Origin of the sequence: Variovorax sp. M-6 (assembly GCF_052114385.1) — a bacterium.
Taxonomy (GTDB): domain Bacteria; phylum Pseudomonadota; class Gammaproteobacteria; order Burkholderiales; family Burkholderiaceae_C; genus Variovorax.
Window position 1 is genome coordinate 167,460 of sequence record NZ_JBFREQ010000008.1, and the last position, 53,282, is coordinate 220,741.

Genomic DNA, 53,282 nt, shown 5'->3' on the forward strand with positions numbered 1-53,282 from the left:
ACCCTCGCAGACATCCAGCAGGCCGCCGGCCTGACATCGCCGATCCGCCATCAGCTCTTCATCGATGGCCGCTTCGTCGACGCGGAATCGGGCGAGACGCTCGCCACGCTGAACCCGCACGACAACTCGACCATCGCCGACGTGGCGCTCGCGGGCAAGGCCGACGTCGACCGCGCCGTGGCCGCGGCGAAACGGGCCTTCTCGGCCTGGAGCCGAATGGCGGCCGCCGATCGGGGCCGCATCCTCCTCAGGCTTGCGGACCTGATCGAGGCCAATACCGAGGAGCTCGCCCGCCTCGAATCGCTCGACACCGGCCACCCGATCCGTGATTCGCGCAAGCTCGACGTGCCGCGCACCGCGGCCTGTTTCCGCTACTTCGGCGGCATGGCCGACAAGTTCCAGGGCGAGACCATTCCGGTCGAGGCCGGCTTCCTCAACTACACGCTGCGCGAGCCGGTCGGCATCGTCGGCCAGGTGGTGCCGTGGAATTTTCCGCTGATGTTCACGAGCTGGAAGATGGGGCCCGCGCTCGCGGCCGGCAATTGCATCGTGATGAAGCCGGCCGAGATCACGCCGCTGAGCTCGCTCAAGATCGTCGAGCTCATGGCCGAGGCCGGCATGCCCGACGGCGTGGTCAACATGGTGCCCGGCCTCGGCAACGTCGTGGGCCAGTACATCGCCGAGCACCCCGAGATCGCGAAGATCGCCTTCACCGGCAGCACCGCCACCGGCCGGCGCGTGGTGCAGGCCAGCGCCGGCAACCTCAAGAAGGTGCAGCTCGAGCTCGGCGGCAAGGGGCCCAACATCGTGTTCGACGATGCCTTCCTGCCGGCCGCCGTCAACGGCAGCGCCTGGGCCATCTTCCACAACCAGGGCCAGGCCTGCATCGCGGGCTCGCGGCTGATGCTGCACGAGAAGATCGCCGACGCCTTCCTCGACCAGTTCATTCCGCTCGCGCAGTCGATCCGGCTCGGCAACCCGCTCGACGACGCGACCGAGATGGGTCCGCTCACGAGCGCGCAGCACCGCGAGCGCGTGCTGAGCTATGTCGAGGTCGCGAAGGGCGAGGGCGGCGAAGTGCTCGCCGGCGGCAAGTCGCCGGGCGGTGAACTGGCGCGCGGCTGCTATGTCGAGCCGACGGTGGTGCGCGCCAAGTCCTATCGCGACCGTGTCGCGCAGGAAGAAGTGTTCGGCCCCTTCGTGACCGTGCTGACGTTCAAGGACGACGAGGAAGCGATGCAGATCGCCAACGGCACCGACTACGGCCTGGGCAGCGGCCTGTGGACCCGCGACCTGCAGCGGGCCCACCGCGTCGCGCGCGACCTGCACGCGGGCATGGTCTGGATCAACAGCTACAAGCGCGTCAACCCCGGCTCGCCCTTCGGCGGCGTCGGCCAGAGCGGCTACGGGCGCGAGATGGGCTTCGACGCGATGCGCGAGTACACGCAGGTCAAGAGCGTGTGGGTGAACATCGACGCCCAGATCCCGCCGCACTTCGTGCGCTGAACCTTCGAACGAAAGAGAACATGCCTTCTGTTGCGATCAGGTCTCTCATTGCGTGCGTCATCCTGGCGGGTGCCGCCGTCACGCTCCATGCCCAACAAGCCTGGCCGACCAAGCCGGTGCGCCTGGTGGTGGCGTTTCCGCCCGGCGGCATCGTCGACAACGTCGCGCGCCAGTTGCAGCCTCGCCTGCAGGCGGCGCTGGGGCAGCCCGTCATCATCGACAACCGCAGCGGCGCCGGCGGCACCGTGGGCGCGGCAGAGGTGGCCAGGGCCGCGCCCGACGGCTACACCCTGCTGATGGTGTTCGACAGCTATGCGACCTATCCGCTGGTCTATCCCAAGCTGAGCTTCGACATCGCCAAAGACCTGCAGCCGGTGACGCAGATCGCGAGCAATCCGCTGGTGCTGGTCGTGAATCCCAGGGTGCCGGCCAATGACTTCAAGAGCTTCGTCGGCCTGCTCAAGTCCCAACCCGGGCAGTACAACTACGCGAGCGTGGGACCGGGATCGAGCAACCACCTGACCGCCGAACTCTTCAAGGCACAGACCGGCACCTTCGTCACCCACATTCCCTACCGGGGCGGCGGCCCGGCGCAGCAAGACTTGCTGGGCGGTCAGGTCGAGATGATGTTTCTTTCGGCCGTGCTCGCGCAGCCGCATGTGAAGGCCGGCAAGTTGCGTGCGCTGGCGCAGACCGGCGCGCAGCGCGCCCCCGCCTACGCCGACACGCCGACCGTGGCCGAGAGTGGCTACCGCGGATTCGAAGTCAACTCCTGGGTCGGTCTGCTGGCGCCGGCCGGCACGCCGCGCAGCGTGGTCGATCGGCTGCAAACCGAGGTGCGCAAGATCGTGACGGATCCGGCCTTCGATCAGCGTCTGCGCGAACAGGGCCTGACGGGCATCGCGGGCACGCCCGAGCAGTTCGTCGTCGTGCTGCGGGCCGAACAGGACAAATGGACACGGCTGGTGCGCGAGCGAAGCCTGAGCCTTGAATAGGACATCGGCGATGCGCGACTTCATCTACACCAGCCATCCGCAGCGCGTCGTGTTCGGCGCCGGGTCGCTCCGGCACCTGGTGCGCGAGATCGACGCGCTGGGCGCGCGGCGCGCGCTGGTGCTCTCGACGCCCGGGCAGCGCGGGCAGGCCGAGCGCGTGGCCGACATGCTCGGCGCGCGGGCGGCCGGCATCTTCGACCGTGCCGTGATGCACGTGCCGATCGAGACCGCGCGCGAAGCCCGCGAGGTCGCGCGGCGGCTCGGCGCCGACTGCGCGGTGGCCCTCGGCGGCGGCTCGACCACCGGGCTGGGCAAGGCCATCGCACTCGACTCTGGCTTGCCGATCCTCGCGATCCCGACCACCTACGCCGGCAGCGAGATGACGCCGATCTACGGCCTCACCGAAGCCGGCCTCAAGAAGACCGGCAAGGACCCGAGGGTGCTGCCGCGCACCGTGATCTACGACCCCGAGCTGTCGCGCGGCCTGCCCGTGGGCCTCAGCGTGACCAGCGGCATCAATGCGATCGCGCATGCGGCCGAGGGCCTCTACGCGCAGGACAGCAACCCGGTGATGGACCTGATGGCGCAGGAAGGCATCGCCGCGATCGCGCGCGCCCTGCCGGCGATCCGGTTGCGGCCCGAGGACATCGAGGCGCGCGCCGACGCGCTCTACGGCGCCTGGCTCTGCGGCAGCGTGCTCGGCAGCGTCGGCATGGCGCTGCACCACAAGCTGTGCCACACGCTGGGCGGCAGCTTCAACCTGCCGCATGCCGAGGTGCACACCGTGGTGCTGCCGCATGCCATCGCCTTCAATGCCGAGGCGGCGCCCCGTGCGATGGCGCGCATCGCGCGGGCGCTCGACGCCGGTTCCGCGGCGCAGGGGCTCTACGCGCTCGCACGCGACAACGCGGCGCCCGTGGCGCTCAGGGACATCGGCATGCGCGCCGAGGACCTCGACCGTGCGGCCGATCTCGCGGTGAGCAATCCCTACTGGAACCCGAGGCCCTTCGGCCCGGCCGAGCGCGACGCGATCCGCGCGCTGCTCCAACGCGCGTTCGACGGCGACCCGCCCGGCTGACGCTGCCAGCGATTCCTTGTGCAGGAAGAGAAAGAAAAGGAGACAACCATGACATTCAATCGCAGACAGTTCACCCAGGCCGCGGCCGCACTGGCCGCCGTCGGCGCCGCGCCGCGGGTCTTCGCGGCCGACACGATCAAGATCGGCTACGTATCGCCGCAGACTGGCCCGCTCGCGCCCTTCGGCGAAGCGGACAAGTGGGTCATCGACCAGATGAAGATCGCTTTCAAGGACGGCATCGCCGTCGGCGGCAAGAAGTACGCGGTGCAGATCGTGCTGAAGGACAGCCAGTCGAACCCCAACCGCGCGGGCGAAGTCGCCAATGACCTGATCCTCAAGGACAAGGTCGCGCTGGTGCTCACCGCCGGCACGCCCGAGACCGCCAATCCCGTGAGCGACGCCTGCGAGCTCAACGAACTGCCCTGCATTTCCAGCGTGGTGCCATGGCAGCCGTGGTTCTTCGGCCGCAAGGGCGATCCGGCGAAGGGCTTCAACTGGACCTACCACCTGTTCTGGGGCCTGGAAGACGTCATCGCGAACTTCACCAACGGCTGGAAGTCGATCCCGACCAACAAGAAAGTCGGCGGCCTGTTCCCCAACGATGGCGACGGCAACGCCTGGGGCGACAAGGAACTGGGTTTCCCGAAGCCGCTTTCGCAGATGGGCTTCACGCTGATCGACCCGGGCCGCTTCCAGAACGGCACGCAGGACTTCAGTGCGCAGATCGCGGCCTTCAAGGGCGGTGGCGTGGAGATCGTCACCGGCGTGGTGATTCCGCCCGATGCCAAGACCTTCCTCACGCAGGCCCGCCAGCAGGGCTTCAGGCCGAAGATCATCACGCTCGGCAAGGCGCTGCTGTTCCCGGGCGCGATCGATGCGCTGGGCGAGCTCGGCGACGGCCTGTCGACCGAGGTCTGGTGGAGCCCCTCGCATCCCTTCACCTCGAGCCTGACGAAGCAAAGCGCCAAGGCCCTGGCCGAGGCCTACGAGACCGGCGCGAAGAAGCAATGGACGCAGCCGATCGGCTTTGCGCATGCGCTGTTCGAGGTGGCCGCGGACGCGCTGTCGCGGGCCAGGTCGTCCAAGGCTTCGGATGTGCGCGACGCGGTGGCGGCCACCTCGCTCGCGACCGTGGTCGGCCCGGTGAAGTGGGGCGGCCAGGGCCCCTTCAAGAACGTCAGCAGGACGCCGCTGGTGCTCGGCCAGTGGGGCAAGGGCAAGAAGTACAAGTACGAGCTCACCATCGTGAGCAACGAGGCCGCGCCGAACATCCCGGTCGGCGGCGCGCTCAGGCCGATGCCGGGCTGAACGCGATGACCCTTCTCGCGCTCCACGCCGTCAGCAAGTCCTACGGCGCGCTCAAGGTCACCGACGGCATCACGCTCGCGGTGACCGAGGGCGAGACGCTGGGCATCCTCGGGCCGAACGGCGCGGGCAAGACCACGCTGTTCAACCTGATCTCGGGCGACGTGCGGGTGGACGCGGGCAGGGTGGAATACGCGGGGCGCGACGTGACCACGCTGAAGCCGCACCAGCGCTGCCACGCGGGCATCGGCCGCAGCTACCAGGTGCCGCAGCCCTTCGGCAACATGAGCGTGTTCGAGAACCTGGTGACGGCGGCCTGCTTCGGCGCGCAGGAGCGCGAGCAGGAAGCCTGGCAGACGGCGCACGAGGTGCTCGCGCAGACCGGGCTGATGGCGCGGGCGAACCAGCCGGCCGGCGGTCTCACCCTGCTCGACCGCAAGCGCCTGGAACTCGCACGCGCGCTCGCCACGCGGCCGAAGCTGCTGCTGCTCGACGAGATCGCGGGCGGCCTGACCGAGCCCGAGGCGCGCCAGCTGGTCGAGGAGCTGCAGCAGATCAAGGCGCGCGGCGTCACGATGATCTGGATCGAGCACGTGGTGCATGCGCTGCTGTCGCTGGCCGACCGGCTGTTCGTCATCAACTTCGGGCAGAAGCTGGCCGAGGGCGAACCGCGCGCGGTCATGAACGACCCCGAAGTGCGGCGGGTGTACATGGGGATGGAGGTATGACGGCACTGCTCTGCGCCGAGGGCCTCCAGGCTTTCTACGGCGACGCCCAGGCCCTCTTCGGCGTCGACTTCGAGCTGCACGCCGGCGAGCTGCTGGCGATCATCGGCGCCAACGGGGCCGGCAAATCGACCTTCCTCAAGTGCCTGACCGGCCTGGTGCGCGCGCCGCGCGTGGCGATCCGATTCAAGGGCGAGGCGATCGGCGGATTGCCGCCCGGCGAGATCGTGCGGCGCGGCCTGGCGATGGTGCCCGAGGGTCGGCGCCTGTTCGCCAGCCTCAGCGTCGAAGAGAACCTGTTGATGGGCGCCGCGAGCGGCCGTGCCGGTCCCTGGAACCTGAAGCGGCTGTACGAGATGTTCCCGATCCTTGCGCAGAAGCGGCGCGAGCCCGGGATGGCGCTGTCGGGCGGCCAGCAGCAGATGGTCGCGCTGGGCCGCGCCCTCATGAGCAACCCCGAGGTGCTGCTGTGCGACGAGCTCTCGCTGGGCCTGGCGCCGATCGTGATCCGCGAGATCTATGCCGCCATGCCGCGCATCACGTCCGAGGGCATGACGGTGGTGATCGTCGAGCAGGACGTGGGCATGGCCCAGCAGGTCTCGCAGCGCGTGTATTGCCTGCAGGAAGGGCGGGTGTCGCTGACCGGGCGCTCGCGCGATCTGACGCGCGAGCAGATTTCGCAGGCGTATTTCGGCCTCGAGACGCACGCGGAGGCGGCGCCATGATCGAAACCCTGATCCAGGGCCTGCTGCTCGGCGGCCTCTACACGCTGTTCGCGCTCGGCCTGTCGCTGATGTTCGGTGTGATGCGCCTGACCAATGTCGCGCAGGGCGACTTCATCGTCCTGGCGGCCTTTGCCGCCATCGCCGGCGTGTCGCTCACCGGCAGCGCGCCGCTGTGGGTGGTGCTGGCGGTGCTGCCGATCGCGTTCGGCTTCGGCTACCTGCTGCAGCGCCACGTGCTCAACCGCACGCTGGGCAAGGATCCGCTGCCCTCGCTGGTCGTGACCTTCGGCCTCTCGATCGTGATCCAGAACCTGCTGCTGGAGCTGTTCTCGGCCGATCCGCGCGCCCTCGAGATCGGCCCGCTGGCCACCCGGTCGCTGCAGCTCACCGATTCGCTCGCGCTCGGCGTGCTGCCGCTGGTCGTCCTGGCCGTCGCGCTGGCGGCCACGGCGGCGATGCAATGGATGTTCGCGCGCACGCCGCTGGGCCGGACCTTCCGCGCCGTCTCGGACGATCGCGAGATCGCCGAGCTGATGGGGCTCAAGGCGAACCAGGTCTACGCGCTGGCCACCGGCATCGCCTTCGTGCTGATCGCGATCGCCGGTGCGCTGCAGGGCATGCGCACCACGGTGTCGCCATCGGACGGGCCGTTGCTGCTGCTGTTCGCCTTCGAGGCGGTGATCATCGGCGGCATGGGCTCGTTCTGGGGCACGCTGGCCGGCGCGATGATCCTCGGCATCACGCAGCAGATCGGCTTCCGGCTCGATCCGGGCTGGGGCATCTGGATGGGCCACCTGGTCTTCCTGGGGGTGCTCGTGCTGCGCCCGCAAGGGCTTTTCCCCAAGACGCGCGGCTGAGGCCCCAACCATGGAACCGGTCATGACGAACAGGACTTTCGACGTGGTGCGCAGCACCGCCGCGAGCCGCTCGGCGCTGTGGGTGGCGGGCGCGCTGGTGGTGCTGGCGGCGAGCCTGCCGTACTGGGGCGAGTCGAGCTGGATGCGCGAATTCGTCGAGATCGCCTGCTACTTCATCTTCGCGATGATGTGGAACCTGCTGGCGGGCTACGGCGGCATGGTGAGCATCGGGCAGCAGGCTTTCTTCGGCTTCGGCGGCTACGTGATGCTGATGCTCGGCAACTTCGCGGGACTGAATCCCTTCCTCGCGATTCCGTTGGGCGCGCTGGCGGCGGGAGCGATCGCGGTGCCCGTGTCCTTCGTCGCCTTCCGCCTCTCGGGCGGCTACTTCGCCATCGGCACCTGGGTGATCGCCGAAGTGTTCCGGCTGAGCTTCGCCAATGTGTCGGCGGTGGGCGGCGGCTCGGGCACCACGCTCACGGCCCTGCGCGGCATCGAGCGCGCGACGCGCGAGAGCGTCACCTACTGGATGGCGCTGGCCTGCGTGGTGGCGGCGATCGCGCTGGTCTACCTGTTCCTGCGCAGCAAGCGCGGGCTGGCGCTGCTGGCGATCCGCGACAACGAGGTCGCGGCCGAGTCGCAGGGCATCCCGGTCGTGCGCATGAAGCTCGCGGTGTACGTGGTCGCGGCCTTCGGCGCCGGCCTGGCGGGCGCGCTGTACTTCGTGGGCAACCTGCGCATCAGCCCCGACGCGGCCTTCAGCGTCAACTGGACCGCGTTCGCGATCTTCATGGTGGTGATCGGCGGCATCGGCCGCATCGAAGGACCGATGCTCGGCGCCCTGATCTTCTGGGCGCTCAACAAGTTCCTGAGCGACTACGGCACCTGGTACCTGCTCGGGCTCGGCCTGCTCGCGATCCTGGTCACCATCTTCTTCAAGCAGGGCCTGTGGGGTTTCGCCCAGCAGCGCTGGGGCTGGTCGCTGTTTCCCACGCAGCGCCGGCTGTCGGCGCCTGCGGCCGCCCCTAAGCGCTCGATGCCCGCCGCACGTCCCCCCGAACTGGAGCTCCATCCCCATGCGAAACATCAATGAACACACCATCACCGCCGCCGTGCTCGATCGCATGGCGGGCTGCGAAGACCCGCGGCTGAAAGAGGTGCTCTCGGCCCTGGTGCGCCACCTGCACGACTTCGCGCGCGAGGTGAAGCTGACCGAGGCCGAGTGGGCGGCCGGCATCGAGTTCCTGACCGCGACGGGGCAGAAGTGCAGCGACAAGCGGCAGGAGTTCATCCTGCTGTCGGACACGCTGGGCCTGTCGATGCTCACGGTGGCGCTCAATCATGCGAAGAGCGCGCAGGCCACCGAGGCGACCGTGTTCGGCCCCTTCCATGTCCAGGGGGCGCCGCGCCTCGCGCTCGGCGCCGACATCTCGGGCGGCGCCAAGGGGGAGCCGCTGTTCGTGCAGGCCACCGTTCGCGGCCGCGACGGCGAGCCCGTCGCCGATGCGGAGGTCGACGTCTGGGAGGCCGACGCCGAGGGTTTCTACGACGTGCAGCGGGCCGGGCTGGACCGGCCGCAGGGCCGCGCCGTCTTTCGCACCGATGGCGAGGGCCGGCTGTGGTTCCGCGGCGTGATGCCGGTGGCCTATCCGATCCCGACCGATGGTCCGGTGGGTGCGATGCTGCGGGCGACCAAGCGCCATCCTTGGCGGCCCGCGCACGTCCATTTCATGATCCAGGCGCCGGGCTACGAGACGCTGATCACCCACGTGTTCCGCGATGGCGACATCTACCTCGACAGTGACGCGGTGTTCGGCGTGCGCAGCTCGCTGATCGGCGACTTCGCGTCGCACCCCGAGGGCACCGCCCCGGACGGCAGCCTGCAGACCCAGCCGTTTCACACGCTGGCGTTCGACTTCGTGCTGGAGCCCGCCGCGCGACGCTGAGCTGTGTCCATAATCGTCACGATGCAAAGCCACAGTTCGCCGACCCCTCCGCACGAGGCGCTCGCGCCGCACACGCCGCTGCCCGCCTACTACGGCGACGAGGCCGAGCACCAGCAGTTCCTGCGCCGCATCTTCGACGACACCGCGCCCGACTACGACCGCATCGAGCGGGTGCTCGCGCTCGGCTCGGGGCCGTGGTATCGGCGCTCGGCGCTGCAGCGCGGCGGACTGCAGCCCGGCGCGCAGGTGCTCGACGTCGGCATCGGCACCGGGCTGGTCGCCCGCGAGGCGCTGACGCTGATCGGCGCGCGCGGGCAGCTGGTGGGGGTCGACCCGAGCCCCGGGATGATGGGACAGGTCTCGCTGCCCGGCGTCGAACTGGTTCGCGGCCGGGCCGAGGCGCTGCCGCGGCCCGACGCCAGCAGCGATTTCATCAGCATGGGCTATGCGCTGCGCCACATCGCCGACGTGAACGCCGCCTTCGCCGAGTTCTTCCGGGTGCTGCGGCCGGGCGGCCGGCTGCTGGTGCTGGAGATCAGCAAGCCCGAGGGACGGGTCGGCACGGCGGTGCTCAAGGCCTACATGCGCGGCGTGGTGCCGTTGATCGCTCGCGTGGTGGCGCGTGGCCATGACACGGCCGAACTCTGGCGCTACTACTGGGACACGATCGAGGCCTGCATCGCGCCGGAATCGGTGCTGGCGGCACTGCGCGCCGCCGGCTTCGAGGGCGTGAAGCGCAATGTCGAACTCGGCATCTTCTCCGAATACACCGCGACCAAGCCGGCCTGAGAGGCTCCCCAACCCGGCCTCCAGCCTGCAGCACCCCGGCATGAAGTCACCCGCATCGTTCGTCCTGCCCTCCCGCCGCCGCTTGTTGTACTGGATCCTGGGGGTCGTTGTGCTCACGGCCCTGGCCTGGGCGGTCGTGCGCTACGTCAGCCCGGCGCCGCCGCGCTCGCTCGTGATGAGCACCGGTGCGGCCGACGGCGCCTACCACCACTTCGGCGAGCGCTACCAGGAGATCCTGCGCGCCAACGGCATCCGGCTCGACCTGCGCACCTCGAGCGGCGGGGTCGAGAACCTGCAGCGGCTCAACGACGGCACGGTGTCCGTCGGCTTCGTGCAGGGCGGAACCGGCCTGCTGGCGCAGGACCCCGACGCCCCCCCCGAGTCGACGCCGCTGCGCTCGCTGGCCACCATCGCCTTCGAGCCGGTCTGGATCTTCACCCACAGCCTCGACCTGTCGAAGGGGCTGGCCCCCCTGGCCGGCAGGCGCATCGCCGTCGGCGTTCCGGGCAGCGGCAACCACAAGGTCGCGACCGAGCTGCTGGCGGCCTATGGCGTGGTCGCGGACGGCCCGCAGGGCACCACCTTCGTGAGCGAAGGCGGTATGGCGGCGGCGGAACTGCTGGCCGACCGCCAGGTCGATGCCGCGATCATCATCGCCGCGGCGCAGGCCCCGGCGGTGCAGAAGCTGCTTGCGGACGACCGCGTCCGGCTGGCTTCGCTGGACCACGTGGAGGGGCTGGCGCGGCGCTTTCCGTACTTCCAGCCCGTGACCCTCAAGCGCGGCTCGGTCGACCCGAGGCGCGACCTGCCGCCCCAGGACATCCGGCTGCTTGCCACCACCGCCAACCTGGTGGTGCGCGACGAACTGCATCCGGCGCTGGCCTACCTGCTGCTCGAGGCAGCGCGGCAGGTACACCGGCAGCCGAGCATCCTCGACCGGCCCGGCGATTTTCCGAGCCCCACCGGCACCGATTTCCCGCTGGCGTCCGAGGCCGAGCGCTATTTCAAGAATGGCCGGCCGTTCCTGCAGAGCTACCTGCCTTTCTGGGCCGCGAACTACGTGCAGCGCCTGCTGCTGCTGCTGCTGCCGCTGGCGGCCATCCTGCTGCCGTTGGCCCGCGTGCTGCCCGAGCTCATCACCTGGCGCCGCCAGAGCGGGCTGTACCGCCGCTACGGCGAACTGAAATTCCTCGAGCAGGACCTGGCCTCGCGCAAGCTCGATGACCGGGAGCGGCTCGAGGCCCGGGCGAAGCTCGACCGGATCGAGGACGAGGTGATCCGGACCAAGTTCCCGCTCGATTTCACGGACCGGGTCTACACGCTGCGCCAGCACGTGGACTACGTGCGCGCGCAGCTGCAGCGGCAGGGGGAGAGCAAGGGCGTGTAGGCAGCGCGCGCCCTACAACATCCGCGAGATCTCCCGGGCCGAGGCCAGCAGGGCCGGCAGCATCGTGTCCTGCATCACCTTGGCGCTGGTGCGGTTGGCCTGGCCGCTGATGTTGAGCGCGGCCACGGTGCGGCCCGCGCGATCGACGATCGGCGCGGCGATCGAGACCAGCCCTTCCTCCAGCTCCTGGTTGACCAGGCACCAGCCTTGCCGCCGCGCCTGCGCCACCTTGGCGAGCAAGGCCTCGATGTCGGTCACCGTGTGCTTGGTGAAGGCCTCGCGGTTCGAGGCCGCGAGCCGCGCATGGAGCTCTTCTTCGTCGAGGTCGGCCAGCAGCAGCCGACCCATCGAGGTGCAATAGGCCGGCAGGCGCGAACCGACGCCCAGGCTGATGCGCATGATCTTGTGGGTCGGCACCCGCATCACGTAGACGATGTCGGTGGCGTCGAGCACTGCGGCGGAACACGACTCCTTCACCTGCTGCACCAAGGCCTCCATGACCGGCTCGGCCCGGTTCCAGATCGGCATCGACGACAGGTAGGCGAAGCCCAGGTCGAGGATGCGCGGCGTCAGGCCGAAGAGCTTGCCGTCGCTCGCGACATAGCCCAGCGTCTGCAGCGTGAGCAGGATGCGGCGCGCGCCGGCGCGCGTGAGGCCGCTGGCGGCCGCCACCTCGCTGAGCGTCTGGCGCGGCGCGCTGGCGCTGAACGAGCGGATCACCTGCAGCCCGCGCGCGAAGGACTGCACGTAGCTGTCGCCGGGCGCGGGTGCAACGGGTTGTTTCTGCTGGGTTGCCATGGCGGGGGATTGTCCTTAGAATTCATTATACGAACAACTGTTCGACATGCGAACAAATTCCGCGCCATCGACCACAGGTTGCAGGGCAGGACGTTCGGCTTCTTCCCCTTCCCGGAGACAGATTCCATGATCAACAAGATCGCACGCTCGGTCGCCGATGCCATGGCCGGCATCCAGGACGGCGCCACGGTGCTGATCGGGGGCTTCGGCACCGCCGGCATTCCCAACGAACTCATCGACGGCCTGATCGAGCAGGGCGCCCGCGAGCTGACGGTGGTCAACAACAACGCCGGCAACGGCGAGACCGGCCTGGCCGCGCTGCTCAAGGCCGGCCGCGTGCGCAAGATCATCTGCAGCTTTCCGCGCCAGGCCGACAGCCAGGTGTTCGACGGTCTCTATCGCTCCGGCAAGCTCGAGCTCGAACTGGTGCCCCAAGGCAACCTGGCCGAGCGCATCCGCGCCGCCGGCGCGGGCATCGGCGCCTTCTTCTGCCCGACCGGCTTCGGCACGCAACTGGCAGGCGACCGCGAGACGCGCGACATCGACGGCAAGCCCTACGTGCTGGAGTACCCGATCCGCGGCGACGTCGCGCTCATCAAGGCCGAGCAGGGCGACCGCTGGGGCAACCTGGTCTACCGCAAGGCGGCGCGCAACTTCGGTCCGGTGATGGCGATGGCTGCCGAGCGCACCATCGCCACGGTGCACGACATCGTCGAGCTCGGCGCGATGGACCCCGAGAACATCGTCACCCCGGGCATCTTCGTCCACAGCATCGTCAAGATCGACCGCGTGGTCACGCAAGCCGGCGGCTTCAAGAAGGCAGCATGACCATGAGTACCTACATCCGCCGCACCAAGGACCAGCTCGCCGCCCGTGTCGCCCAGGACATCTTCGACGGTGCCGTCGTCAACCTCGGCATCGGCCAGCCGACGCTGGTCGCGAACCACCTGCCGGCCGGCCGCGAGGTCATCCTGCACAGCGAGAACGGCATCCTCGGCATGGGCCCCGCACCCGCCGCGGGCGCGGAGGACTACGACCTGATCAACGCCGGCAAGCAGCCCGTGACGCTGCTGCCGGGCGGTGCCTTCTTCCACCACGCCGACAGCTTCGCGATGATGCGCGGCGGCCACCTCGACATCTGCGTGCTCGGCGCCTTCCAGGTCTCGGCCACCGGCGACCTCGCGAACTGGAGCACCGGCGAGGAAGGGGCCATCCCCGCGGTCGGCGGCGCCATGGACCTGGCCGTCGGCGCCAGGCAGACCTGGGTCATGATGGATCTGCTGACCAAGAAGGGCGAGAGCAAGATCGTCGCGCAGTGCAGCTATCCGCTGACCGGCCTCGGTTGCGTGAAGCGGGTGTATTCCGATCTTGCTACCCTCGAATGCACGCCCTCGGGCCTGAAGCTGATCGACAAGGTCGAGGGCCTCGGCCACGCGGAACTGGAACAACTGGTCGGCCTGCCGATCGCCATCTGAACCACGGAGACTTCACCATGAGCAATCAAGCCTTCATCTGCGACGCCGTTCGCACGCCCTTCGGCCGCTACGGCGGATCGTTGTCCAGTGTGCGCACCGACGACCTCGGCGCGGTGCCGCTGCGGGCGCTGATGGCGCGCAACAAGAACGTCGACTGGCAGGCAGTCAGCGACGTGCTCTACGGCTGCGCCAACCAGGCCGGCGAGGACAACCGCAACGTCGCGCGCATGGCGGCGCTGCTCGCGGGCCTGCCGATCGAAGTCGGCGGCGGCACGATCAACCGCCTGTGCGGCTCGGGGCTCGATGCCGTGGGCACGGCGGCGCGCGCCATCAAGGCCGGCGAGTCCGGGCTGATGATCGCCGGCGGCGTCGAGAGCATGAGCCGCGCGCCCTTCGTGATGCCGAAGGCCGAGAGCGCCTTCAGCCGCAACAACGCGGTCTACGACACCACCATCGGCTGGCGTTTCGTCAACAAGCTCATGAAGGCGCAGTACGGCGTCGACTCGATGCCCGAGACCGCCGAAAACGTCGCCACCGACTACAAGATCGAGCGCGAGGCGCAGGACCGCATGGCGCTGGCCTCGCAGCAGCGCGCCGTGGCGGCGCAGAAGTCGGGCTTCTTCGACAGCGAGATCGTGCCGGTGAGCGTGGCGCAGAAGAAGGGCGACCCGATCCTGGTCGACAAGGACGAGCATCCGCGCGAGACCAGCCTGGAATCGCTGGCCAAGCTCAAGGGCGTGGTGCGCCCCGACGGCACCGTGACCGCCGGCAATGCCAGCGGCGTCAACGACGGCGCGGTGGCGCTGCTGCTGGCCGACGAGGCCAGCGCGGCAAAGCACGGCCTGACGCCGCGCGCCCGCGTGGTCGGCATGGCGACCGCCGGCGTGGCGCCGCGCGTCATGGGCATCGGCCCGGCGCCGGCGACCCAGAAGGTGCTGCAGCTCACCGGCCTGAAGCTCGACCAGATCGACGTGATCGAACTCAACGAGGCCTTCGCCGCGCAGGGCCTGGCCGTGCTGCGCCTGCTCGGCCTGAAGGACGACGATGCGCGCGTCAACATCAACGGCGGTGCCATCGCCCTGGGCCATCCGCTGGGCGCCAGCGGTGCGCGGCTCGCGACCACCGCGGTCAACCAGCTGCACAAGGGCGGCGGCCGCTATGCGCTGTGCACGATGTGCATCGGCGTCGGCCAGGGCATCGCTGTGATTCTCGAACGCGTCTGAGCGCGTTCACCCTCGGGCCGCGCCGGTGTGCGGCCCGCTTTGAAATCCGAAAGGCAAGATGAGTCAACAAGAAGCCGCCCTGGTCACGGGCGGCAGCTCCGGCATTGGCCGGGCCACCTGCGAAGCACTGCTCGCGCAAGGACGCACAGTCGTCAATCTCGACTACAAGAAGCCTGATTGGAACCATGAGAATCTCGTCTCTTTCCAGGCCGATCTGACGCAGGAAGGGGAAACGCAGGCGATCGCGCGGAAGATCACGTCGACCTACGCCGTCACGGCGCTGGTCAACAACGCCGGCGCCACGCGCCCCGGCACGATCGACACGGCGACCATGGCCGACCTCGACTACGTCGTCGGTCTGCATTTCAAGGCCAGCATGATCCTGATCCAGGCGGCGCTGCCGGCGTTGCGCGCATCGGGCCGAGGCCGGATCGTGAACGTGTCGTCCCGCGCCGCGCTGGGCAAGCCCGAGCGCATCGTGTACTCGGCCACCAAGGCCGGACTGATCGGCCTCACGCGCACGCTGGCGATGGAACTCGGCGGCGACGGCATCACCGTCAATGCGGTCGCGCCAGGGCCGATCGCGACGGAACTTTTTCGCCAGAGCAATCCCGAAGGGGCACCGCAGACGCGGCGCATCATCGACAGCATCGTCGTGAAGCGCCTGGGCACAGCGGACGACGTGGCCCGCGCCACGATGTTCTTCCTTTCGCCCGACAACGGATTCGTCACCGGCCAGGTGCTCTACGTCTGCGGCGGCACCACGCTGGGCGTCGCACCGGTCTGAGCCGAATGCCGTCCTTTTCGATTCAATTTTTTCCCAGGCTTTCCATGTCCCGTTTCCCTTCCGATGCCGCGCCCAAGCGCCGCACCTTCGTCCTCGCCACCGCGGCCGCAACCGCGGCCGTGTCGCTGGCGCCCTTCGCCGCCTTGGCGCAGGCCCAGTTTCCCGCCAAGCCCATCACGATCATCGTGCCCTTCTCGGCCGGCGGAACCACCGACATCCTGGCTCGCGTGATCGGCCAGTACATGGGGCGCGACCTCGGCCAGACGGTGGTGGTGGACAACCGCGCCGGCGCCGGCGGCAACATCGGCGGCCAGGCCGCGGCACGGGCACCGGCCGATGGCTACACGCTGTTCATGGGCACCGTCGGCACGCACGCCATCAACCAGAGCCTCTACCGGAAGATGCCCTTCGATCCGATCAAGGACTTCGCGCCGCTTTCGCGCGTCGCCATGGTGCCGAACCTGCTGGTGGCCAATCCGTCGCAGCCGTTCAAGAACGTGAAGGAAATGATCGCCTTCGCCAAGGCCAACCCCGGCAAGATCAACTTCGGTTCATCGGGCAATGGCAGTTCCATCCACCTGTCGGGCGAGCTCTTCAAGCAGATGGCCGGCGTCGACATGCAGCACGTGCCGTACCGCGGCAGCGCGCCCGCGGTGTCGGATCTGCTGGGCGGCCAGATCTCGGTCATGTTCGACAACATGCCTTCCGCCATCCCGCACGTGAAGGGCGGCAAGCTCCGAGCCCTCGCGGTGACCACCGCCAAGCGCTCGCCGGCGCTGCCCGACGTGCCGACCATCGCCGAAGCCGGCGTGCCGGGCTACGAAGCCACCTCGTGGTTCGGCTTGCTGGCACCGGCCGGCACGCCGGCACCGGTGGTCGCCAAGCTCAATGCGTCCATCCTCAAGGCCCTGGCCGACCCGGAAGTGAAGAAGAAGCTGGCCGAGCAGGGCGCCGAACCGCATGGCGAGAAGCCGGAGCAGTTCGCGGCCTTCATCGAGAGCGAGACCGTCAAGTGGGGCAAGGTCGTGAAGGAGTCGGGCGCTAGCCTCGACTAGCCTGCCAGACAAGGGTCGCGGCCGCGAGGTCTTCGAGCGCGCTGCCGACGGCCTTGAAGACCGTGCGCTCTTCGGCGGTGCGGCGACCCTGCCGCTCCTGCCCGCAAAGCTGCGCCAGCGTTCCCTGGATCGTCTCCAGCGACACGGCGCCCGCGGCGATGGCGTCGAGCAGGTCTCCGGCCTTGGTCGGGGCTTCGTCGGTGTCGACATACACGCGGGCGCCGGCGAAGCAGGCCGCGTCGGCCTCTTTCATCGCCGGCGTGAAGCTGCCGATCAGGTCGAGGTGCGAGCCCGGCGCCAGCCATTCGCCATGAATCAGCGGTTCGGTCGCGAGCGTTGCGCAGCAGACGATGTCGGCCGCGCGGACCGCCTTCTCGAGGTCGTCGACCGCCTCGGCCTGCCAGCCGCCCCGCCGCCATTCCTCGGCCAGGGCGCGGGCGCCCTCCGGGCGGTGGTTCCAGACCTTGACCGCGCGGATTGGCCTCACGTTCGCATGGGCCGCCGGCAGCAGGCGCGCCACGCGCCCGGTGCCGAGCACCAGCAGCGTCGACGCCTCGTCGCGGGCGAGGAAGGATGCGCCCAGCGCCGAAGCGGCGGCGGTCCGGTGGGCCGTGATCTCGTTGCCGTCCAGCTGCGCCAGCGGCACGCCCGTGTGGGCGTCGTAGAGCACGTAGGTCGCATGCAATCCGGGCAGGCCGCGCGCGCTGTTGCCCGGAAAGATGTTGATGGTCTTGATGCCGAGGAAGCCGGCCTCGCTCCACGCCGGCATGATCAGCACGGTGCCGCGGTCGGCGCCGGCCGCCACCGCGTGCACGTGGCGCGGCGGCACCGTCGCCTCGCTCGCGAAGGCCGCGCGCAGGGCCGGGACGAGGCGCTCGAAATTCAGCTGGGCACGGGTCTGGTCGGCGTCGAGGATGAGCATGGCGGGCGTTGGGATGCGGCGTGGACAATGTAGCGCTCACGCACCCCCATTTCCCCCGCCTTGAATCTCCCGATCATCACCGACCCGCATTTCTATGCGGTCGCCGTTCCGGCCGTGCTGCTGCTCGGCGTCAGCAAGAGCGGCTTCGGCGCCGGCTTCGGCTCCCTCGCGGTCCCGTTCATGGCCCTGGTGGTGAGCGTGCCGCAGGCGGCGGCCATCCTGATGCCGGTGCTGCTGCTGATGGACCTGCTGGGCCTCGCCGGCTTCCGCCGCGACTTCGATCGCCGGCTGCTGCGCTTCCTGATTCCCTATGGCCTGGCGGGCACGGTGATCGGCGCCCTTCTTTTCAGTGTGCTGCCGGCGCACACGGTGGCTGGCATCGTCGGCGTCTTCACGCTGCTCTTTCTCGCCCAGCGCCTGCTGTTCCCGCCGCGTGCGGGCGATCCGCCGCCCTCCAGGGCGGGCGGCGCCGTACTGACCACCCTCAGCGGCTTCACCAGCTTCATCGCGCACGCGGGCGGGCCGCCGGTCAACGCCTACGTGATTCCGCTGCGGCTCGGACCCGTGGTCTATACGGCGACCATGGCCTATTTCTTCTTCGTCGTGAACCTGAGCAAATGGGTGCCCTATGCCTGGCTCGGTCTGCTGGACTGGCGCAACATGGCGACTTCGCTGGTGCTGCTGCCGATCGCACCAGTGGGCGTGTGGGTGGGCATTCGCATCGCGCGGCGCATTGACCCGGTCTGGTTCTACCGCTTCGTCTACCTTGGCATGCTGCTGACCGGGCTCAAGCTGAGCTGGGATGGCTTCATAGCATAGAAAAGCCCCCAGGGCCGCAGGCCGCCTTGGGGCGGCCCGGCGCCGGCCTGAGGGAAAACGATGTAAGGCAAAGCTCTACGATTGCCGCGCCCGTCGGCCATGGGCAGAATTTCGGCATGCCCGAAACCTCGATGTCGCCCGCAGCCCTGCAGGATCAAGAGCTCCAGAGCCTGGCGACCGAGTGGCGCATGCGTGCGATGCAGGGAGACCAACTGGCCCACCGCATGGCGCAGGCGCTCGAAGCCGAGCAGCGCCGCCGCATCCGCGACTCGGGCCTGCAGGTCCTGGCGCCCGCCGCTTCTCCGATGCCGGGACCCTGGTGGAAGTTCTGGTGAGCCGCGGCGCCGGCGGCGTGCCATTCACGGAACGCTTCTAGCCTTCGGCCTGCCGTCGGCCTCCGCCGGGACGCCCGGCGACTGGTGATACACCTTCTGCAGCAGCCGGATCAGCGTCTCGCGCTCGCGCGCCGTCAGGCGGGCGCTGGTGTCGGCTTCGAGCTGCATCACGGTCTGCTCGGCCTCGCGCACCAGTTGCTCGCCGGCCGGCGTCAGGTACAGGCCGATGGCGCGGCCGTCGTGCGGATGGGGCCGGCGCTCGATCAGGCCGCGGGCGTCCATCGCAGCGATCAGGCTCACCAGGTTGGGCGGCAGGATGTCGAGCGTCGAGCACAGCTGGCGCGAGGTCGCGCCCGGGTTGTGCGCGAGCAGCGACAGCACCGAGAAGTCCACCTGCTTGAGCCCGTAGACCGCCATTCGCTCGGCAAAGACCTGGCTGACGATCAGCCATGCGCGGCGCGCGTTGTAGCCGACGAAAGTCTCGAGCACCCGCGTGTCGAGACGGTCGGACCGCGGCGCCGGGTGGTGCACGGCGGATGGGGTTTTCTTGTGCGGGACTGCCATGGCGCGAGCGTAACTGCTCGGCGGCCCGGCGTGTGTCGCTCAGGCGGAAACCTGTGGCGCAACGACGGCTTCGCAGGCCCGCTTGACGATGCCGAGCCGCATCTCGAACTCCGGCAGCACCCAGCGGCGGAAGGCCGCTTCGGGCGCCGACCAGCGGGCGGGGTCGGGCGCGGTGCGTCCGATGCGGGCCCAGGCCCAGGCCAGCAGCGCGAGCATGACCACCCGCAGGTAGTCGTCCGCCACTTCGAAGGGCAGGGAGGCATTGGCCTGCGAAGCCATGGCGACGGTGGTCGTGAGGTAGCGCAGTTGCGCCAGGCGGCGCTGCACGTCGGCATCGATGTCGCGCGCGGCGTCGAGTTCGTCGCGCAGCTCGATCAGGAGGCCCGACATGCCGGTGCCGCCGTCGGCCAGCACCTTGCGCACCAGCAGGTCGATCGCCTGGATCTCGTTGGTGCCCTCGTAGATCATGGTCACGCGCGAGTCGCGCACCACCTGCTCGATGCCCCATTCGCGCACGTAGCCATGGCCGCCGAAGACCTGCAGGCATTCGCTGGCGCCGTGGAAAGCCTGCTGCGTGCAGGCCGCCTTGAGCACCGGCGTGACCAGCGCGCACCAGCGCTGCGCGCGCTCCCGCGCCTTCGGATCGAGGTCGTGGCGCGCGACGTCGAGCTGCATGGCCGTGCGATAGGCGATCACGCGGGCGCCGTCGATCCAGGCGCGCTGCGTGTCGAGGATGCGGCGGATCGCCGGATGCTCGGCCACCAGGTCTGCGGTCTCGCTGCCGCGGCTCGCCGGCGTCGGGCCGGGCGCGCGCATCTGGCGCCGTTCATGGGCGTAGGCATCGGCCTTCTGCCAGGCGGCGTCGAGCAGTCCGATGCCCTGCAGCGCCACATGCAGCCGCGCCGCATTCATCATCACGAACATCGCCGCCAACCCGCGGTTGGGCTCGCCGATCAGCCAGCCGGTGGCATCGTCGAAGCGCATCACGCAAGTCGAGCTGCCGTGCAGGCCCATCTTTTCCTCGATGCGCTCGCAGTGCACCGCATTGCGCGACCCGTCGGGCAGCAGCTTGGGCACCAGCACCAGCGACAGCCCCTTGGGACCGGCCGGCGCATCGGGCATCCGGCACAGCACCAGGTGCACGATGTTGTCCGTGAGGTCGTGCTCGCCGCCCGAGATGAAGATCTTGCCGCCCGCGACGCGGAAGCTGCCGTCGGCCTGCGCCGCCGCGCGGGTGCGCACCTGACCCAGGTCGCTGCCGGCATGGGCTTCGGTCAGGCACATGGTGGCCAGCCATTCGCCGGTGGCGATCTTCGACAGATAGCGCTGCTTCAGCTCGTCGCTGCCGTGGTGCTTGAGGCATTCGTAGGCGCCATGCAGCAGCCCCGGGGCCATCGTGAGGCCGTGGTTGGCGGCGCTGAGCCATTCGAACAGGACGGCCTCGAGCACCGCCGGCAGGCCCTGGCCGCCGTCTTCGGGCGCGGCGGAGAGCGCGGGCCAGCCGCCGTCGACGAAGGCCCGGTAGGCTTCGCGGAAGCCCGGCGGCGTGACGACGCTGCCGTCGGCGAAGCGGCAGCCGATTTCGTCGCCGCCGCGGTTGGGCGGCGCGACGACTTCGGCGACGAACCTGCCGGCTTCGTCGAGCACCTGCGCCTGCAGGTCCTGGTCGAACTCTGCGAACGCGGGCAGCGCGCTCAGGCGCGGCACGGTGCCGAGCACCGTGTCCAGGATGAGGCGCACTTCGTCGGGGCGGGGGATGTAGTTCATGTCGTGTCGTCGGGCCGGCGCCCGTTCGCAGCGCCTCAGGATTCGGCCGTGAAGCCGATCTTCTTGACCAATGGACCCCAGCGCTCGTACTCGCTCTGGATCGACTTCTTCATTTCTTCGGGCGTGGATCCTTGGGCCACCAGGCCGACCGAGAAGAGGCCTTCGATGATCGCAGGGTCCTTGAGCGCGGTGGTGATCGCGGCGTTGGCGGCCTTGATCACCTCCGGCGGGGTCTTCGCGGGCGTGATGAAGCCGAACCATTCCTCGGCCACGATCTCGGGGAAGCCCTGCTCGGCGAAGGTCGGCACGTCCGGCAGGTAGGGCGCCCGCGTGGTCCCCGAGGTGGCGAGCACGCGCAGCTTGCCGGCCTTGGCGAACGGCAGGTAGTCGCCGGCGGGGGTCATGCTCGATGCGATCTGGCCGCCGACCACGTCGTTCACCGCCGGCAGCGAGCCGCGGTAGGGGATGTGCTTGAGCTCGGTGCCGCTGTTGAGGCCCAGCAGCGCGCCCAGGAAGTGCGGCGTCGAGCCCGCGCCCGGCGAACCGTAGCTGGCCTCCTTCGGGTTGGCCTTGGCCCAGGCGATGTAGTCCTTCAGCGTCTTCACGCTCGCCGGCACCATCGGGCCCACGGCCAGGCCGTGCGTCATGACGGCGCCGATGGAGATCGGCGCGAAGTCGCCGATCGCGTAGTTGAGCTTGCTGTAGATGTGCGGGTAGGTCGACAGCGCCGAGGCCTGGCAGACCGCCAGCACCGAGCCGTCGGCCGGTGAGGTCTTGAGCGCCTCGAGCGCGATGCGCCCGCCGGCGCCGGGCCGGTTGTCGACCACCGCGGCGTTCTTCGTGAAGGCGCTGTTGCCGAGCTTGTCGCCGACCCGCCGGGCCACGCTGTCGCCGGCGCTGCCGGCCGGGAAGCCATAGAGGATCTTCACCTGGTTGAGGGCTTCCGCCGCGAGGGCGGCGAGCGGATGCAGCGCGCCGAGGGCGGCGGTGCCGCCGAGGGCCTGGACGAAGAGGCGTCGGGTGGTCATGGTCTTTGTCTCCTGTGGGATGCTGATGTCTTCAGCGCGGCGCCATGCGCAGCGCCCCGTCGAGCCGGATCACTTCGCCGTTGAGGTGGCCGTTGGTCACGATGTGGCAGGCCAGCTCGGCGAATTCCGAAGGCTTGCCCAGGCGCGGCGGGAACGGGATCGAGGCCGCCAGCGACTGCTGGATCGGTTCGGGCAGGCTCTTCAGTAGCGGCGTGGCGAACAGGCCCGGCGCGATGGTGCAGACGCGGATGCCGTGCTGCGCGAGGTCGCGCGCCATCGGCAGGGTCATGCCGACCAGGCCGCCCTTCGAGGCGCTGTACGCCTGCTGGCCGACCTGGCCGTCGAAGGCCGCGACCGAGGCGGTGAACAGCATCACGCCACGCTCGCCGCCTTCGAGCGGATCGAGCTTGGCGCAGCGCGCCGCATAGAGCCGGCTGATGTTGTAGGCGCCCACCAGGTTGACGTTGACCACGCGCACGAAGTCTTCGAGCGGCGCGGCATTGCCGTCCTTGCCGACGATGCGCTTGGCGGTGCCGATGCCGGCGACGTTCATCAGGATGCGCGCCGGACCGTGCGCGGCCTCGGCCTTGTCGAGCGCGGCCGTGACGCTGGCTTCCTGCGTGATGTCGCAGACGCAGGCGATGCCGCCGATTTCGGCCGCGACCTTTTCGGCCAGCTGCGCGTTGACGTCGAGCACGGCGACCTTGGCGCCGAGCCGGGCCAGTTCGCGCGCGGTGGCTTCGCCGAGGCCGGAGGCGCCTCCGGTGACGAGTGCGGCTTGTCCTTGGATGTTCATGGTCTTTGTCTCCTGGCTGGGTTTATCGGGGCTTGATCGTGAAGGGCAGCGTGTCGGCGTGCAGGGCCTCGGCCAGCGCGGCGCGGTGCTTGAGCACGGCGCGCTGGTTGATCGAGCCCTTGTCGGTCACTTCGCCCTTGTCGATCGACGGCGGTTCGAACACCAGGTGCGCGCGCGCGATGCGATTGGCGCTGCCGGTGCTGGAGGCGGCCAGCGTGTCGAGCAGTTGCTGAAACCAGGCCTGCACCGGGCCGCTCTCGACCACCTGCTGCAACGGCGCGTCCGGCGCCAGGCCCGCGAGCGTGCGCACGGCCTGGGTCGAGAAGATCAAGGCGCCCACTTCCTTCAGGTTGATGCCGGTCAGCACCACGTCCTGCACGTACGGCGCGCCGGCCGCGATGATCTTCGCCCGCAGCGGGCCGACGCTCACGAAGGTGCCGGTCGCGAGCTTGAAGTCCTCGGCGATCCGGCCGTCGAAGCGCAGGCCGCGGTGGATGTCGGCCTCGTCGATCCACTGGACCGCGTCGCCGGTGCACAGGAAACCCTCCTCGTCGAAGGCCTCGCGGGTGGCTTCCGGCGCGCGCCAGTAGCCGGGCGTGACGTTGGGGCCGCGGTAGCGCACCTCGGTCTTGCCGTCGACCTCGACCAGCTTGAGCACCATGCCCGGCGTCGGCACGCCGACGTCGCCGGCGCGCACGTCGGGGCTGTTGATGAACATCGCCGACGGGCCCGATTCGGTCATGCCGAGGCCGGTCGCCATCACGATGCGCTCGCCGATCTCGGCCTCCTGGATCGCATGCAGCAGGTCCCACACGGGCTGCGCCAGGCCGGCGCCCGAATAGAAGAACATCCGCACCCGCGACAGCAGCGTCTTGCGCAGCAGCGCATCGCTCTGCATCGCCTGGGCGATCGCCTCGAAGCCCGTCGGCACATTGAAGTACACGGTCGGCGCGATCTCGCGCAGGTTGCGCAGCGTCTCGCCCATCAGCGCGGGCGTCGGCTTGCCGTCATCGATGTAGAGCGTGCCGCCGTGGTAGATCGTGATGCCGACGTTGTGGTTGCTGCCGAAGGTGTGGTTCCACGGCAGCCAGTCGACCAGCACCGGCGGCTGTTCGGCCAGCGCGGGCATCGACTGCGCGATCTGCACCTGGTTGGCGCACCACATGCGTTGCGTGTTGATCACCGCCTTGGGCATCTTGGTCGAGCCCGAGGTGAACAGGAACTTGGTGATCGTGTCCGGCCCGGTGGCCGCCATCGCGGCATCGACCGCCGCGGTCGCCGGCGTGGCCAGCAGGCTGTCGAAGGAGGTGATGCTGCGGCCGGCGAGCTCGGGCGCTGCGCCGTCGCCGCCGTGGCCGCGCTGCAGCACCACCTCGACATCGGCCGGCACCACCGCGGCGATGGCGCGGCCGAAGCGCTGCGCGTCGCTCGCGAACACCAGGCCCGGCGTCAGCGTGTCGAAGACGTGGCGCAGCTTGTCGTAATCCTGGCTGACCGTGGAGTAGGCCGGCGACACCGGGCAGTAGGGAATGCCGGCATAGATGCAGCCGAGCGACAGCAGCGCATGCTCGAGGCTGTTCTCGCTGAGGATCATCACCGGCCGCTCGGGGCCGAGGCCGCGGTCGAGAAGCGCCTGGCCGATGCGGCGCGCGCCCTGCACCGCGTCCGCATAGCTCAGGTGCTGCCAGTCGCCGGTGCCGCCGTCGGGGAGTTGCGCGCGGCGCGCCATGAAGCTGCGCTGCGGCGCGACCTGCGCCCAGTGCATCATCCGGTCGGTGATGCGCTCGGCGAAGTCGTTCAGGGGCTCGGTGGCCTGCAGGTAGCGCACGCCGGCCGCGCCTTCGCGCAGGCTCACATGGCTGACGCCGAAGGTCAGCGGACGGTAGCGCGGCGGGGTGGTGCGGTGGTCTTGCAGCATGGGGTCCTCGGTCAGTCCTTGCGCACCTTGGCGGCCTTGCCGTCGAGGAAGGCCCGCACACGCTCCTTGGCCTCGGGCGCGCTTTGCGCGATGCCGGACATCAGCGCCTCGGTGAAGAAGCCGTGGTCGGCCGGCTGCTCGGCGATGCGGGGCAGCGCGTGCATCAGCGCGTAGTTGGTCAGTGGCGCGTTGGTCGCCACGCGCTTCGCGAGCTCCAGCGCCTTGTCGAAGGCCGTGCCCTCGGGCACCAGGTACTGGGCGAAGCCGGCGCGCTCGCCGTCCTCGGCGTTGTAGACCCGGCCGGTCATCATCATGTCGGTCATGCGCGCAGCGCCGATCAGCTTGGGGATGCGCACCGAGCCGCCGCCGCCGACGAAGATGCCGCGCGAGCCTTCGGGCAGCGCATAGAAAGTGCTGCTGTCGGCCACGCGGATGTGGCAGGCGCTCGCGAGTTCGAGCCCGCCGCCGACCACCGCGCCGTGCAGCGCCGCGATCACCGGCACCGGGCCGTACTGCACCAGGTCGAGCGCCGCATGCCACATGCGCGAGTGCTGCATGCCCTGGCCGGCGTCGCGCTCCTGGAGTTCGGACAGATCCAGGCCGGCACAGAAGTGCGGACCCTCGCCGTCGATCACCGCGGCACGCACCGTGGAGGGCAGCTGTTCGAAGGTGTCGCGCAACGCCAGGATCAGCGCGTCGGACAGCGCGTTGCGTTTGGCGCCGCGCGTGAGGCGGATGACGGCGATGTCATCCTGGAGTTCGAGATGGAGGTCGGTGGAGGTCATGATTGCATTCCGGAATAGTTTCGATTATGGTTATGAAAAATAATCAATTCAAGCCGCGCGACGGTGTAGCGGCATAGGATTTACCCTAGCACCTGGAGACCACGCCATGGACCATCGGAACCTGATCGCGATCGACACCCACACGCACGCCGAGGTGAGCTGCTGGAACCCCTTCGACAACTACGGCGAGGAATATGACCGCGCCGCCGACAAGTACTTCAAGTCGAGCCGCCGCCCGACCATCCAGGAAAGCGTCGACTACTACCGCGAGCGCAAGATCGGCCTGGTGATGTTCATGGTCGATGCGGAGTCGAACATGGGCCGTCGCCGCATTCCGAACGAGGAGATCGCCGAGGCCGCGCAGAAGAACTCGGACATCATGATCGCCTTCGCCAGCATCGACCCGCACAAGGGCAAGATGGGGGCGCGGGAAGCGCGGCGGCTGATCGAGGAATACGGCGTCAAGGGCTTCAAGTTCCATCCCACGGTGCAGGGCTACCACCCCTACGACAAGATGGCCTGGCCGATCTACGAGGTGATCAACGAATACGGCCTGCCGGCGGTGTTCCACACCGGCCACAGCGGCATCGGTTCGGGCATGCGCTGCGGCGGGGGCCTCCGACTCGAGTACAGCAATCCGATGCACCTGGACGACGTCGCGATCGACTTCCCCGACATGCAGATCGTGATGGCGCACCCGAGCTTCCCGTGGCAGGACGAGGCGCTCAGCGTGGCGACCCACAAGCCCAATGTCTGGATCGACCTGTCGGGCTGGAGCCCCAAGTACTTTCCGAAGCAGCTGGTGCAGTACGCCAACACGCTGCTGAAGGACCGCGTGCTGTTCGCGAGCGACTATCCGCTGATCACGCCCGACCGCTGGCTCAAGGATTTCGAGGACGCCGGCTTCAAGCCCGAGGTGATGCCCGGCATCCTGAAGGGCAATGCGGTGCGGCTGCTGAAGCTCGACCAGTAGCCCCGCCCCGGCTCAGGGGAGCTGTTCCTGTTCGGTTCGTTCCGGATCCCAGTGGGCCCCGGAGCGCTGGCGCCGCTCCTCGCGCTCGCGTGCCATCTGTTCCTGGAACTGCTGCCGGCCCTTCTTCGCGACCGCGATCAGCTTGGCCCGGTCGCCCTTGTAGTGCGGGTAGGTTTCGTGCATCAGCTGGATGTTGCGAAACCGGAAGCGCATCGCGGTTTCGCGCGCCTCGTGCGCCGGCCAGCCGAGCACCTCGAGCACCGAGCGCGCACTGCGCAATGAGGACTCGAAGAGCTCCCGCTCGATGAACTCCACCTTGCGATCCAGCAACTGGTAGAGGTGCGTGATGTTGCGCGCCCGAACGACGAGCCTGGCCTGCGGGAAGTGTTCCTGCGCCAGGTCGACGATCTTCAGCGACTGCTCCATGTCGTCGACCGCCACCACCAGCACCTTGGCGGTGCCGGCGCCGGCGGTGCGCAGCAGGTCCAGCCGCGTGGCGTCGCCGTAGAAGACCCGGAAGCCGAATTCGCGCAGGCTCTCGATGGTGTCGGGGTCGTGGTCGAGCACCGTGATCTTGAGATTCTGCGCATCCAGCATGCGGCCCATGATCTGGCCGTAGCGGCCGAAGCCGCAGATGACCACCTTGGCGTCCTGCTGCTCGGAAATCTCTTCCATCGTGGTCGGCGCGTGCGCGGTGTAGCGTGGCAGCACCCACTTGTCGATCACCACCAGCAACAGCGGCGAGACCAGCATCGAGAGCGCCACCGCGGCGATCAGGAAGGAGGCCACGGCATGCGGCAGCACGTCGGGCCCGGCGGCCTGGAACACCACGAAGGCGAACTCGCCGCCCTGCGCCAGCAGCAGCGTGAACACCGGCCGCTGCTGGTAGGGCACCGCCATGGCCTTGGCCAGGGCGTAGATGACGACGAACTTGATCAGCAGGAAGCCGGTCACCACCAGCGCCATGAGGCCGGGCCGCTCGAGCAGCACGCCGAAGTCGATGCTCATGCCGACGGCGATGAAGAAGAGACCCAGCAGCAGGCCCTTGAAGGGCTCGATRTCGGTCTCCAGCTCGCGCCGGTACTCGCTTTCGGCCAGCAGCACGCCGGCGAGGAAGGCGCCGAGCGCCATCGACAGGCCGACGAACTGCATCAGCGCGGCGATCGCCACCACCAGCAGCAGCGAGGTGGCGGTGAAGATCTCGGGCGTGTTGCTGCGCGCGATCCAGCGCAGCAGCGGCCGCAAGGCGAGCCGGCCGCCGACCACGATGGCGGCGATCACGCCCACGATCTTCAGCCCCTCGAGCGTCCGGTCCCATCCGGTCATGGCCGGACCGGCGTCGGAGCCGACGGCCAGCAGCGGCAGCAGCGCCAGGATCGGGATCGCCGCCACGTCCTGGAACAGCAGGATCGAGAAGCCGGCCTGGCCGCTCGGCGTCAGCAGCAGGTTGCGCTCGCCGAACACCTGCAGCGCGATCGCGGTCGACGACAGGGCCAGCCCGAGCGCCGCCACCAGCGACACGCGCCAGCTCGCGCCCGCGGCCCAGCCGGCGAGGAACAGCACCGCGGCGCAGCCCAGCACCTGCGCCGAGCCCCAGCCGAAGATCGGCCGGCGCAGGCTCCAGAGGCGCTTGGGCTCGAGCTCGAGGCCGACCAGGAACAGCATCAGCACGACGCCGAATTCGGCGAAGTGCAGGATGTCCTCGACGTTGGTGACCAGGCCCAGGCCCCAGGGCCCGATCGCGATGCCGGCCACCAGGTAGCCGATGATCGAGCCGAGCCCGAGTGCCTTCGACAGCGGCACCACCAGCACCGCGGCGCCCAGATAGATCAGCGAATTGACGAGCCAGGCCGGTGCGTGTTCCATGCTCAGGCCTCCTCGTGGCCGACCGGCCGGTCGGTTGCGGGCACCGGGCAGCTGATGCAGGCGTCGAGCTCCTCGAGCTCCGGCCAGTCGGGATAGCTCTGGAGCCGCTCCTTGAAGACCTCGACGTGCGCCAGCAACTCGTCTTCCGGCGCACGGCGTGCGCCGTGGAACAGCAGCGGCGGCAGGAAGCGCATGCCGCACAGCGCGGCGGTCTGCTCGTAGGGCGGCAGGAAGGCGTCGAAAAAGTAGCGGTTGTAGCTCTGCGGGTGGTAGCTGCCCTCGGGCCCGCCGGTGGTGGCGACCAGCCAGCAGTCCTTGCCCTGGAGCGCCTGGCCGCCGGTGCCGTAGGCCCAGCCGTAGTCGAGCACGTCGTCGATCCAGAGCTTCTGCAGCGCCGGCATCGAGTACCACTGGATCGGATGCAGAAGCACCAGCAGGTCGGCGCTGGCCAGGCGGGCCTGCTCGGCCTTGACGTTGATCGCGTAGTCGGGATAGGTGTTGTAGAGGTCGTTCACCTCGACCCCGGGCGTGGCCTGGGCCGCCTTCAGCAACTGGCGGTTGACGCGCGACTCGCGCCAGTGCGGATGGGCGGCGATCACGTAGATACGCGCGGAGCGGTTGTTGTTCGTTGGGGTCGGCATGGCGCGAACGTTAGCGCACTCCGGTCCCTTTCGCGCGCGGCTACCATGGCGCCTTTGTTCAGCCTGTCGGAGCTTCATATGCCGGTAGTCCTGGTCGCCAATCCGAAGGGCGGGGTCGGAAAATCCACCCTCGCCACCCACATCGCGGGCTATTTCGCCAGTCGCGGACACCCGGTGATGCTGGGCGACATCGACCGCCAGCAGTCGTCGCGGCTCTGGCTCGGGCTGCGCTCCCCCCAGGCGCGCGAGATCCGCAGCTGGGAGGCGTCGGAGGACGGCAATGTGGTGCGGCCGCCGCGCGGCACCACCCATGCCGTCATCGACACCCCGGCCGGGCTGCACGGATCGCGCTTCAAGGAAGCGCTGGCGTTGGCCGACAGGGTGCTGGTGCCGCTATCGCCCAGCATCTTCGACATCTACGCGACGCGGGACTTCCTCGACAAGCTGCTCGCGAACCGCCATGCCGCCAAGGCGAAGATCGCCCTGGTGGGCATGCGGGTCGACGCCCGCACCCTGGCCGCCGATCGGTTGCGCGAGTTCGTCGCCGGCCTCGACCTGCCGGTACTCGGCGAACTGCGCGACACCCAGAACTACGTGCAGCTCGCGGCCCGGGGGCTCACGCTGTTCGACCTCGCGCCGGGTCGGGTGCAGCGCGACCTCGAGCAATGGCAGCCGATCACCCGCTGGCTGGACGCCTGAGCCCGTGTTTACCCCGAGCCTCCATGTCCCGACGTGGACAGGAGCGGCGGCGGGGCGCCGCTAAAGTGAAACGATGAAAAAGACCTTCCAGACCCTTCAGGATCTCGCCGCGTGCGTCGGCCAGGAAGTCGCCGTGAGCGACTGGATCACCATCACCCAGGCCCAGGTCAACCAGTTCGCCGAGGCGACCGGCGACCACCAGTGGATCCACGTGGATGTCGAGCGCGCCAAGGCCGGCCCCTTCGGCGGCCCGATCGCGCATGGCTTCCTGACCCTGTCGCTGCTGCCGCGCCTCTACGAGACGGCCTTCGACGTGGCCGAATCGCGCATGGGCGTGAACTACGGCCTGAATCGCGTGCGCTTCATGTCGCCGGTGCCGGTCGGCGGCCGTGTTCGTGGGCGCATGAAACTGCTGAGCTCGGAGCCGATCGCCAATGACGGGCTGCAGATGACCTGGGAAACGACCATCGAGCTGGAAGGTTCGCCGAAGCCGGCGTGCGTCGCCGAGTCGGTGGTTCGTCGGTATAAGTAGCTCGCCCCCAGGTTGGGCTCACTGCGTGTAGCCCGCCCACCCCCTGCCGGGGGCAACACCAGCGGCCCGGCGAAGCCGGTTCCGCGGTGTTTCACCAACGGGGACCGGGCTGCGCCGGTCCCGCTAGCCGAAGCTGTTCTGGCGCCAGGCCTCGAAGACGGTCACGGCGACGGCATTCGACAGGTTGAGGCTGCGCTGGCCTTCCCGCATCGGCAGGCGCAACCGCTGCGGGGGCGCGAAGCTCTCACGCAGTTCGGGCGCCAGGCCGCGGGTCTCCGAACCGAACACCAGCCAGTCGCCGGGGCGGAACGCCACGTCGTGCACCCGGCGCGTGCCGCGCGTGGTGAGCGCGAACATCCGGTCGGCCGGTGGCTGCTGGCTATCGAGCAGGGCCTGCCAATTGGCATGGCGCAACAGCGTCGCGTACTCGTGGTAGTCCAGCCCGGCGCGCCGCAGCAGGCGGTCGTCCATCGAAAAACCCAGTGGTTCGACCAGGTGCAGGGTGCAGCCGGTGTTGGCGGCCAGGCGGATCACGTTGCCGGTGTTCGGCGGGATCTCGGGCTCGACGAGGACGATATGGAACATGGCGCGATTGTCGGTCGCATGCAGTCGTCTTCTAGGCGGGCAGGTCCGTCCGTGCCAGCACGATCGCCGTGATGTGGGCGGCTCCGCCAGCGCGCAACACGCGGGCCGCCGCGAACAGCGAGGCGCCGCTGGTCATCACGTCGTCGACCAGGACCAGGCGCCGACCGTGGAGTGCCGAGGCGCGCGTCGGTTCCACGGCGAAGGCGTCGCGCAGGCTGCGCAAGCGTTGCCGGCGATCGAGGCCGCTTTGGGGCGGCGTCTCGCGCGTGCGCACCAGCAGACCGGGGTCGCATTTGGCCGCGTCCAGCCGCCGCGCCAGTTCATGGGCCTGGTTGAAACCGCGTTCGCGCAGCCGGGCCGGTGCCAGCGGCATCGGCAGCACCAGGTCGGCCTGTTCGAGCGCCGGCTCGACCCAGGGCGCGTTGCGCAGCAGGGTGGCCAGCGGCGCGGCGCGGCCCGCGTCGCCGCGGAACTTGAATTCGGCAATGCATTCCGGCCACGGCCAGGCATAGGCGCAGGCGGCCAGGCAGGCGTCGAGCGGCGGCGGGTGCAGCAGGCAGTCGCCGCACAGCGCGGATCCCGGGGCCACCGGCAGCGCGCAGGTCCGGCAGCGCGGGACCGGCGGCGCAAAACGCGCGACGCAGGCCTCGCACACCGGTTCCGCGGGCCAGGCGCGGCACACCACGCACTGGCTCGGCAGGCGGGCAAGCAGCGACGAGAAAGGCCGTCCGGCCCAGGGCTTGAACATCCCTCAATATACTGAGCGGCCCATGCCCACCGACCCCGTACAGCGCCCGCCGACCATCGATGCCACGGCGGCCGACCGCTGGAGCCGGCTCGCGCCGGCTTCGGAATCGCCCTGGCTGCACGAGGAAATCGGTCGCCGCATGGAGGACCGTCTGCAGTGGATCAAGGCGCGGCCGCGCCACTGGGCCGACTGGGCGCCCCTGCGCGGCGGCCTCGAGGCCCATGCGCTGGTGGCGCGCCGCTACCGCGACGCCGCGCCCTTCGTGATCGAGCCGCGGCCCGCGCTGGCCGCCGCGACCGCCCGGTCGCTGACCGCGCCGTGGTGGACCGCACGGCGCTGGCAAGGCGCCCAGCCCAGCTTCGAGCCGCCCCCGGAGGACGGCGTCGACCTGCTCTGGGCCAACATGGCGCTGCACATGGCGGCCGACCCGCAGGCGCTGATCGCGCGCTGGCACCGGCTGGTCGCGACCGACGGCTTCCTGATGTTCTCCTGCTTCGGGCCCGACACCCTGCGCGAACTGCGCGCCCTGCACCGGCAGCTCGGCTGGCCGCCCGCCAGCCACGAATTCACCGACATGCACGACTGGGGCGACATGCTGGTCGGCGCCGGTTTCGCGGAGCCTGTGATGGACATGGAGCGCATCGTGCTGACCTGGGCCAGCGCCGATGCCGCCCTGGCCGAGCTGCGCACGCTGGGGCGCAACCTGCATCCGGGGCGTTTCCCCGCGTTGCGCGGCAAGGCCTGGCGACGCGCCCTGGGCGCGTCCCTGCCCGAACTTGCGCCGGCCGAGGACGGCGGCGGGCGGATCGCGCTGACCTTCGAGATCATCTACGGCCATGCCTTCAAACCCGCGCCGCGGGTGGCGCTGTCCGCGGAAAGTGCAGTTTCCTTGCGCGAAATGCGTTCCATGCTCCAGCGCGGTCGTGTAAGCAACTGAGTCCGACCTGGCCGACCCGCTACAATCCGGCGCTGCGTGAACTCCCGGGTATTGTCCCGTGATCGAGGCCTGTCCGACTCAAGTTTGGCAGCGTGTCGACGCACCGATTTGCTGAACTCGCCCGTGTCGAATTCCGTGTTTCGTTTTGCCACTGTTTCTGGCCAGAGCATCCACTGGTTCCTGAAGCGCAACTGCTCGGTCACGCCGAGCCAGCTCGGCTGGCTCTACGCGTCGCTCTGTGTGGTGTCGCTCGGTATCGGGACGGTCTTCTGGCTGAACGGCGCGCGGCTCGTGCTGCCGTTCGCGTGGCTCGAACTCGCCGCGGTCGGGTTCGCGTTCGTGCTTTATGCGCGGCATGCGACCGATGGCGAAAAGATCGCCTTGCAGGGCGGCAGGCTGGTGGTCGAGCTCGAGAACGGTGGGCACTATGAGCGCACGGAATTCTTGCCGCACCAGGTGCGGGTCGAGCCGCAGGACAGCGATCGTTCGCTGATCGAGGTTTCGGGTCAGGGTCGTTCGGTCAGGGTGGGGCGCTATGTGCGCCCGGAGTTGCGTGCGGCGCTGGCGCGCGAGATTCGCATGGCATTGCGCAGCGCCTGAGAGGGCGAGCGGGGTGTCGCACCGTGGGGACCGGTGGGGTTAACAGGAAATGAAGAAGTGAACACGATGAAGAGCAATTGGCGCAACAAGATCTGGCCGGCGAATCTGCTGCTGGCGGCCGGCGCGGCTTTCAGCGGCGCGGCGCACGCAGTCAACGACCTGCCCGGCGGCCCGTCGGTGCGCCAGTTGAACCTGCCGCTGGGTGTCACCAAGATCTCGCAAGAGCAGCATTTCCTGCACAACGTGATGATGGTGCTGTGCACGGTCATCTTCGTGGCCGTGTTCGCGGTCATGTTCTATTCGATCTGGAAGCACCGCAAGTCGGTCGGCCACAAATCGGCCAACTTCCATGAATCGGTGGTGGTCGAGGTGATCTGGACCATCGTGCCCTTCCTCATCGTGATCCTGATGGCGCTGCCGGCGACCAAGGTGCTGGTGGCCCAGAAGGACACCACCAACGCCGACCTCACGATCAAGACCACCGGCTACCAGTGGAAGTGGGGCTACGACTACCTCAAGGGCGAAGGCGAGGGCCTTTCCTTCATCTCGACGCTCGACAGTTCGCAGCGCGCCATGTCCAACGCCGGCGCCCGTGGCGAGATGCCGGACGACTACCTGTTCAAGGTCGACAACCCGATGGTGGTGCCGGTCAACACCAAGGTGCGCATCATCACCACGGCCAACGACGTGATCCACGCCTTCGCGGTGCCGCAGCTCGGCGTCAAGCAGGACGCGATCCCCGGTTTCGTGCGCGACACCTGGTTCCGGGCCGAGAAGGTCGGCGACTACTACGGCCAGTGCCAGGAGCTCTGCGGCAAGGAACACGCCTACATGCCGATCCACGTGAAGGTGCTCGCGGCGGCCGACTACACCGCCTGGGTCGACGGCAAGCGCAAGGAAGCCGCGGCCAAGCAGGACGATCCGACCAAGGTCTGGACCCTGCCCGAACTGCTGGCGCGCGGCGAGAAGGTCTATGCCGCCAACTGCGCGGCCTGCCACCAGGCCAACGGCCGCGGCGCCGGCCCGATCAAGGCCCTCGACGGCTCGCCGACCGTGCTCGACGCCGATCACCAGAAGCAGGTTCATGTGGTGCTCTTCGGCCAGAACAGCGGCGCCATGCCGGCCTGGAAGCAGTTGAGCGACACCGACATCGCCGCCGTGGTGAGCTTCACCAAGAACAGCTGGTCGAACAAGACGGGTCAATTGGTGCAGCCGTCCGAAGTGTTGGCCGAGCGCGGCAAGCAATAAGCCGCCGCCCACGACGAAGAGTTTGCAAGGAATACCAAGATGAGCGCAGTCCTCGACCCCCACGGCCACGCACACGGTCACGACGACCACCATCACGACGATCACCACGGCGCGCCGACCGGCTGGCGTCGCTGGGTGCTCGCGACCAACCACAAGGACATCGGCACGCTGTACCTGCTGTTCTCGTTCACCATGCTGATGGTCGGCGGCGTGCTCGCACTGCTGATCCGCGCCGAGCTGTTCCAGCCCGGCCTGCAGCTGGTGAACCCCGAACTGTTCAACCAGTTCACCACCATGCACGGCCTGATCATGGTGTTCGGCGCCATCATGCCGGCCTTCGTGGGCTTCGCGAACTGGATGATCCCGCTGCAGATCGGCGCGTCGGACATGGCGTTCGCGCGCATGAACAACTTCAGCTTCTGGCTGCTGATCCCGGCCGCGATCATGCTCGTGGGCTCGTTCTTCATGCCCGGCGGCGCACCGGCCGCGGGCTGGACGCTCTACGCGCCGCTGACGCTGCAGATGGGCCCCTCGATGGACGCCGGCATCTTCGCGATGCACATCATGGGCGCCTCGTCGATCATGGGCTCGATCAACATCATCGTGACCATCCTCAACATGCGTGCCCCGGGCATGACGCTGATGAAGATGCCGATGTTCTGCTGGACCTGGCTCATCACCGCCTACCTGCTGATCGCCGTGATGCCCGTGCTCGCCGGCGCCATCACCATGACGCTGACCGACCGCCACTTCGGCACCAGCTTCTTCAACCCCGCCGGCGGCGGCGACCCGGTGATGTACCAGCACATCTTCTGGTTCTTCGGCCACCCCGAGGTCTACATCATGATCCTGCCGGCCTTCGGCATCATCAGCCAGATCGTCCCGGCCTTTTCGCGCAAGAAGCTCTTCGGCTATGCCTCGATGGTGTATGCCACCTCGTCGATCGCGATCCTGTCGTTCATCGTCTGGGCACACCACATGTTCACGACCGGCATGCCGCTCACCGGCCAGCTGTTCTTCATGTACGCGACCATGCTGATCGCGGTGCCCACGGCCGTGAAGATCTTCAACTGGGTCGCCACCATGTGGCAGGGCTCGATGACCTTCGAGACGCCGATGCTGTTCGCGGTCGGCTTCATCTTCGTGTTCACCATGGGCGGCTTCACCGGCCTGATCCTGGCGGTCGCGCCGATCGACACCCAGCTGCAGGACACCTACTACGTCGTCGCCCACTTCCACTACGTGCTGGTGGCCGGCTCGCTGTACGCGATGTTCGCGGGCTACTACTACTGGGCGCCCAAGTGGACCGGCGTGATGTACAACGAGACCCGCGGCAAGGTCCACTTCTGGTGGTCGCTGATCTCCTTCAACATCACCTTCTTCCCGATGCACTTCCTGGGTCTGGCCGGCATGCCGCGACGCTATGCCGACTACCCGATGCAGTTCGCCGACTTCAATGCGGTGGCCAGCGTCGGCGCCTTCGCCTTCGGCCTGGCGCAGGTGTACTTCTTCTTCTTCATCGTGCTGCCCACGATGATGGGCAAGGGCGAGAAGGCCCCGCAGAAGCCGTGGGAAGCCGCCGAAGGCCTCGAGTGGGAAGTCCCCTCGCCGGCGCCGTTCCACACCTTCGAAACCCCACCGAAGCTGGACGCGACGGCGACCCGCGTGATCGGCTGAAGCTCGAGCGCCTCATGACACCCGAACAGAAGAGGAACAACCGCCGCATGGGGCTCACGCTGGCCTCCATCGCCGTGCTGTTCTTCATCGGCTTCATCGTCCGCATGGTCTGGCTGGGCCACTGAAGGGCAGTATGGGCATCGGTCAACGCATCCGCCGCGAAAACGTCCGCATGGTCGGCAAGCTGGCCGTCGTCGCGGCCGGCATGTTCGCCTTCGGCTATGGGCTGGTGCCCATGTACCGCGCCATCTGCGAGATGACCGGCATCAACATCCTGGCCCTGTCCGAGCTGCAGGTCCCGGGCGGTGCGACCGGCGGCGACAAGGTTCGCGTGCCCGACAACACCCAGGTCGACATGAGCCGCACCATCACGGTCGAGTTCGACGCCAACGTCCGCGGCCTCTGGGATTTCAAGCCCGCGCAGCGTTCGATGGAGGTCCATCCGGGCCAGCTCAACACCGTGATGTACGAGTTCCAGAACGTGCAGAACCGCCGCATGGCCGCGCAGGCGATCCCGAGCTATGCGCCGCAGCAGGCCGCGCCCTACTTCAACAAGCTCGAGTGCTTCTGCTTCAACCAGTACACGCTCGACGCGGGCGAGAAGAAGCAGTGGCCGGTCGCGTTCGTGATCGACCCCAAGATCTCCAAGGACGTGAAGACCATCACGCTGTCCTACACCTTCTTCGAGGTCGGCGGCAAGACCCCGCCGGCACCGGTGGCGGCCAATGGCACGGCCACGGAGCCGCGCTCGTGAGCGCCTCCGACGTCGCGCACAAGGGCTCGCTGTGGCGGACGGTGAGGGCCGTCTGCTGGTCGTTCTTCGGCGTCCGCAAGAAGAGCGGCTACCAGGACGATCTCGCCAAGCTCAATCCGCTGCACATCATCGCGGTCGCCTTCGTCGCCGTCGCATTGTTCGTGACCGGGCTGATCCTGCTGGTGCGCTGGGTGGCCGCAACCTGAACACACACATCCCACAGAAGTCGAATCGAGAGAAGAAAGCCAGGATCTGATATGAGCTCAACCACCCACGGCACCACGCCTTACTACTTCGTGCCCGGGCCATCGGCCTACCCGGTCATGGCCGCGACCGGCCTGCTCTTCGTCATCCTGGGCGCAGCCCAGTGGATCAACGGCCACCAGTGGGGCATGTGGTCGCTGCTGGCCGGCATGATCGTCTGGCTCGGCACGCTCTTCGTCTGGTTCAGCGCCTCGATCCGCGAAAGCGAAGGCGGCCTGTACGGCCACAAGGTCGACCTCTCGTTCCGCTGGAGCATGAGCTGGTTCATCTTCTCGGAAGTGATGTTCTTCGGCGCCTTCTTCACCGCACTGTGGTGGGCGCGCACCCATGCGCTGCCCGCGCTGGGCAGCCTCGACAACGCCCTGCTGTGGCCCGACTTCAAGGCCGTGTGGCCCACGGCGGCGGTCGGCGCGACCGGTTCGCCGGCCGGCATCGTCGAGCCCTTCCAGACCGTCGGCCCGTTCTGGCTGCCGACCATCAACACGGCGCTGCTGCTGAGCTCCGGCGTCACGCTGACCATCGCCCACCATGCCCTGCGTGCCGGCCATCGCGCGCAGACCATCCGCTTCATGTGGCTGACCGTGCTGCTGGGCTTCACCTTCCTGAGCGTCCAGGGCTACGAGTACTACCACCTGTACACCGAACTGAACCTCAAGCTCAGCTCCGGCGCCTACGGCTCGACCTTCTTCATGCTCACGGGCTTCCACGGTCTGCACGTGTTCATCGGCATGCTGATGCTGTTCTTCATCACGCTGCGCCTGCGCAGCGGCCACTTCACGCCCGAGCGGCACTTCGGGTTCGAGGGCGCCGCCTGGTACTGGCACTTCGTCGACGTCGTGTGGCTCGGTCTGTACTTCCTGGTCTACTGGCTTTGAGCTTCAGCGACGGCAAAAAAAGAAAGCGCCGCAAGGCGCTTTTTTCATGGTTTTCCTGGAACGAGCATCACCTACTTGCCGACCGGGAGGCCCCCCGGCTGGATGTAGCCGAATTTCCACGCCAGCAGGACGCAGAGGAACAAAACGACCGAAAGTCCGATCCGAACCGTGAGAGCGCGCGCCATGCCGCCGCCCTTGGCGCGGCCGTCGCGCCCGTCCCTCAACATGAAGAACAGCGCCACCGCGAGACTGCCCAGGATGCCCAGGAAGGCGAGGGCGACAAGGTATTTCATGACCCACATTATCGGCCGTCGGCGCCGCCTGCGGCCTTGAACGCGGGCGCCCCGGACCCGGTTCGCGGCCCGCGCACCGGCCGCTTCTGGCTCGTCACGGCCGTCGCCTTGCTGACCCTCGCGGCCACGGTCTCGCTGGGCCGCTGGCAGCTGTCGCGGGCGGCGCAGAAAGAAGCGCTGCAGGCCGAGATCGACGCCCAGAAGAACCTGCCGCCGCTCGACCAGCAGGCCTTCCTGGCGCTCGGCGACGCGAGCGCCGAAATGCATCGGCCGGTCCGGCTGCACGGACTCTGGCTGGCGCCGCACACGGTCTACCTCGACAACCGCCAGATGCATGGCGTGCCGGGCTTCTACGTGCTGACGCCCTTCGCGCTCGAAGGCAGCGACCAGACCCTGCTGATCCAGCGCGGCTGGATCCAGCGCAACTTCACCGACCGGACCCAGCTCGAGGCGATCGAGACGCCGGCCGGCCTGGTCGAGGTGACCGCCAGGATCGCGCCGCCACCGGCTCATCTGCTGGAGCTGGGCAAGGCCGATTCCGCCGCGACGACGCCAGCGCCCGCGGGGTCTTCGCTCATCCGGCAGAATCTCGGTCTTGAAGCGTTCCGCGCCGAAACCGGTCTGCCCCTGCGGACCGACGTCTCCCTGCAGCAGACCGGCCCGGCATCCGAGGGCCTGCAGCGCGACTGGCCGGCCCCTGCGCTGGGTGTCGAAAAGCACTACGGTTATGCATTCCAGTGGTTCGGCCTCTCGGCCCTCGTGGTATTCCTCTATGTCTGGTTCCAATTCATCGCCCCCTTCCGCCGCGCACGCCTTGCCCGCCGTGGCTGACGAGCCGCTCGGCCTGACCGTGCACTCGATGCCGTCGCCGCGCCAGGCGCTCGCGGGCGCCGAGGGCCGGCGCACGGTCCAGGGCCGCTGGAAGATGATCTTCGTGCTGCTGTGCTGCGCGGCACCGGTGATCGCCTCCTACTTCACCTACTACGTCGTGCGTCCCGAGGGCCGCAGCGTCTACGGCGAGCTGATCGATCCGCAGCGGCCGCTGCCGAACATCGAGGGCACGCAGCCGGACGGCAAGACGGTCCGGCTGCCGTCGCTCAAGGGCCAGTGGCTGCTGCTGTCCGTGGCCGATGCGGCCTGCGACGCCTTGTGCGAACAGCAGCTCTACCTGCAGCGCCAGCTGCGCGAGAGCCTGGGGCGCGAAAAAGACCGGCTCGACCGCGTCTGGCTGGTCAGCGATGCGCAACCGCTGCCCGAGCGCCTGGCCAACGGCCTGCGCGGCGCGACCGTGCTGCGCCTGCCGGCCGCCGAGATCGCGAAGTGGCTGCCCGCGAGCGCGGGCCACGTGCCGGCCGAGCACCTCTTCGTGGTCGACCCGATGGGCAACCTCATGATGCGCTTCCCGGCCCGCATGGACGCCGGTGGCGCCAGCCGCGGCAAGCGCGATCTCGACCGGCTGTTGCGCGCCTCCTCGTCCTGGGACGACGCCGGCCGCTGATCCCGCCATGGACACGACCTCGCTCTACGACCTCAAGCCGATCGCCTGGCTGCTGGCGGTCGGCGTGCTGCTGGCCCTGGGGCCCTTGATCTGGGTCTGGCGGCGCAACGCCGGCGCCGGTGCCGCGCGCCGGCTGCATGCCTTGACCGTGCTCGCCTTGTTCCTGACCTTCGATCTGACGCTGTTCGGCGCCTTCACCCGGCTGAGCGACTCGGGCCTGGGCTGCCCCGACTGGCCCGGCTGCTACGGCAATGCCAGCCCGCTCGGCGCGCGCCACGACATCGCGATGGCGCAGGCCGCGCAGCCGACCGGGCCGGTGACGCACAGCAAGGCCTGGGTCGAGATGGTCCATCGCTACCTGGCCACCGGTGTGGGCTTCCTGATCCTGGTGCTGGCGATCGCGACCTGGGTCGCACGCCGGCGTCAGCGCCTGCCCGACCATCGCGGCGAGCGGGCTTTGAGCGCCTGGTGGCCCGCCGCCACGCTGGCCTGGGTCTGCCTGCAGGGCGCCTTCGGTGCGATGACCGTGACCTGGAAGCTCTTCCCCGCGATCGTCACGCTGCACCTGCTGGGCGCCGTGGTGCTGCTGGCGCTGCTCTGCATCCAGGCCGTGCGCTACCAGCAGGCGGCGCTGCAGCGCCTGCCCACGGCCCTGCGGTCGGGCCTGCGCACGCTGCTGGTCGCCACCACCGCGCTGCTGGGCCTGCAGATCGCCCTGGGCGGCTGGGTCAGCACCAACTATGCGGTGCTGGCCTGCACCGAGTTCCCGACCTGCCAGGACAGCTGGTGGCCGCCCATGGACTTCGCCCAGGGCTTCGAGATCTGGCGCCATCTCGGCGAGACCGCCGCCGGCGCCCCGATCGACTTTGCCGCGCTCACCGCCATTCACTACGTGCACCGCCTGATGGCCTACGTCGTGTTCGCCGCCATCGGCCTGCTGGCCTGGCGCCTGTATCGCATCGAGCCGCTGCGCGCCCAGGCGCGCTGGCTCGCCGTGCTGGCGCTGCTGCAGCTCGCCAGCGGCCTCGGCAACGTACTGCTCGGCTGGCCGCTCGCGGCGGCGCTGCTGCACACCGGCGGCGCCGCGGCGCTTGCGGTGGTGCTGACCTGGACCTTGTGCGAAAGCCGTCGCGAGGGCGCCCGCAGTGCGGCCGGCGCCGGCGCCCGTGTTCCCAAAATGGAGGTGGCCCGATGAGCGCCCCCGTGTCTGTTCCCGCCCCGACCACCGCCAGCGTGCTGCGCCAGTTCTATGCGCTCACCAAGCCGCGCGTGGTTCAACTGATCGTCTTCTGCGCCCTGATCGGCATGGTGCTCGCGGTGCCCGGCGTGCCGACCTGGGCCGACCTGCAGCAGGGCGCGCTGGCCTGCCTCGGCATCTGGCTGGTCGCCGGTGCGGCGGCGGCCTTCAATTGCCTGGTCGAGAAGGGCATCGACGCCAAGATGAAGCGCACCGCCTGGCGGCCGACGGCGCGCGGCCAGCTGAGCGACCGGCAGGCGCTGATCTTCTCGGCGGCACTGTGTGCGGCGGGCTCGGCGCTGCTGTGGTTCACGGTCAACCCGCTGACCATGTGGCTGACCTTCGCCACCTTCGTCGGCTACGCGGTGATCTACACCGTGATCCTGAAGCCGCTGACGCCGCAGAACATCGTGATCGGCGGCGCGTCGGGCGCGATGCCGCCGGTGCTGGGCTGGGCCGCGATGACCGGCGACGTCGGGCCCGAGGCGCTGATCCTGTTCCTGATCATCTTCCTGTGGACGCCGCCGCACTTCTGGGCCCTGGCCCTCTACCGGGTCGAGGACTACCGCAAGGCGGGGCTGCCGATGCTGCCCGTGACCCACGGCAACGAGTTCACGCGGCTGCAGGTGCTGCTCTACACCTTCATCCTCTTCGCCGCCTGCCTGATGCCCTTCATCTACGGGATGAGCGGCTGGCTCTACCTGGTGGTCGCGATCGGCGTCAGCATCGGCTTCACCGGCTATGCCTTCGCGCTGTGGCGCAACTACTCCGACGCGCTCGCGCGCAAGACCTTCCGCTTTTCACTGATCCACCTGAGCGTGCTGTTCGCGGCACTGCTGGTCGACCACTACCTCCGATGATCGAACCCATGAACAAGCGGCAATTGCTCAAAACCCTGGCCTGGACCGGCGTCGCCGCGGTCGCGGGCGTCCAGCTCGCGGCTTGCACCGAAGCCAAGCCCAGCTTCCATGCGGTCGACATCACGGGTGCCGACTACGCCAGGGATTTCTCTCTGACCGATGCCGACGGCAAGACTCGCACGCTGGCCGATTTCAAGGGCAAGGCGGTGGTGCTCTTCTTCGGCTATGCCCAGTGCCCCGATGTCTGCCCGACCACGATGAGCGAGATGGCGCAGGTCAAGCAGCAGTTGGGCGCCAATGGCGACAAGCTGCAGGTGCTGTTCGTCACCGTCGACCCGGCACGCGACACGCCGGAAGTGATGAAGGCCTACATGGGCGCCTTCGACCCTTCCTTCGTCGCCCTGATTCCAACGCCCGACCAGCTCACGGCGCTTGCGAAGGACTTCAAGGTCTACTTCAAGAAGGTCGACGGCAAGACGCCGACCAGCTATTCGATGGACCACTCGGCCGCCAGCTTCGTCTACGACCCGCAGGGCCGCCTGCGGCTCTACGCGCGCTACGGCGCCGGCGTGGCGCCGATGGTGGCGGACCTCCAGGCCCTGCTCAAGTCCTGAGCGCCGTGGCCTCGGTCGATCACCTGCTGCAGCGCAAGGGCGCCTTCCGCATGGCGCTGATCCCGCCCGAGGTGCTGGAGGCACTCAACGAAGGCCTGCTCGAGACCGTCAATCTCAACGAATTCATGGCACTGGAACTGCCGCGGCTGGCACGCAGCGTGGCCGCCCAGATCGGGCTCGACGCGGCCAGCGAACGCCTGGGCGACACCTTCGCGATGCTGGCCGCCTTCAAGCCGATGCAGCGCCACGGCCACATCGCGCGGGCGCTCTACGACCTCACGGCCGCGCACCCCGAGCGCGACGCGGTGGCCCATCGGCTGGCCACCCATCCGAGCGACGTGGCGCGCTGCTGGGCGACGCAGTGGATCCCGATGTCGGGCCTGTCGCTGGCCGGGCAGCTGAAGGCCACCCGACGCTTTGCGGCGGATCCGCATTTCGGCGTGCGCGAGATGGCATGGATGGCGGTGCGCGACGCCACCATCAGCTCGCTCGCCGAGGCCCTGGAGCGGCTGCAGCCCTGGACGGCGGACCCGGACCCGAACATCCGCCGCTTCGCCAGCGAACTGACTCGGCCTCGCGGCGTCTGGTGCGCCCAGATCGAGCGCCTCAAGGCCGAGCCCTGGCTGGCCCTGCCGCTGCTGGAGCCGCTCAGGTCGGACCCGAGCCGCTATGTGCAGAACTCGGTTGCCAACTGGCTCAACGACGCCAGCCGGACGCAGCCGGATTGGGTCGAGGCCACCTGCACGCGCTGGCTGGCCGAAAGCGATTCGGCCGAAACCCGCTACATCGCCCGCCGGGCGTCGAGGACGCTCCTGAAGCGCGCACCCGAAGCCCAATGAAAAAGCCCCGCAAGCGGGGTTTTTTTGCTTTTTGTTCAACGGCCGGCGCAGCCAGGCCCCTTCGTGAAACGCCGCGGAACCGGCTCCGCCGGGCCGCTGGCGTTGCCCCCGGCAGGGGGTGGGCGCCCGACACGAAGTGCGGGCAACCTGGGGGTGAGCTCAAAACTCCGCGAGGGCCTTCTTCATCTTCTTCATCGCCGCCACCTCGATCTGGCGAATGCGCTCGGCGCTCACGCCGTAGACCGCAGCCAGGTCGTGCAGCGTCATTCCGCCCGAGCCGTCGTCGTTGACCTTGAGCCAGCGCTCCTCGACGATACGGCGGCTGCGCTCGTCCAGGGCTTCCAGCGCGGTCGAGATGCCGTCGGTCGACAGCCGGTCGCGCTGCCGCGATTCGAGCTGCGCGGTCGGCTCCTGCGTGGCGTCGGCCAGATAGGCGATCGGGCCGAAACCGTCGTCGCCGTCATCCGACGGGCTCGGATCGAGCAGCACGTCGCCACCCGAGAGCCGGGTTTCCATCTCGATCACTTCCTCGGGCTTCACGTTGAGCCGGGTGGCCATCTGCGAAACCTCGTCCGGGCTCAGCGTCTCGCGGTGGGTGCCACCATCGACGGCGGCCGAATCGGCCTTGAAACCCTGCTTCATCGAGCGCAGATTGAAGAACAGCTTGCGCTGGGCCTTGGTCGTCGCGACCTTGACCATGCGCCAGTTCTTCAGGATGTACTCGTGGATCTCGGCCTTGATCCAGTGCATGGCGTAGCTCACCAGCCGGACGCCCTGGTCGGGATCGAAGCGCTTGACGGCCTTCATGAGGCCGACATTGCCTTCCTGGATCAGGTCGCCGTGCGGCAGGCCGTAGCCCAGATATTGGCGGGAGATAGAGACGACAAGGCGAAGATGCGACAAGATGAGCGCACCGGCGGCTTCGAGGTCGTTGTTGTCGCGCAGCTTGCGCGCGAAGCCCTGCTCCTCTTCGAGCGTCAGCAAAGGCAGGCGGTTGGCTGCCGAGATGTAGGCGTCCAAGTTACCCAGCGGCGGCACCATCGACCAGGGGTTGGCGACGGCGAGCTGGTTGGCAGAGGCTCCAGACAGTGTTGTCATTCGGGAAACTCCTTCTTTCATGGCCATATTAGCACTCGGTTAGAGGGAGTGCTAAGGCAAGGGTTCCCCCTTATTTTCTATGGGGTCGATAGCCTGGGTTGCAGGCTTCCGGGCCTACCAGCGGAGGCCGAGACGCTCGAAAAGCCTGGACAGCACGAACAGCGGGCCGACCCAGAGGTATTGGATGTCCTCGAAGAAAGAAGGTTTCCGGCCTTCGATCTTGTGGCCGATGAACTGGAAGATCCAGGCCACCACGAAGATGACGGCGGACACCGGCAAAACAAGATCGCCCATCGCATGCACCAGCGCCAGCAGGGCGACTGTGCCGACCAGCATGGTTGCGAGGAAGGCCGGGGAGCGCAGCGTCGCGTAGTAGACCAGGCTGGCCGCCACGAAGACGTAGGCCGCCCAGGGATGCAGCGCGAACAGCAGCCCCACGATGCTCAGCATGATCGCCGGGATGGCGACCATGTGGATCGCCTCGTTGGTCGGGTGGCGGTGGCTCTCGCCGTAGTGGGCGAGCAGGCGGTCGACCTTGCGGTCGGCGCCTGCGAGGGGGGCGGCAGCGGTGTTCATGCGGGTCTCCTGGCGGCCTCTTGGCGGGCTCCGACCATGATGCCAGAGCACCCTCCGGCGCACAAACGGCCGCCGGAGCGCTATCCGAGCAATGCCTGGGCGAATTCGCGGGCGTCGAAGGTTTCCAGGTCTTCGAGCTTCTCGCCGACGCCGACGAAATAGACCGGGATCGGCCGTTCGCGCGCGATCGCGCACAGCACGCCGCCCTTGGCGGTGCCGTCGAGCTTGGTCACGACCAGCCCGGTCAGGCCCAGCGCCTCGTCGAAGGACTTGACCTGCGCCAGCGCGTTCTGGCCGGTGTTGCCGTCGATCACCAGCAGCACCTCGTGCGGCGCCGTCGGGTCGGCCCGGTTGACGACCCGCTTGATCTTCTTGAGCTCGTCCATCAGGTGGATCTGGGTCGGCAGCCGGCCGGCGGTGTCGACCAGCACCACGTCCTTGCCGCGCGCCTTGCCGGCGTTGACCGCATCGAAGCTCACGGCGGCCGGGTCGCCGCCTTCCTGGCTCACGATCTCGACCGTGTTGCGGTCGGCCCAGACCAGCAGCTGCTCGCGCGCCGCGGCCCGGAAGGTGTCGGCCGCGGCCAGCAGCACCGAGGCGCCTTCGTTGGCCAGGTGCTTGGTCAGCTTGCCGATCGAGGTGGTCTTGCCGGCGCCGTTGACGCCGGCGACCATGATCACGGTCGGCGTGTGCTCGCCGATCACCAGCGATTTCTCGAGCGGCCGCAGCAGGTCGGTGATCGCGTCGGCCAGCAGCAGCTTGACCTGCGCGGCGTCGGTCGCCATCTGGCTCTTGACGCGGCGGCGCAGGTCCTCGAGCAGGTGTTCGGTGGCCTTGACGCCGGTATCGGCCATCAGCAGCGCTTCCTCCAGTTCCTCGTAGAGCGCATCGTCGATCTGCGCGTTGACGAAGGCGGCGGTGATGCTGTTGCCGGTCTTGCGCAGGCCGTTGCGCAGCTTGCCGAGCCAGCCGCTGCGTTCGGGAGGGGGCCCAGGTGCCGGGGCCGGCGCCGGAAGCGGCGCCGCCACGGGAGGAGGGGGCGCCACCGGCACAGGCACAGCCACCGGTGCGGGGGCGGGGGCCATCGGCGCCGGCGCGGCCACGGGTGCGGGTGCAGGTGCCACCACGGGGGCCGGCGCAGCCGCCGGCGGCTCGGCCGGCGCGGGCTTTCCGCCGAACCAGCTGGAGGGCGAAAAGACCGATTTCGGGGCTGCCGCTGGCATTTCGGCCGGCGGGGCCGCAGGCTCGGGAACCGGCGCCGGGCTCTCGACCGCAGGTTTTTTCTTGAAGAAACTGAACATTGGGCGCTTTTTACAATCCGAGCCATTCTATGAAACACCCCTTGCCACGCCGCGCTGCGTCGGGTGCGGTGCTGGCTTCGGTGCTGATGGCGCTGGCTGGCCTGCCCGCGCTGGCCCAGAACGCCCCCGCGCCCACCGCTCCTTCCACCGCCGCGACCGCGCCGGTCCCGGCCCAGCAGTTCACGCTCTCCAATGGCATGACCCTGATCGTCAAGCCCGACCGGCGAGCCCCGACCGCGGTCCAGATGCTCTGGGTCCGGGTCGGGTCGATGGACGAGGTCGACGGCACCTCGGGCGTCGCACACGTGCTCGAGCACATGATGTTCAAGGGCAGCAAGAACCTGAAGCCCGGCGAGTTCTCGCGCCGCGTGGCCGCGTTGGGAGGGCGCGAGAACGCCTTCACCACCCGCGACTACACCGGCTACTACCAGCAGATTCCGGCCGAGCAGCTGGAGCAGGTCATGAAGCTGGAATCCGACCGCTTCGCCAGCAACCAGTGGCCCGACGACGAGTTCAAGCGCGAGATCGAGGTCGTCAAGGAAGAGCGCCGCATGCGCACCGACGACCAGCCGCGCGCGCTGCTCGGCGAACAGCAGAACGCCGCGGTCTTCACCGCCTCGCCCTACCACCGCCCGGTGGTCGGCTGGATGAGCGACCTGGAGTCGATGACGCCGGCCGATGCCCGCGCCTTCTTCCAGGCCTGGTACGTTCCGGCCAACGCCGCGATCGTGGTCGCGGGCGACGTCGATGTGGCCAAGGTGCGCGCCCTGGCCGAGAAGTACTACGGCTCGATCCCGGCGCGCGCGGTGCCGCAGCGCAAGCCGCGCACCGAGCCCGCGCAGCGCGGCGTGCGCCGCGTCGAATTCAAGGCGCCGGCGGAGCAGGCCTATGTGTCGCTGGCCTTCCGCACGCCGCAGATCGGGACCGGCGACGGCTTCGACGGCGCCGCGGAGAGCGATGCCTATGCGCTGGTGGTGCTTTCGGCCCTGCTCGACGGCTATCCCGGCGCCCGGCTCGACCGCGCGCTGACGCAGGGGCCGGACCGCGTGGCCGATTCGGCCGGTGCCTATGGCGGCTTCGTCGGCCGCGGGCCGCAGCTGTTCGTGCTCGACGGCGTCCCGGCGGCAGGCAAGACCCCCGAGGCGGTGGAGGCGGCGCTGCGCGCGGAGGTCGCGAAGGTGGCGCGCGAAGGCGTTGGCGCGGCCGAACTGGCCCGCGTCAAGACCCAGTGGGTGGCCAGCGAAACCTACAAGCTCGATTCGGTGATGGCGCAGGCGCGCGAGCTCGGCAGCAACTGGGTGCAGGGCCTGCCGCTGGACGCCAGCGAACGGATCATCGCCAAGCTGCAGGCGGTCACGGCCGAGCAGGTGCAGGCGGTGGCCGCGAAGTACTTCGGCGACGACCAGATGACGGCCGCCACCCTGCGGCCTCTGCCGACTGAACCCAACCGCCGCCCACGCGGTTTTGCACCGCCTGCGGGCGAGCTGCGTTGAAAGAAGGCTGCATGCCCATGTTCGAATCCCGAGACTTTGCGCTGCGCGCCTTCCTGGCCGGCGCCGTCATCTTCTTCGGCGCGGCCGCCCAGGCCGCCATCCCGATCCAGCACTGGAGCCTGCCCAGCGGTGCCAAGGTCTACCTGGCCGCCACCAACGCACTGCCGATCGTCGACGTCCAGGTCGACTTCGACGCCGGCGGCCGGCGCGATCCGCCGGCCCAGGCCGGCCTGGCCTCGGTGACCGCGGCGATGGTCGAGAAAGGCATCCGCGCGAACGGAAATGAACCGGCGCTGGACCAGAACGCGCTGGGCGAGGCCTGGGCCGATCTCGGCGCCAGCTTCGACGCCGGTGCCGGCTCCGACCGCACCAGCTTCACCCTGCGCACGCTGTCCGATCCGGTGCTGCTCGACAAGGCGGTGCGGCTCGCCGCCCGCGAGATCGGCGAGCCGGCGTTCCCCGAGGACGTGTGGAAGCGCGAGCGCGAGCGACTCAGCGCCTCGATCCGGGAGGCCAACACCAAGCCTTCGACCCGGGTCGAACGGGCCTTCGCGCAAGGCGTCTACGGCTCGCATCCCTATGGTCTCGAGACCACCGAAGCCACGCTGGCGCAGATCGACGTCGCGGCCATGCGCGCGCGCTACGAGCGCCTGGTCGTGCCCTGCCGCGCCAAGGTCAGCATCGTCGGCGCGGTCACGCGCGCGCAGGCCGACGGCATCGCCGCCACGCTGCTGTCGCGGCTGCCCGCGGGGGGCGCCTGCGCCGAGTTGCCGGCCGTGCCCGAAGTGCAGCCGCTGGCGGCGCCGAAGGACGAGCGCATTCCCTTCGATTCGGCCCAGGCGCACGTGCTGATCGGCCAGCCCGGCTACCGCCGCGCCGACCCGGACCACTTCGCGCTGACGCTGGGCAACTACGTGCTCGGCGGCGGCGGCTTCGTCTCGCGCCTGACCGAGGAGGTGCGCGAGAAGCGCGGGCTGGCCTACAGCGTCTACAGCACCTTCTCGCCGGCGCTGCATGCGGGCGCGTTCCGCATCGGCTTCCAGACCCGGCCCGACCAGGCCGCCGAAGCGGTGAAGGTCTCGAACGATGTGCTGGCGAAGTTCGTCGCCGAGGGCCCGACCGCGGCCGAACTCAAGGCCGCCAAGGACAACCTGATCGGCGGCTTTCCGCTGCTGCTGGACAGCAACCGCAAGCTGCTGGGCAATGTCTCGAACATCGCCTGGAACGACCTGCCGCTCGACTATCTCGACACCTGGACCGCGCGCATGAACGCGATCACGCAGTCCGACATCAAGGCCGCATTCGCCCGCAAGCTGCAGCCGGAGAAGATGGTGACCGTGGTCGTGGGCGGCAAACCCTGATGGGACAAGGCCCGGCGACGGCCGAGGTCCCGGCCGGGCGCCAGCCGTTAAGCTCCCGGGTGTGAAACCGAAGCCCAGAACACCCGCTCCCGCCGCGCCGGCCAAGCAGAGCAAGCTCGCCAAGGCGCCCCATTTCGTCCGCATCATCGGCGGCCAATGGAAGCGAACCCGCCTTGCGGTCGCCGACAAACCCGGCCTCCGGCCGACACCCGACCGGGTGCGTGAAACCCTCTTCAACTGGCTCGCCAGCCTTGCCGGCGTGGGCGGCGGCGAGCTGCCGGGCTGGCAATGCGTCGATGCCTTTGCCGGCACCGGCGCGATCGGCCTCGAGGCCGCTTCGCGCGGCGCCGGCTCGGTGCTGCTGTGCGAGCAGGACCCGGCCCTGGTCGCCCAGTTGCTGACCCTGAAGACCAAGCTCGGCGCCGACGCGGTGCGCGTCGAGCGCGGCAACGGCGTCACGGCGCTGGAGCGCGTGCCCGCCGGCAGCCTGCATGCGGTGTTCCTGGACCCGCCGTTCGAGAACCCGGCCCTGTACGAACCAGCCCTGCGCGCGGCGGCGCGGGCCCTGCGCCCCGAGGGCGTGGTCTATCTCGAGGCGGCGCGGCGCTGGAGCGACGACGAACTCGCCGCCCTCGGGCTCGTGGCGTACCGCTACCTAAAGGCCGGCGCGGTGCACGCCCATCTTCTCCAGCCCGCGGCGAGCGTCGCTGCATAATCCGCCGAACCGAGCCACCAGCGGCCGAATCAGGAGGAAGCAAGCATGTCCAGCAACGTGATCGCGGTATATCCCGGCACCTTCGACCCCATGACACTAGGCCACGAGGACGTGGTGCGGCGGGCCACCCAGCTGTTTTCGCGGGTCATCGTCGCGGTGGCGGCGGGCCACCACAAGAAGGCGCTGTTCACGCTGCAGGAGCGCATCGACATGGCGCGCGATGCGGTCAAGCCCTACAGCGACCAGGTGACGGTCGAGAGCTTCTCGGGCCTGTTGCGCGACTTCGTGGTCGCCCGCGGCGGCAAGGCGATGGTGCGCGGCCTGCGCGCCGTGACCGACTTCGACTACGAGTTCCAGCTCGCCGGCATGAACCGCTCGCTGATGCCCGAGGTCGAGACCGTGTTCCTGACCCCCAGCGACAAGTACCAGTTCATCTCGAGCACCTTCGTGCGCGAGATCGCGATGCTGGGCGGCGAAGTGGACAAGTTCGTCTCGCCCAACGTCCAGGACAGCCTGCTCGCCAAGGTCCGCAGCCTCGGCCGCGAATGAGCGCGGCGCCGCCCCGGCTGCATGCGCTGGGCGAGGCGGCGCTGCTGTGCGAGTTGCCTGCGCCGGCGACGCTGGCGCAGCAACAGCGGATCTGGGCGCTGGCGACCGAGGCCTTGCAGTGGCACGGCGTGCACGAGGTGCTGCCCGGCATGAACAACCTGAGCCTGCTGTTCGATCCGGCACAGATCGATGCCGTCGAGCTCGAGATGCAGGTGCTGTCGGCCTGGCCGCAACTGGCCGCGGCCGGGATCCAGGGTCGGCGCATCGAGATTCCGGTCGCCTACGGCGGCGAGTCCGGACCCGATCTCGGCGATGTCGCCAGGCACACGGGACTCTCTCCGGCCGAGGTCGTACGGCGCCATAGCGCGGGTGACTACGTGGTCTACCTGCTGGGCTTCCTGCCCGGTTTCGCGTTCATGGGCGGCCTCGCGCCGGAGCTGGCGACGCCGCGGCGTGCCGAACCGCGGGTGGCGGTGCCGGCGCGATCGGTCGGCATCGGCGGCGAGCAAACCGGCATCTATCCGCTGGTCTCTCCAGGCGGGTGGCAACTGATCGGCCGCACCTCGCTCGAGATGTTCGACCCGCGCGCGGCCGAGCCGACCCTGCTGCGGCCCGGTGACCGGGTGCGCTTCGTGGTCGAGAGCATGGAGGCTTGATGGCGGCCAGCGCCGGGCTCACGGTCCTGCGGCCGGGCATGCTGGCCTCGGTGCAGGACCTCGGCCGTCCTGGCCATCGGCAGCTGGGCATCTGTCCGGGCGGAGCGCTCGATACCCTGGCGCTGACCCTCGCCAACCGGCTGGTCGGCAACCCGGACGGGGCAGCCGGGCTCGAACTCACGATGGGCAGCTGCGAGATTCGCTTCGAGACCGCGACGCGCATCGCGATCGCCGGCGACGACTTCGGCGCCGCGCTCGATGGCGTTGCGCTGTGGCCTTGCTGGAGCGTGCCGGTGGCGGCGGGGCAGGTGCTCAAGCTGGCGGGTGCCAATCGGTCGACCCTCAAGGCGGGGCTGCGCACCTGGCTGGCGGTCGCCGGGGGCATCGACGTGCCGGTGATTCTCGGTTCGCGCAGCACCGACCTGAAGGCCGGCTTCGGCGGCCATCAGGGGCGGGCGCTCAAGAAGGGCGACAGGCTGATGCTCGGCGCACCGCTGCTGGACGCGCAGCGTCTGTCGCGGCGCCCCTTCGGCGTGCGCGGGCCCGATGCGAGCCCGGACGGCGACGATCGCGCGACCGTGCTGCGCGTGATGGCGGGCCCCGAGTTCGAGCAGTTCACGATCGCTTCGCGCGAGGCGCTGTGGCGCGGGCCCTGGCGCATCACGCCGCAGAGCAACCGCATGGGCAGCCGCCTCGAAGGCTTCGAACTCAAGACCCGGCGCGCCGCCGACATGCTGTCGTCGGGCGTGATCCCCGGCACGATCCAGGTGCCGCCCTCGGGGCAGCCGATCATTCTGATGGGCGACGCCCAGACCACCGGCGGCTATCCGCGCATCGGCGTGGTGATCCGCGCCGATCTCTGGAAGCTCGCCCAGGCCCCGCTCAACGGCCGGCTTCGGCTGCAGCAGGTGGAATCGGCGGCGGCGCTCGCGGCCTGGGACGAGCGCCAGCGCTACCTCGCGCAGGTGGCACAAGGCCTGGTGTCCGCAGGCTGGATGGCGCCGGCGCAGAATCTTGCCGAAGGGGAACACGATGCGGATTGACCTCAACGCCGACCTCGGCGAAGGATGCGACAACGACGAGGCGCTGCTGGGCCTGGTCAGCTCGGCCAACATCGCCTGCGGCTGGCACGCCGGCGACGCCCGCACCATGCAGCAGTGCGTGCGCTGGGCGATCGCCAACGGCGTCGCGATCGGCGCCCATCCGAGCTTCCCGGACCGCGAGAACTTCGGCCGCAGCACCATGAACCTGCCGCCCGACGAGATCGTCGCCGGCGTGCTCTACCAGATCGGCGCCCTGGCGGCGATCGTCAAGGCCGAAGGCGGTACGCTGGCGCACGTCAAGCCGCACGGCGCGCTCTACAACCAGGCGGTCAAGGAGCCGGCGCTGGCCGAGGCGATCTGCGAGGCGGTGCGCCGCTTCGATCCCTCGCTGCGCTACTTCGGGCTCGCCGGCAGCGGCATGATCGGCGCCGCCGAGCGCGCTGGCCTGGTGCCTGTGGAAGAGGTCTTCGCCGACCGCGGCTACATGCCCGACGGCAGCCTGGTGCCGCGCAGCCAGCCCGGTGCGCTGATCGACGACGAAGAGCAGTCGCTGGCGCAGACGCTGTCGCTGGTGCGCGACCATCGGGTCCGCGCGATCGACGGCAGCACGGTCGCGGTCAATGCGCAGACCGTCTGCCTGCATGGCGACGGCCCGCACGCGCTGGCCTTCGCGCGCCGCATCCGCGAGCGCCTCGCGGCCGAAGGCATCGAGGTCGCGGCGACATGAAGGTTCTGCTGACCGGCTTCGAGCCCTTCGAGCAAGAGCCGATCAATCCCTCCTGGGAGGCCGTGCGCGCGCTCGACGGCTGGCGCCTCGAGGGCGGCGTGGTGCATGCGCGGCGCATCTCGTGCGTGTTCGCGACCGCCCTGCGCGAACTCGACGCCGCGATCGACGAGCTGCAGCCGCAACTGGTGCTGGCCATCGGCCAGGCCGGCGGCCGCAGCGAGATCACGCCCGAGCGCGTGGCGATCAACATCGACGACGGCCGCATCTGCGACAACGCCGGCTGCCAGCCGATCGATGTGCCCGTGGTGGCCGGCGCCCCCGCGGCCTATTTTTCGAGCCTGCCGATCAAGGCCATGGTGCGCGACCTGCGGGCCGCCGGCATTCCGGCCGCGGTGTCGAACACGGCCGGGACCTTCGTCTGCAATCACCTGTTCTTCG

The 53,282-nt window shown here is 69.0% G+C and carries 59 protein-coding genes (1 of these 59 only partly in view); 43 read left to right on the forward strand and 16 right to left on the reverse strand.

Annotation, left to right across the window (positions count from 1 at the left end; genetic code table 11):
• Window positions 1–42: 42 nt before the first annotated feature.
• From AB4Z46_RS11910 to AB4Z46_RS11960, 11 genes are read left to right on the forward strand one after another with little or no spacing between them, the layout of a single operon-like run.
• Entirely contained in the window at window positions 43–1,506 is a 1,464-nt protein-coding gene (locus AB4Z46_RS11910) for an aldehyde dehydrogenase family protein (RefSeq protein WP_442283770.1), read from the forward strand.
• A 20-nt stretch (window positions 1,507–1,526) separates the two neighbouring features.
• Window positions 1,527–2,501, forward strand: coding sequence for a tripartite tricarboxylate transporter substrate binding protein (locus tag AB4Z46_RS11915; protein WP_442283698.1), 975 nt, complete (start codon window positions 1,527–1,529; stop codon window positions 2,499–2,501).
• Between the two features lie 10 nt (window positions 2,502–2,511).
• Window positions 2,512–3,579, forward strand: a complete 1,068-nt coding sequence (locus AB4Z46_RS11920) for a maleylacetate reductase (protein WP_442283699.1) — start codon at window positions 2,512–2,514, stop codon at window positions 3,577–3,579.
• Between the two features lie 48 nt (window positions 3,580–3,627).
• Window positions 3,628–4,887: an ABC transporter substrate-binding protein gene (locus AB4Z46_RS11925; protein WP_442283700.1), complete on the forward strand. Its 1,260-nt coding sequence runs from the start codon at window positions 3,628–3,630 to the stop codon at window positions 4,885–4,887.
• Window positions 4,888–4,892: 5 nt separating this feature from the next.
• A complete protein-coding gene (locus AB4Z46_RS11930) occupies window positions 4,893–5,612 on the forward strand; it encodes an ABC transporter ATP-binding protein (protein ID WP_442283701.1) in 720 nt (239 codons plus the stop codon).
• Window positions 5,609–6,334 carry an ABC transporter ATP-binding protein gene (locus AB4Z46_RS11935; RefSeq protein ID WP_442283702.1) on the forward strand — a complete coding sequence of 242 codons (726 nt, stop codon included), beginning with the start codon at window positions 5,609–5,611 and terminating at the stop codon, window positions 6,332–6,334. Before AB4Z46_RS11930 ends, AB4Z46_RS11935 begins: the two co-directional genes overlap by 4 nt.
• On the forward strand, window positions 6,331–7,191 hold the full coding sequence (locus AB4Z46_RS11940) for a branched-chain amino acid ABC transporter permease (protein WP_442283703.1): 861 nt from the start codon (window positions 6,331–6,333) through the stop codon (window positions 7,189–7,191). The genes AB4Z46_RS11935 and AB4Z46_RS11940 overlap by 4 nt, the downstream gene beginning before the upstream one ends.
• 22 nt (window positions 7,192–7,213) lie before the next feature.
• Window positions 7,214–8,284 (forward strand): branched-chain amino acid ABC transporter permease, encoded by a 1,071-nt coding sequence (locus tag AB4Z46_RS11945; RefSeq protein WP_442283704.1) that lies wholly within the window; start codon window positions 7,214–7,216, stop codon window positions 8,282–8,284.
• Window positions 8,268–9,137, forward strand: coding sequence for an intradiol ring-cleavage dioxygenase (locus AB4Z46_RS11950; RefSeq protein WP_442283705.1), 870 nt, complete (start codon window positions 8,268–8,270; stop codon window positions 9,135–9,137). The genes AB4Z46_RS11945 and AB4Z46_RS11950 overlap by 17 nt, the downstream gene beginning before the upstream one ends.
• Before the next feature lie 21 nt (window positions 9,138–9,158).
• The gene (locus AB4Z46_RS11955) at window positions 9,159–9,926 is read left to right on the forward strand and encodes a class I SAM-dependent methyltransferase (protein ID WP_442283706.1); all 768 of its coding nucleotides are present in this window, start codon (window positions 9,159–9,161) and stop codon (window positions 9,924–9,926) included.
• A 40-nt stretch (window positions 9,927–9,966) separates the two neighbouring features.
• On the forward strand, window positions 9,967–11,313 hold the full coding sequence (locus tag AB4Z46_RS11960; RefSeq protein ID WP_442283707.1) for a TAXI family TRAP transporter solute-binding subunit: 1,347 nt from the start codon (window positions 9,967–9,969) through the stop codon (window positions 11,311–11,313).
• A 12-nt stretch (window positions 11,314–11,325) separates the two neighbouring features.
• Here AB4Z46_RS11960 and AB4Z46_RS11965 read toward each other — a convergent pair whose 3' ends face one another.
• Window positions 11,326–12,111 carry an IclR family transcriptional regulator gene (locus AB4Z46_RS11965; protein WP_442283708.1) on the reverse strand — a complete coding sequence of 262 codons (786 nt, stop codon included), beginning with the start codon at window positions 12,109–12,111 and terminating at the stop codon, window positions 11,326–11,328.
• Window positions 12,112–12,237: 126 nt separating this feature from the next.
• Here AB4Z46_RS11965 and AB4Z46_RS11970 point away from each other — a divergent pair, with 126 nt between their 5' ends.
• The 5 genes from AB4Z46_RS11970 to AB4Z46_RS11990 are packed head-to-tail and all read left to right on the forward strand — an operon-like array spanning window position 12,238 to window position 16,651.
• Entirely contained in the window at window positions 12,238–12,939 is a 702-nt protein-coding gene (locus tag AB4Z46_RS11970; RefSeq protein ID WP_442283709.1) for a 3-oxoacid CoA-transferase subunit A, read from the forward strand.
• On the forward strand, window positions 12,936–13,586 hold the full coding sequence (locus AB4Z46_RS11975; protein ID WP_442283710.1) for a 3-oxoacid CoA-transferase subunit B: 651 nt from the start codon (window positions 12,936–12,938) through the stop codon (window positions 13,584–13,586). Before AB4Z46_RS11970 ends, AB4Z46_RS11975 begins: the two co-directional genes overlap by 4 nt.
• 17 nt (window positions 13,587–13,603) lie before the next feature.
• Complete coding sequence (gene pcaF / locus AB4Z46_RS11980) at window positions 13,604–14,809, forward strand: 3-oxoadipyl-CoA thiolase (protein WP_442283711.1); 1,206 nt, start codon at window positions 13,604–13,606, stop codon at window positions 14,807–14,809.
• Between the two features lie 58 nt (window positions 14,810–14,867).
• Complete coding sequence (locus tag AB4Z46_RS11985; RefSeq protein ID WP_442283712.1) at window positions 14,868–15,596, forward strand: SDR family NAD(P)-dependent oxidoreductase; 729 nt, start codon at window positions 14,868–14,870, stop codon at window positions 15,594–15,596.
• 44 nt (window positions 15,597–15,640) lie between these two features.
• Window positions 15,641–16,651 carry a Bug family tripartite tricarboxylate transporter substrate binding protein gene (locus AB4Z46_RS11990; RefSeq protein WP_442283713.1) on the forward strand — a complete coding sequence of 337 codons (1,011 nt, stop codon included), beginning with the start codon at window positions 15,641–15,643 and terminating at the stop codon, window positions 16,649–16,651.
• Here the strand turns inward: AB4Z46_RS11990 and AB4Z46_RS11995 are convergent.
• Window positions 16,638–17,573, reverse strand: a complete 936-nt coding sequence (locus AB4Z46_RS11995; RefSeq protein WP_442283714.1) for an ornithine cyclodeaminase family protein — start codon at window positions 17,571–17,573, stop codon at window positions 16,638–16,640. The genes AB4Z46_RS11990 and AB4Z46_RS11995 overlap by 14 nt on opposite strands.
• Window positions 17,574–17,633: 60 nt before the next feature.
• On the opposite strand from AB4Z46_RS11995, the gene AB4Z46_RS12000 reads away from it, so the two are divergent.
• The gene (locus AB4Z46_RS12000) at window positions 17,634–18,392 is read left to right on the forward strand and encodes a sulfite exporter TauE/SafE family protein (protein WP_442283715.1); all 759 of its coding nucleotides are present in this window, start codon (window positions 17,634–17,636) and stop codon (window positions 18,390–18,392) included.
• 116 nt (window positions 18,393–18,508) lie between these two features.
• Window positions 18,509–18,727, forward strand: a complete 219-nt coding sequence (locus tag AB4Z46_RS12005; protein ID WP_442283716.1) for a hypothetical protein — start codon at window positions 18,509–18,511, stop codon at window positions 18,725–18,727.
• Window positions 18,728–18,751: 24 nt separating this feature from the next.
• Here the strand turns inward: AB4Z46_RS12005 and AB4Z46_RS12010 are convergent, their stop codons facing one another.
• The 6 genes from AB4Z46_RS12010 to AB4Z46_RS12035 are packed head-to-tail and all read right to left on the reverse strand — an operon-like array spanning window position 18,752 to window position 25,585.
• The gene (locus tag AB4Z46_RS12010; RefSeq protein WP_442283717.1) at window positions 18,752–19,291 is read right to left on the reverse strand and encodes a MarR family winged helix-turn-helix transcriptional regulator; all 540 of its coding nucleotides are present in this window, start codon (window positions 19,289–19,291) and stop codon (window positions 18,752–18,754) included.
• A gap of 39 nt (window positions 19,292–19,330) precedes the next feature.
• On the reverse strand, window positions 19,331–21,058 hold the full coding sequence (locus tag AB4Z46_RS12015; protein ID WP_442283718.1) for an acyl-CoA dehydrogenase family protein: 1,728 nt from the start codon (window positions 21,056–21,058) through the stop codon (window positions 19,331–19,333).
• A 35-nt stretch (window positions 21,059–21,093) separates the two neighbouring features.
• Window positions 21,094–22,086, reverse strand: coding sequence for a Bug family tripartite tricarboxylate transporter substrate binding protein (locus AB4Z46_RS12020; protein ID WP_442283719.1), 993 nt, complete (start codon window positions 22,084–22,086; stop codon window positions 21,094–21,096).
• Window positions 22,087–22,117: 31 nt separating this feature from the next.
• Entirely contained in the window at window positions 22,118–22,882 is a 765-nt protein-coding gene (locus AB4Z46_RS12025; RefSeq protein ID WP_442283720.1) for an SDR family NAD(P)-dependent oxidoreductase, read from the reverse strand.
• A gap of 22 nt (window positions 22,883–22,904) precedes the next feature.
• A complete protein-coding gene (locus tag AB4Z46_RS12030; protein WP_442283721.1) occupies window positions 22,905–24,800 on the reverse strand; it encodes a feruloyl-CoA synthase in 1,896 nt (631 codons plus the stop codon).
• 11 nt (window positions 24,801–24,811) lie between these two features.
• Window positions 24,812–25,585, reverse strand: a complete 774-nt coding sequence (locus AB4Z46_RS12035) for a crotonase/enoyl-CoA hydratase family protein (RefSeq protein WP_442283722.1) — start codon at window positions 25,583–25,585, stop codon at window positions 24,812–24,814.
• 106 nt (window positions 25,586–25,691) lie between these two features.
• Between AB4Z46_RS12035 and AB4Z46_RS12040 the strand changes: the two genes are divergently transcribed.
• Window positions 25,692–26,558 carry an amidohydrolase family protein gene (locus tag AB4Z46_RS12040; RefSeq protein WP_442283723.1) on the forward strand — a complete coding sequence of 289 codons (867 nt, stop codon included), beginning with the start codon at window positions 25,692–25,694 and terminating at the stop codon, window positions 26,556–26,558.
• A 12-nt stretch (window positions 26,559–26,570) separates the two neighbouring features.
• Here AB4Z46_RS12040 and kefC read toward each other — a convergent pair whose 3' ends face one another.
• The gene (kefC, locus tag AB4Z46_RS12045) at window positions 26,571–28,424 is read right to left on the reverse strand and encodes a glutathione-regulated potassium-efflux system protein KefC (RefSeq protein WP_442283724.1); all 1,854 of its coding nucleotides are present in this window, start codon (window positions 28,422–28,424) and stop codon (window positions 26,571–26,573) included.
• A 2-nt stretch (window positions 28,425–28,426) separates the two neighbouring features.
• Entirely contained in the window at window positions 28,427–29,065 is a 639-nt protein-coding gene (kefF, locus tag AB4Z46_RS12050) for a glutathione-regulated potassium-efflux system oxidoreductase KefF (protein WP_442283725.1), read from the reverse strand.
• A 78-nt stretch (window positions 29,066–29,143) separates the two neighbouring features.
• Between kefF and AB4Z46_RS12055 the strand changes: the two genes are divergently transcribed.
• A complete protein-coding gene (locus AB4Z46_RS12055; RefSeq protein WP_442283726.1) occupies window positions 29,144–29,764 on the forward strand; it encodes a ParA family protein in 621 nt (206 codons plus the stop codon).
• Window positions 29,765–29,837: 73 nt separating this feature from the next.
• The gene (locus AB4Z46_RS12060; protein ID WP_442283727.1) at window positions 29,838–30,296 is read left to right on the forward strand and encodes a MaoC family dehydratase; all 459 of its coding nucleotides are present in this window, start codon (window positions 29,838–29,840) and stop codon (window positions 30,294–30,296) included.
• 123 nt (window positions 30,297–30,419) lie between these two features.
• Here AB4Z46_RS12060 and AB4Z46_RS12065 read toward each other — a convergent pair whose 3' ends face one another.
• Window positions 30,420–30,881, reverse strand: coding sequence for a tRNA (cytidine(34)-2'-O)-methyltransferase (locus tag AB4Z46_RS12065; RefSeq protein WP_442283728.1), 462 nt, complete (start codon window positions 30,879–30,881; stop codon window positions 30,420–30,422).
• Between the two features lie 31 nt (window positions 30,882–30,912).
• Window positions 30,913–31,629 (reverse strand): phosphoribosyltransferase family protein, encoded by a 717-nt coding sequence (locus tag AB4Z46_RS12070; RefSeq protein WP_442283729.1) that lies wholly within the window; start codon window positions 31,627–31,629, stop codon window positions 30,913–30,915.
• Between the two features lie 22 nt (window positions 31,630–31,651).
• Between AB4Z46_RS12070 and AB4Z46_RS12075 the strand changes: the two genes are divergently transcribed.
• The 8 genes from AB4Z46_RS12075 to AB4Z46_RS12110 all read left to right on the forward strand — a co-directional run bounded on the left by AB4Z46_RS12075 (window position 31,652) and on the right by AB4Z46_RS12110 (window position 37,984).
• Window positions 31,652–32,566, forward strand: coding sequence for a biotin synthase (locus tag AB4Z46_RS12075; RefSeq protein ID WP_442283730.1), 915 nt, complete (start codon window positions 31,652–31,654; stop codon window positions 32,564–32,566).
• A gap of 123 nt (window positions 32,567–32,689) precedes the next feature.
• Window positions 32,690–33,166, forward strand: coding sequence for a DUF2244 domain-containing protein (locus AB4Z46_RS12080; protein ID WP_286567805.1), 477 nt, complete (start codon window positions 32,690–32,692; stop codon window positions 33,164–33,166).
• 66 nt (window positions 33,167–33,232) lie between these two features.
• The gene (gene coxB, locus AB4Z46_RS12085) at window positions 33,233–34,414 is read left to right on the forward strand and encodes a cytochrome c oxidase subunit II (protein ID WP_442283731.1); all 1,182 of its coding nucleotides are present in this window, start codon (window positions 33,233–33,235) and stop codon (window positions 34,412–34,414) included.
• Between the two features lie 39 nt (window positions 34,415–34,453).
• The gene (gene ctaD, locus AB4Z46_RS12090) at window positions 34,454–36,091 is read left to right on the forward strand and encodes a cytochrome c oxidase subunit I (protein ID WP_442283732.1); all 1,638 of its coding nucleotides are present in this window, start codon (window positions 34,454–34,456) and stop codon (window positions 36,089–36,091) included.
• 14 nt (window positions 36,092–36,105) lie between these two features.
• On the forward strand, window positions 36,106–36,216 hold the full coding sequence (locus tag AB4Z46_RS12095) for a cytochrome oxidase small assembly protein (RefSeq protein WP_262077797.1): 111 nt from the start codon (window positions 36,106–36,108) through the stop codon (window positions 36,214–36,216).
• 8 nt (window positions 36,217–36,224) lie between these two features.
• Complete coding sequence (locus AB4Z46_RS12100) at window positions 36,225–36,845, forward strand: cytochrome c oxidase assembly protein (protein WP_442283733.1); 621 nt, start codon at window positions 36,225–36,227, stop codon at window positions 36,843–36,845.
• Window positions 36,842–37,051 (forward strand): DUF2970 domain-containing protein, encoded by a 210-nt coding sequence (locus tag AB4Z46_RS12105; RefSeq protein WP_442283734.1) that lies wholly within the window; start codon window positions 36,842–36,844, stop codon window positions 37,049–37,051. The genes AB4Z46_RS12100 and AB4Z46_RS12105 overlap by 4 nt, the downstream gene beginning before the upstream one ends.
• Before the next feature lie 51 nt (window positions 37,052–37,102).
• Window positions 37,103–37,984, forward strand: a complete 882-nt coding sequence (locus AB4Z46_RS12110) for a cytochrome c oxidase subunit 3 (protein WP_442283735.1) — start codon at window positions 37,103–37,105, stop codon at window positions 37,982–37,984.
• Window positions 37,985–38,055: 71 nt separating this feature from the next.
• On the opposite strand, the gene AB4Z46_RS12115 is transcribed toward AB4Z46_RS12110, so the two are convergent.
• Window positions 38,056–38,277, reverse strand: coding sequence for a twin transmembrane helix small protein (locus tag AB4Z46_RS12115; RefSeq protein WP_442283736.1), 222 nt, complete (start codon window positions 38,275–38,277; stop codon window positions 38,056–38,058).
• Window positions 38,278–38,313: 36 nt separating this feature from the next.
• Here AB4Z46_RS12115 and AB4Z46_RS12120 point away from each other — a divergent pair, with 36 nt between their 5' ends.
• The 6 genes from AB4Z46_RS12120 to AB4Z46_RS12145 are packed head-to-tail and all read left to right on the forward strand — an operon-like array spanning window position 38,314 to window position 43,325.
• Window positions 38,314–39,108 carry an SURF1 family protein gene (locus tag AB4Z46_RS12120; protein WP_442283737.1) on the forward strand — a complete coding sequence of 265 codons (795 nt, stop codon included), beginning with the start codon at window positions 38,314–38,316 and terminating at the stop codon, window positions 39,106–39,108.
• Window positions 39,050–39,775: an SCO family protein gene (locus AB4Z46_RS12125; RefSeq protein WP_442283738.1), complete on the forward strand. Its 726-nt coding sequence runs from the start codon at window positions 39,050–39,052 to the stop codon at window positions 39,773–39,775. The genes AB4Z46_RS12120 and AB4Z46_RS12125 overlap by 59 nt, the downstream gene beginning before the upstream one ends.
• Window positions 39,776–39,782: 7 nt before the next feature.
• Window positions 39,783–40,970 (forward strand): COX15/CtaA family protein, encoded by a 1,188-nt coding sequence (locus AB4Z46_RS12130; RefSeq protein ID WP_442283739.1) that lies wholly within the window; start codon window positions 39,783–39,785, stop codon window positions 40,968–40,970.
• Window positions 40,967–41,872, forward strand: coding sequence for a heme o synthase (gene cyoE, locus AB4Z46_RS12135; protein WP_442283740.1), 906 nt, complete (start codon window positions 40,967–40,969; stop codon window positions 41,870–41,872). The genes AB4Z46_RS12130 and cyoE overlap by 4 nt, the downstream gene beginning before the upstream one ends.
• Window positions 41,873–41,880: 8 nt before the next feature.
• The gene (locus tag AB4Z46_RS12140; RefSeq protein ID WP_442283741.1) at window positions 41,881–42,486 is read left to right on the forward strand and encodes an SCO family protein; all 606 of its coding nucleotides are present in this window, start codon (window positions 41,881–41,883) and stop codon (window positions 42,484–42,486) included.
• A 5-nt stretch (window positions 42,487–42,491) separates the two neighbouring features.
• Window positions 42,492–43,325, forward strand: a complete 834-nt coding sequence (locus AB4Z46_RS12145; protein ID WP_442283742.1) for a DNA alkylation repair protein — start codon at window positions 42,492–42,494, stop codon at window positions 43,323–43,325.
• Between the two features lie 159 nt (window positions 43,326–43,484).
• Here the strand turns inward: AB4Z46_RS12145 and rpoH are convergent, their stop codons facing one another.
• From rpoH to ftsY, 3 genes are all read right to left on the reverse strand, one after another.
• Window positions 43,485–44,423: an RNA polymerase sigma factor RpoH gene (gene rpoH, locus AB4Z46_RS12150; RefSeq protein WP_442283743.1), complete on the reverse strand. Its 939-nt coding sequence runs from the start codon at window positions 44,421–44,423 to the stop codon at window positions 43,485–43,487.
• A gap of 114 nt (window positions 44,424–44,537) precedes the next feature.
• Window positions 44,538–44,999 carry an Mpo1 family 2-hydroxy fatty acid dioxygenase gene (locus tag AB4Z46_RS12155; RefSeq protein WP_442283744.1) on the reverse strand — a complete coding sequence of 154 codons (462 nt, stop codon included), beginning with the start codon at window positions 44,997–44,999 and terminating at the stop codon, window positions 44,538–44,540.
• An 80-nt stretch (window positions 45,000–45,079) separates the two neighbouring features.
• Window positions 45,080–46,300, reverse strand: a complete 1,221-nt coding sequence (gene ftsY, locus AB4Z46_RS12160) for a signal recognition particle-docking protein FtsY (RefSeq protein ID WP_442283745.1) — start codon at window positions 46,298–46,300, stop codon at window positions 45,080–45,082.
• A gap of 29 nt (window positions 46,301–46,329) precedes the next feature.
• Between ftsY and AB4Z46_RS12165 the strand changes: the two genes are divergently transcribed.
• The 8 genes from AB4Z46_RS12165 to pcp form a co-directional block, all read left to right on the forward strand.
• Entirely contained in the window at window positions 46,330–47,793 is a 1,464-nt protein-coding gene (locus tag AB4Z46_RS12165; RefSeq protein ID WP_442283746.1) for a M16 family metallopeptidase, read from the forward strand.
• 17 nt (window positions 47,794–47,810) lie between these two features.
• Complete coding sequence (locus tag AB4Z46_RS12170) at window positions 47,811–49,154, forward strand: M16 family metallopeptidase (RefSeq protein WP_442283747.1); 1,344 nt, start codon at window positions 47,811–47,813, stop codon at window positions 49,152–49,154.
• A 61-nt stretch (window positions 49,155–49,215) separates the two neighbouring features.
• On the forward strand, window positions 49,216–49,869 hold the full coding sequence (locus AB4Z46_RS12175; RefSeq protein ID WP_442283748.1) for an RsmD family RNA methyltransferase: 654 nt from the start codon (window positions 49,216–49,218) through the stop codon (window positions 49,867–49,869).
• Window positions 49,870–49,914: 45 nt separating this feature from the next.
• Window positions 49,915–50,418, forward strand: a complete 504-nt coding sequence (gene coaD, locus AB4Z46_RS12180) for a pantetheine-phosphate adenylyltransferase (protein ID WP_286506056.1) — start codon at window positions 49,915–49,917, stop codon at window positions 50,416–50,418.
• Entirely contained in the window at window positions 50,415–51,074 is a 660-nt protein-coding gene (gene pxpB / locus AB4Z46_RS12185) for a 5-oxoprolinase subunit PxpB (RefSeq protein WP_442283749.1), read from the forward strand. Before coaD ends, pxpB begins: the two co-directional genes overlap by 4 nt.
• The gene (locus AB4Z46_RS12190) at window positions 51,074–52,117 is read left to right on the forward strand and encodes a biotin-dependent carboxyltransferase family protein (RefSeq protein WP_442283750.1); all 1,044 of its coding nucleotides are present in this window, start codon (window positions 51,074–51,076) and stop codon (window positions 52,115–52,117) included. The genes pxpB and AB4Z46_RS12190 overlap by 1 nt, the downstream gene beginning before the upstream one ends.
• Entirely contained in the window at window positions 52,107–52,844 is a 738-nt protein-coding gene (pxpA, locus tag AB4Z46_RS12195) for a 5-oxoprolinase subunit PxpA (protein WP_442283751.1), read from the forward strand. Before AB4Z46_RS12190 ends, pxpA begins: the two co-directional genes overlap by 11 nt.
• A protein-coding gene (gene pcp, locus AB4Z46_RS12200) for a pyroglutamyl-peptidase I (RefSeq protein WP_442283752.1) crosses the window boundary here: on the forward strand, window positions 52,841–53,282 show its 5' portion. 206 nt of this gene lie beyond the right edge of the window; only the first 442 of its 648 coding nucleotides appear in the window; its start codon is at window positions 52,841–52,843; its stop codon lies beyond the right edge, outside the window. The genes pxpA and pcp overlap by 4 nt, the downstream gene beginning before the upstream one ends.

What these genes read in the sequence shown, in the direction of transcription:
- AB4Z46_RS11965 (WP_442283708.1), bottom strand. Translation starts at nt 12,111, where the DNA reads ATGGCAACCCAGCAGAAACAACCCGTTGCACCCGCGCCCGGCGACAGC.
- AB4Z46_RS12070 (WP_442283729.1), bottom strand. Translation starts at nt 31,629, where the DNA reads ATGTTCAAGCCCTGGGCCGGACGGCCTTTCTCGTCGCTGCTTGCCCGC.
- coxB (WP_442283731.1), top strand. Translation starts at nt 33,233, where the DNA reads ATGAAGAGCAATTGGCGCAACAAGATCTGGCCGGCGAATCTGCTGCTG.
- AB4Z46_RS12155 (WP_442283744.1), bottom strand. Translation starts at nt 44,999, where the DNA reads ATGAACACCGCTGCCGCCCCCCTCGCAGGCGCCGACCGCAAGGTCGAC.
- AB4Z46_RS12025 (WP_442283720.1), bottom strand. Translation starts at nt 22,882, where the DNA reads ATGAACATCCAAGGACAAGCCGCACTCGTCACCGGAGGCGCCTCCGGC.
- ctaD (WP_442283732.1), top strand. Translation starts at nt 34,454, where the DNA reads ATGAGCGCAGTCCTCGACCCCCACGGCCACGCACACGGTCACGACGAC.
- AB4Z46_RS12125 (WP_442283738.1), top strand. Translation starts at nt 39,050, where the DNA reads ATGTCTGGTTCCAATTCATCGCCCCCTTCCGCCGCGCACGCCTTGCCC.
- AB4Z46_RS12100 (WP_442283733.1), top strand. Translation starts at nt 36,225, where the DNA reads ATGGGCATCGGTCAACGCATCCGCCGCGAAAACGTCCGCATGGTCGGC.
- AB4Z46_RS11930 (WP_442283701.1), top strand. Translation starts at nt 4,893, where the DNA reads ATGACCCTTCTCGCGCTCCACGCCGTCAGCAAGTCCTACGGCGCGCTC.
- AB4Z46_RS11935 (WP_442283702.1), top strand. Translation starts at nt 5,609, where the DNA reads ATGACGGCACTGCTCTGCGCCGAGGGCCTCCAGGCTTTCTACGGCGAC.
- AB4Z46_RS11940 (WP_442283703.1), top strand. Translation starts at nt 6,331, where the DNA reads ATGATCGAAACCCTGATCCAGGGCCTGCTGCTCGGCGGCCTCTACACG.
- pcaF (WP_442283711.1), top strand. Translation starts at nt 13,604, where the DNA reads ATGAGCAATCAAGCCTTCATCTGCGACGCCGTTCGCACGCCCTTCGGC.
- AB4Z46_RS12020 (WP_442283719.1), bottom strand. Translation starts at nt 22,086, where the DNA reads ATGACCACCCGACGCCTCTTCGTCCAGGCCCTCGGCGGCACCGCCGCC.
- AB4Z46_RS12030 (WP_442283721.1), bottom strand. Translation starts at nt 24,800, where the DNA reads ATGCTGCAAGACCACCGCACCACCCCGCCGCGCTACCGTCCGCTGACC.
- AB4Z46_RS11925 (WP_442283700.1), top strand. Translation starts at nt 3,628, where the DNA reads ATGACATTCAATCGCAGACAGTTCACCCAGGCCGCGGCCGCACTGGCC.
- AB4Z46_RS12165 (WP_442283746.1), top strand. Translation starts at nt 46,330, where the DNA reads ATGAAACACCCCTTGCCACGCCGCGCTGCGTCGGGTGCGGTGCTGGCT.
- kefF (WP_442283725.1), bottom strand. Translation starts at nt 29,065, where the DNA reads ATGCCGACCCCAACGAACAACAACCGCTCCGCGCGTATCTACGTGATC.
- AB4Z46_RS12140 (WP_442283741.1), top strand. Translation starts at nt 41,881, where the DNA reads ATGAACAAGCGGCAATTGCTCAAAACCCTGGCCTGGACCGGCGTCGCC.
- AB4Z46_RS11915 (WP_442283698.1), top strand. Translation starts at nt 1,527, where the DNA reads ATGCCTTCTGTTGCGATCAGGTCTCTCATTGCGTGCGTCATCCTGGCG.
- AB4Z46_RS11955 (WP_442283706.1), top strand. Translation starts at nt 9,159, where the DNA reads ATGCAAAGCCACAGTTCGCCGACCCCTCCGCACGAGGCGCTCGCGCCG.
- AB4Z46_RS11970 (WP_442283709.1), top strand. Translation starts at nt 12,238, where the DNA reads ATGATCAACAAGATCGCACGCTCGGTCGCCGATGCCATGGCCGGCATC.
- AB4Z46_RS11995 (WP_442283714.1), bottom strand. Translation starts at nt 17,573, where the DNA reads ATGCTCATCCTCGACGCCGACCAGACCCGTGCCCAGCTGAATTTCGAG.
- AB4Z46_RS11975 (WP_442283710.1), top strand. Translation starts at nt 12,936, where the DNA reads ATGACCATGAGTACCTACATCCGCCGCACCAAGGACCAGCTCGCCGCC.
- AB4Z46_RS12035 (WP_442283722.1), bottom strand. Translation starts at nt 25,585, where the DNA reads ATGACCTCCACCGACCTCCATCTCGAACTCCAGGATGACATCGCCGTC.
- AB4Z46_RS11950 (WP_442283705.1), top strand. Translation starts at nt 8,268, where the DNA reads ATGCGAAACATCAATGAACACACCATCACCGCCGCCGTGCTCGATCGC.
- ftsY (WP_442283745.1), bottom strand. Translation starts at nt 46,300, where the DNA reads ATGTTCAGTTTCTTCAAGAAAAAACCTGCGGTCGAGAGCCCGGCGCCG.
- AB4Z46_RS12115 (WP_442283736.1), bottom strand. Translation starts at nt 38,277, where the DNA reads ATGAAATACCTTGTCGCCCTCGCCTTCCTGGGCATCCTGGGCAGTCTC.
- AB4Z46_RS12015 (WP_442283718.1), bottom strand. Translation starts at nt 21,058, where the DNA reads ATGAACTACATCCCCCGCCCCGACGAAGTGCGCCTCATCCTGGACACG.
- coaD (WP_286506056.1), top strand. Translation starts at nt 49,915, where the DNA reads ATGTCCAGCAACGTGATCGCGGTATATCCCGGCACCTTCGACCCCATG.
- AB4Z46_RS12010 (WP_442283717.1), bottom strand. Translation starts at nt 19,291, where the DNA reads ATGGCAGTCCCGCACAAGAAAACCCCATCCGCCGTGCACCACCCGGCG.
- AB4Z46_RS12065 (WP_442283728.1), bottom strand. Translation starts at nt 30,881, where the DNA reads ATGTTCCATATCGTCCTCGTCGAGCCCGAGATCCCGCCGAACACCGGC.
- AB4Z46_RS12095 (WP_262077797.1), top strand. Translation starts at nt 36,106, where the DNA reads ATGACACCCGAACAGAAGAGGAACAACCGCCGCATGGGGCTCACGCTG.
- AB4Z46_RS11990 (WP_442283713.1), top strand. Translation starts at nt 15,641, where the DNA reads ATGTCCCGTTTCCCTTCCGATGCCGCGCCCAAGCGCCGCACCTTCGTC.
- AB4Z46_RS12060 (WP_442283727.1), top strand. Translation starts at nt 29,838, where the DNA reads ATGAAAAAGACCTTCCAGACCCTTCAGGATCTCGCCGCGTGCGTCGGC.
- AB4Z46_RS12110 (WP_442283735.1), top strand. Translation starts at nt 37,103, where the DNA reads ATGAGCTCAACCACCCACGGCACCACGCCTTACTACTTCGTGCCCGGG.
- AB4Z46_RS12190 (WP_442283750.1), top strand. Translation starts at nt 51,074, where the DNA reads ATGGCGGCCAGCGCCGGGCTCACGGTCCTGCGGCCGGGCATGCTGGCC.
- pxpB (WP_442283749.1), top strand. Translation starts at nt 50,415, where the DNA reads ATGAGCGCGGCGCCGCCCCGGCTGCATGCGCTGGGCGAGGCGGCGCTG.
- cyoE (WP_442283740.1), top strand. Translation starts at nt 40,967, where the DNA reads ATGAGCGCCCCCGTGTCTGTTCCCGCCCCGACCACCGCCAGCGTGCTG.
- AB4Z46_RS11960 (WP_442283707.1), top strand. Translation starts at nt 9,967, where the DNA reads ATGAAGTCACCCGCATCGTTCGTCCTGCCCTCCCGCCGCCGCTTGTTG.
- AB4Z46_RS12055 (WP_442283726.1), top strand. Translation starts at nt 29,144, where the DNA reads ATGCCGGTAGTCCTGGTCGCCAATCCGAAGGGCGGGGTCGGAAAATCC.
- AB4Z46_RS11945 (WP_442283704.1), top strand. Translation starts at nt 7,214, where the DNA reads ATGACGAACAGGACTTTCGACGTGGTGCGCAGCACCGCCGCGAGCCGC.
- AB4Z46_RS11920 (WP_442283699.1), top strand. Translation starts at nt 2,512, where the DNA reads ATGCGCGACTTCATCTACACCAGCCATCCGCAGCGCGTCGTGTTCGGC.
- AB4Z46_RS11985 (WP_442283712.1), top strand. Translation starts at nt 14,868, where the DNA reads ATGAGTCAACAAGAAGCCGCCCTGGTCACGGGCGGCAGCTCCGGCATT.
- AB4Z46_RS12130 (WP_442283739.1), top strand. Translation starts at nt 39,783, where the DNA reads ATGGACACGACCTCGCTCTACGACCTCAAGCCGATCGCCTGGCTGCTG.
- AB4Z46_RS12040 (WP_442283723.1), top strand. Translation starts at nt 25,692, where the DNA reads ATGGACCATCGGAACCTGATCGCGATCGACACCCACACGCACGCCGAG.
- rpoH (WP_442283743.1), bottom strand. Translation starts at nt 44,423, where the DNA reads ATGACAACACTGTCTGGAGCCTCTGCCAACCAGCTCGCCGTCGCCAAC.
- AB4Z46_RS12005 (WP_442283716.1), top strand. Translation starts at nt 18,509, where the DNA reads ATGCCCGAAACCTCGATGTCGCCCGCAGCCCTGCAGGATCAAGAGCTC.
- AB4Z46_RS12075 (WP_442283730.1), top strand. Translation starts at nt 31,652, where the DNA reads ATGCCCACCGACCCCGTACAGCGCCCGCCGACCATCGATGCCACGGCG.
- pxpA (WP_442283751.1), top strand. Translation starts at nt 52,107, where the DNA reads ATGCGGATTGACCTCAACGCCGACCTCGGCGAAGGATGCGACAACGAC.
- AB4Z46_RS12170 (WP_442283747.1), top strand. Translation starts at nt 47,811, where the DNA reads ATGTTCGAATCCCGAGACTTTGCGCTGCGCGCCTTCCTGGCCGGCGCC.